This is a genomic window from Bradyrhizobium hereditatis (assembly GCF_020329435.1).
GTDB lineage: Bacteria > Pseudomonadota > Alphaproteobacteria > Rhizobiales > Xanthobacteraceae > Bradyrhizobium > Bradyrhizobium hereditatis.
Genome location: NZ_JAGKJK010000004.1, coordinates 456,139 through 513,809, shown reverse-complemented (window position 1 = coordinate 513,809; position 57,671 = coordinate 456,139). Strand labels below are relative to the sequence as shown.

Below are 57,671 nucleotides of genomic sequence, written 5' to 3'. Positions count from 1 at the left end.
TCTATGCCGGCGGCTTGCCCGGCCTGATGAGCCGGATCAAGGAGCATCTGCATCTCGACGTCATGACCGTCACCGGCCAGTCGCTCGGCGACAACATCGCACGCGCCGAAGTCTATAATGACGACGTCATCCGCACCGTGGACAATCCGATCTACAAGGAGGGCGCGCTCGCCGTGCTCAAGGGCAATCTTGCCCCCGATGGCTGCGTCATCAAGCCGAGCGCCTGCGAGCCGCGTTTCCTCAAGCATACCGGGCCGGCGCTGGTGTTCGATAATTATCCTTCCATGAAGAAGGCGATCGACGACCCCAACCTCGACGTCACGGCCGATCACGTGCTGATCCTGCGCAACGCCGGTCCACAGGGCGGCCCCGGCATGCCGGAATGGGGCATGCTGCCGATCCCGACCAAACTGGTAAAGCAGGGCGTGCGCGACATGGTGCGCCTGTCGGACGCGCGCATGAGCGGCACCAGCTATGGCGCCTGCATCCTGCACGTCGCGCCGGAATCCTATATCGGCGGCCCGCTGGCGCTGGTACGCACCGGCGACAAGATCACGCTCGATGTTGCCGCTCGCACCATCAACCTCGATGTGCCCGCAGCCGAACTGGAAAAGCGCCGCGCCGAATGGAAGCAGCCGGAGCCACGTTACGAGCGCGGCTATGGCTGGATGTTCACCCGCCACATCAAGCAGGCCAATGAAGGCTGCGATTTCGATTTTCTGGAGACCGGATTCGGCGCGCCGGTCAGCGAGCCGCCGATTTATTAGCCCTCCGTCATTGCGAGCGAAGCGAAGCAATCCATCTCACGGCACAAGGAAAGAATGGATTGCTTCGTCGCTTCGCTCCTCGCAATGACGGTCTACGAGCCGACAGCAAACAAAAGCATCACAGGGGGAGCACGACCAATGACCATGACCCGACGCAACCTGCTCGCAGGAGCCGGTGCCGCCGCTGCTTCGACACTTCTTTCCCGCAGCGTCGGCGCGCAATCCTTCCCGTTCACGCCGAACCAGCGCTATCCCGATCCGGCTGTGCAGATTCTCGATCCGAGTTTTACAAAATACCGGATCTACTCCTCGACGGTCGAACAGGTCGCGACCGGCATGCGCTGGGCCGAAGGGCCGGCATATTTTCCGATGGCGGCTATCTCCTGTTCTCCGACATTCCCAACAACCGCATCATGAAGTTCGACGAAAAGACCGGCCAGACATCGGTTTTCCGTGCCAATGCCAACTACGCCAACGGCAACGCGCGCGACCGCCAGGGCCGCCTCGTCACCTGCGAGCATTCCGTCACCCGCCGCGTCACCCGCACCGAAAAGGACGGCAAGATCACGGTGCTGGCCGACAAGTTCGAGGGCAAGCGGCTGAACGCGCCGAACGATATCGTGGTGAAGTCCGACGATACTATCTGGTTCACCGATCCTCTGTTCGGCATCAATGGCGAGTGGGAAGGCAAGAAGGAAAAGCCCGAGCAGGCGACTACCAACGTCTACCGCCTCGCCAAGGACGGCAAGCTCACCGCCGTCATCACCGATATCTTCAATCCGAACGGGCTCGCCTTCTCGCCGGACAAGAAGAAGCTCTATGTCGTGGAATGGAAGGGCACGCCAAACCGCAGCATCTGGAGCTTTGATATCAATGAGGACGGCACCGTCGGCAACAAGACCAAGCTGATCGACGCCGCGGATCAGGGTGCGCTCGATGGCTTCCGCGTCGATCGCGACGGCAATCTGTGGTGCGGCTGGGGCTCCAACGGCGCGCTGCAGTCCGAACCGACCGAGGTTGGCGGCCGCAAGGTCTATCAGCTCAAGGGCAAGCCGGAGGATCTCGACGGCGTGATGGTGTTCAGCCCGACAGGCAAGCCGCTCGCCCACATCCGCCTGCCGGAGCGCTGCGCCAACCTCACCTTCGGCGGTCCGAAGAACAACCGCCTCTATATGACGAGCTGCCACTCGGTCTATGCGCTCTATGTGGAAGCGCATGGAGCGGTGTGAGCTTGTTCAACCGTCATTCCGGGGCGCACGAAGTGCGAGCCCGGAATCTCGAGATTCCGGGTCTGGTCCTTCGGACCATCCCGGAATGACGACCAGAAAGCGAGAACACAATGACCAAACTGAGCGACGCCACCCGCAACAAGCTGAAGACCGTCTCCACCGCCACCGTCGCCACCGCGCTGTTCAAGCGCGGCTTCCGCATCCAGATGATTCAGGACGTGCACCCGGTCGGTCGCAACCAGCCGACGCTGGTCGGCGAGGCCTTCACTTTGCGCTACATGCCGGCACGCGAGGACCTCAACAAGATCGACGTGTTCCGCGACCGCGCCCATCCGCAGCGCAAGGCGGTCGAGGACTGCCCGCCCGGCGCGGTGCTCGTGATGGACAGCCGCAAGGATGCACGTGCCGCCTCCGCCGGCGCCATTCTGGTGACGCGGCTGATGCAGCGCGGCTGTGCCGGCGTGATCACCGATGGCGGCTTTCGCGATTCCGCTGAGATTGCGGCCCTCGGCTTTCCCGGCTATCACCACCGCCCGAGCGCGCCGACCAATCTGACGCTGCATCAGGCGATCGAGATCAACGTGCCGATCGGCTGCGGCGACGCGCCGGTGTTTCCCGGCGACATCATCCTCGGCGATGCCGACGGCGTCATCGTGATCCCCGCGCATCTCGCCGACGAGATCGCCGATGAGGCCGTTGAGATGACCGCGTTCGAGGATTTCGTCACCGAGCAGGTCCGCGGCGGCCGCAGCATTTTGGGACTTTATCCGGCAACGGACCCGCAAACGCTGAGCGATTTCGCCGAGTGGCGGAAGAAGAACGGGCGGTAAGTTTCTCTTACCTCTCGCGCTTGCGGGCAGAGGTCGCCGCGCTCTTCGCGCGGCGGGTGAGGGGGTACAGGTCTCACGGCGCTTACAGCTCGCGGATAGAGCCCCTCACCCCAGCCCTCTCCCCGTGAAGAACGGGGAGAGGGAGGAAGCTCACACCTCGCCCTTCTCCGCCAGTCCGACCGCCCACAGCGCGAATGCATAGGCGATCGCGACCTCATCCAGTCGGTTGAACCGCCCGGACGCGCCGCCGTGGCCGGCGCCCATGTTGGTGCGTAGCAGCACCGGGCCGCCGCCGCTCATCGTGGCGCGCAACCGCGCGATCCATTTCGCCGGCTCCCAATAGGTGACGCGCGGATCGGTCAGCCCGCCCATCGCCAGGATCGCCGGATAGTCCTTCGCCGCGAGATTGTCGTAGGGCGAATAGGACAGGATGGTGCGGAAATCCTTTTCACTCTCGATCGGGTTACCCCACTCCGGCCATTCCGGCGGCGTCAGCGGCAGCGTGTCATCGAGCATGGTGTTGAGCACGTCGACGAACGGCACCTCGGCGACGATGCCGGCGAACAATTCGCCGGCGCGGTTGGCGACCGCGCCCATCAGCATGCCGCCGGCGCTGCCGCCATGGCCGACGATACGCTTCCTGCTCGTATACTTGGCCTCGATCAGCGCGCGGGCAGACGCTGCAAAGTCGTCGAACGTGTTGGTCTTCTTTTCCCGCTTGCCATCGAGATACCAGCCCCAACCCTTGTCCGCGCCGCCGCGGATATGCGCGATAGCATAGACAAAACCACGGTCGACCAGTGACAGGCGGTTGGCGGCAAAGGAAGCCGGCATCGCCATGCCGTAGGAGCCATAGCCGTAGAGCAATAGCGGCGCCTTGCCGTCGCGCACCAGATCCTTGCGGTGCAGGATCGAGACCGGCACCTGCGCGCCGTCATGTGATGTCGCCATGATGCGCGTGGTGACGTAGTCGGCAGGATTATGCCCCGACGGAATCTCCTGCCGCTTGCGCAGGACCCGCGCGCGCGTCGCCATGTCGTAGTCATAGACCTCGGCCGGGGTCGTCATCGACGAGTAAGAGAACCGCAAATTCGTGGTTTCGAACTCGTAGCCGCCCATGGTGTCGAGTGAGTACGCGGCCTCATCGAACGCGATGGCGTGCTCTTCGCCTGTCTTGAGATCGCGGATGATGATGGCCGGCAGCGCGTTGGCGCGCTCCAGCCGCACCATGTGGCCGGCATAGAGTTCGACATCCAGAACATAGACGCCTTCGCGATAGGGAATGAGGTCGCGCCAGTTGGCGCGCTCGGGCGCGGCAAGCGGGGCGGTGACGACCTTGAAGTCGATGGCGCCGTCCGCATTGGTGAGGATGAAGAGTTCATCGCCGCGGTCGGCGATCGAATATTGCACGCCTTCCTGGCGCGCCGCGATCAGCCGCGGCGGCGCGTCGGGATTGGCGAGGTCGATCAGCCGCTGTTCGGATGTCTCGTGGTCACCGCCGGCGATCACGCAGAAGCGGCCGGATGAGCTCTCATGCAGATGGGTGAACCAGCCGGAATCCTTCTCTTCATAGACCAGCGTGTCCTCGGTCTGCTTCGTGCCGAGCTTATGGCGCCAGACCTGCATCGGGCGATGGTTATCGTCGAGCTTCACATAGAAGAAGCTCGCGCAATCCTTGCTCCAGACGATGCCGCCGTCGGTCTCCTCGACGAGATCGTCGCGATCGACGCCGGTCTGCCAATCGCGTACGCGGATCGAGAAGTATTCCGAGCCCTTGGTATCCGCGCTCCACGCATGCAGCTTATGGTCGGGCGAATGCCGCGCGCCGCCGAATTTGAAATATTCGTGGCTTGCGGCCAGCGCGTCGCCGTCGAGCACGATCTGCACGTCGCCACCATCGCGCGGCGTGCGACCGAACTGTTCATGCTGTCCGCCCTCGCGGAATTTCCGCAAATAGGCAAACGGGCCATCTGGCGCGGGCACGCTGGAATCGTCCTCCTTGATCCGGCCGCGCATCTCCGCCACCAGTTTTCTCTGCAAGGGAGCGGTGTGGCCAAGCAGGCCCTCGGTGTAGTCGTTTTCCGCCTCGAGATAGGTTCTGATATCCGGATCCAGGATCGAGGGATCGCGCAGCACTTCTTGCCAGCGGGGGTCCTTCAGCCAGGCGTAATCGTCCGTCATTGTGATGCCGTGCCGCGTGAAAGTGTGCGGGCGCTTCGGCGCTGATGGTGCGGGCAGGGCAGGCTTCCTGGTTGCGGCTTGGGTCACGCAGTCCTCGTATGGCTCAATGATCGAGCCTTATATCGGGGTGAATGTGGCGGATTACCAGATGCAACGATCCGTAGGGTGGGCAAAGCGAAGCGTGCCCATACCAGTCCTTGCGGGTTATTAATGGTGGATACGCGCCGCTTTGCCCACCCTGCGATTCTCTAACTATTCCGCAACCTCGCCCCGGCGCCGCCGAACATCGGGATCCGGTTCACCGCCAGCACCACCGCAAAGGTAATCACCAGCATGGCGATGCCGAGCACCGCAATGGCGGCGAGGTCACCGCTTTCGTTGAGGTCGTAGATCAGGACCGACAATACCTTGGTCTGCGATGTGAACAGCACGATCGCCGCGGAGAGCTCCCGCATCACGCCAATGAAGATGAAGCACCAGGTGGCAATCACGCCAGTGCGGAGTAGCGGCGCGGTGATCCGGCGCAGCGATTGCAACCGCGTTGCGCCAAGGATGCGGCTGGCGTCTTCCAGCTCGGGGTGAATGGTCGCGAAAGCCGCCTGCAATTGCTGATAGGCCGAGGGCAGATTGATGGTGAGGAACGCCAAGAGCAGGATCCACAGCGTACCGTAAAGCACGATGGGCGGTCGCGTGTAGCTTAAGAACAATCCGACGCCGAGCACGATTCCGGGCACTGCGACCGGGGCAGTGGCGAGAAAGCCGAGCATGCGATGGCTCGCGATCACGCGGCGGGTCGTGACATAGGCGACGACGAGCGCGAGAATCGTGCCGATCGTCGCCGTCGATGCGCCAAGGATCACCGTGTTCTTCAGTGCGAGCTGGGTCGACGACAATTCGGTGAACACAAACACGATATTGTGCAGCGTCGCGGTCGATGGCGTCACCAGCGTGGTCCCGTTCGGTGAGAACGCTGCGTTGAGCAGCGCGAAATAGGGCAGGAACACGGGGTTGAGCAGCACGATCAGGCAGAACGCCAGCGCCGCCCAGCGCCATCCGCCCATCTCGATCGAACGCGGCGGGCCATACTTGCCGCCAACCACCGAGAAGCCGCGGCGGCCGAGCAGAAATTTCTGGCCCTGCAGCAACAGGATCGTCAGCAGCAACAGCGGCACGGCGGCGGCCGCAGCCAATTCCAGTTTCGGCGGATACTGGAATAGACTCCAGATTTTCGTCGTCATGGTGTGGAAGCCGGCCGGCAGCGCCAGGATCGCGGGCGATCCGAACAATGTCATGGCCTGCAGGAACGCGATCAGCGCGCCGGCAACAAGCGCCGGCAGTGCGAGCGGAATCGTAACACGCCGCGCCGTGGTCCAGGCCTTGCCGCCGAGAATGGCGGAAGCGTCTTCCAGCTCGCCCGGCATGTTGTCGAGCGCATTGGCGACCAGCACGAAGACGAAGGGAAAGGTGTAGCAGGAGATCACGAAGATCAGCCCGGTCAGCGAATAGATGTCGAACAGTGGATCTTCGGCACCGGTGAGGTAGCGATAGAGCTGGTTCAGCATGCCGCTGTTCGGCGCCGCCAGCAGTTCCCAGGCCACCGCGCCAAGAAAGGGCGGCGTGACAAAGGACGCCGTCACCAGCGCGCGAATGATCTGCCGCCCCGGCATGTCGGTGCGCGATACCAGCCAGCTTATGGGAGCTGCGACGATGCAGCACATGACCGCCGAAGTGGTCGCGATAATCGCCGTCGTCAGCAGCGGATCGAGGAACGCGGGGTCGGTGAACAGGGTAACGAAATTCTGCAGCGTCGGATGGCGCGCCTTGTCGGTGAATGCGAACAGCACCAGCCACGACAACGGCAGCACGATCAGCACGATCATGAACGCCGCGAACAGCCACAGGATCAGGCGGGTGAAGTCGAGGCGGGATTTGGGGGCGTCGGTGGTGGTGATGGCGGTCATGTTATCCACGAGTCAGATACTTCCCTCATCCTGAGGAGCCGCTTTAGCGGCGTCTCGAAGGATGAATGGCACCAGCAGGGCCTCATGGTTCGAGACGGCGCTTGCGCGCCTCCTCACCATGAGGGTCTAAACCCTGAACAGCCGCGCGTAGCGCGTCTTGATCTCTTCGGCCATTTTCTCCACGCTCTCCACGTCTTCCTTCATCAGCTTGATGTCGGAATCTTCCGTCCTCCTGTTCTTGCCGCTGCTTTACCGGCTCAGCGCCCGGCAGCGTTCGGGCGGCAACGTCAACCAGACCTCGCTGCCCTTGGGCACGTTGGTTTCGGTCGGCGTCGTAGCGCGCAGACTGGTGCCATCGGCGATCTCGACCATGTAATCGCGCGACGCGCCGAGATAGACCTGCCGCGTGACGACCGCCTTAATAGCGTTTTCGGATGACGCCGGTGCCTGCATGGATAGCCCGATATCGTGCTGGCGGATTGCAACCACGGCGCCCTGGCCTGCGGTGAGCTGCGCGCCGACAACCTTCAATGTTGCGCCCGCAAAGGAAACATGATCGGCGTCGCGCGCGGTGCCCTTGATCACGTTGCTCGCGCCGATGAAGCGGGCGACGAATTCCGATTCCGGCCGGGCGTAGATGTCCTCGGGTGTGCCGAGCTGATCGATCCTGCCGCCGTTCATGACCGCGATCAGATCCGCCGTGGTCATGGCCTCCGACTGGTCATGCGTGACATAGACGGTGGTGTAGCGATATTCGTCATGGAGGCGGCGGATTTCGAACCGCATCTCCTCGCGCAAATTGGCGTCGAGATTGGAGAGCGGCTCGTCGAGCAACAGCGTCTCCGGCTCGACGATCAGCGCGCGCGCCAGCGCCACGCGCTGCTGCTGCCCGCCGGAGAGTTCGCCCGGATAGCGCTGCGCCAGCGCTTCGAGTTTGGTCGTGCCGAGAATCGCCGCAAGCTTCTTCGCGATGATGTTGCGATCGAGTTTACGCAGGCGCAAGCCATAGACGATATTTTCGGTCACCGTCATGTGCGGCCACAGCGCGTAGCTCTGGAAGATCATCGACATGTTGCGCTGTTCGGGCGGCAGCGTGCGCGCTTTCGACGACACCAGGCGGTCGCCGACATGGATCTCGCCGTCGGAAGGTTCGAGAAAACCCGCGATCAGCCGCAGCGTCGTCGTCTTGCCGCAGCCGGATGGCCCGAGCAGGCAGACCAGTTGCCCGTGGTCGATCTTCAGCGAGACGTTATCGACCACCGCAAGCGCCCCAAATCGTTTGGTCAGGCCGCGCAAATCAACGGACGCCAATCGCCTCACTCCCGCTCTTGTTCTTGCACGGATCCGCGCCCGGCTTGGTATGCCAGTATACGAACAAAAAGGGGTTGGGAAAGAGAGACAGCGCGGCGGCGGGAAACGATTGACGACAGTGTCGTCCTGCGAACGCAGGGCCTATCACCATAATTTCACACTGTGAGAGATGCTGTCTCGCAGCGTGCCACTTCCGCGGGCCGCGGCGTATGGGTCCCTGCTTTCGCAGGGACGACCCACTATGACCGGCGATAGTACGCCTAAGCCCCGACGCTCTCGCCGAGATATTCGATTGCGGCTTCGGTTCCGCCCTTGCCATGTGGGATGCCGAGCGCATTGAGCCCGACCTCGACGACGCCGAGCGTACCCAAAATCATCGGCGCATTGACATGGCCCATATGGGCGATGCGAAACGCCTGGCCGGAAAGGTCGCCGATGCCGGTCCCGAGCACCACGCCGCATTTCTCCTTGCAGTAGCGCTGCAGCGCGACGGGATCGTGGCCGTTCATCGTCACGGTCGTCACGGTGTTGGAGCGCTCATTGGCTTCCGCGATATTGAAACCAATCACCTGGCCCTCGCTCCAGACCGCCACCGCGCGGCGCACCGCTTCGCCAAGCAGGCGGTGGCGCTCAAAGGCGTTTTCGAGTCCTTCCTCATGCAGCATGTCGATCGCCTTGCGCAGAGCGAACAGCAGGTGCACCGGCGCGGTGCCGGCATATTTGCGGTAGTGCTCGGTGCCCTCGCGCTCGGTCCAGTCCCAATAGGGCGTGCGCAGATCGGCCTTCTTGTGGACCGCCAGCGCGCGCTCGTTGGCGGCGACGAAGCCGAGGCCGGGCGGCGTCATGAGCCCCTTCTGCGAACCGGACATCGCGACATCGATACCCCATTTATCCATCTCGAACGGCATGCAGCCGAGTGAGGCAACGGTATCGACCATGAACAAGGCAGGATGGCCGGCCGTCTTGATCGCCTTGCCGATCGCTTCGATGTCGTTATAGGCACCGGACGCGGTATCGACCTGCACCGCGACGATTGCCTTGATCGTGTGATCCTTGTCCCGCCTCAGCCGCGCCTCGACCTCAGCGGGACGGATCGCGCGGCGCCAGTCGCCCTTGAGCACCTCGACCTCGGCGCCCATCGCTGCCGCCGCTTGGCCCCAGCCGATCGCAAAGCGTCCGCTTTCCAGCACCAGCACTTTATCGCCGCGAGACAGCACGTTGGAAAGCGTCGCCTCCCACGCGCCATGGCCGTTGGCGACGTAGATGTAGGATTTGCCCTTGGTCGCGAACAGTTTTGACAGATCAGCGAGCAGGCTTTCGGTCAATTCCACCATTTGGCTGGAATAGATGTCGAGCGCCGGGCGATGCATCGCCTGCAGCACCTCGTCGGGCATGGTGGTGGGCCCCGGGATGGCCAGAAATTCCCGGCCCGCGCGAACGGTCATTTGTTGGTTTTCCTTATGGGCAAGCACGCGGAATCGAAGCGTGAGGTTTGGCCGGGATAATATTCGATCAGAACCGGCATTGCGAGCGCAGCGAAGCTGCAAAAAAGGGTCAAATTGCTCTCATTGCTCTTCACAATGACGGCAACGGCGCATCCTATTTCCCCACCGCATTGGCGATAGCGCGCCAGATCTGATCCTTCAATTCGGTCGCTGGCGGGCTCGGGATTGTCACCGCGGGCTCCTCGCGCTTCTTGCAGGCTTCGACCAGCCGCAGCACCCAGATTTCGCCGTCCGTGTAATAGAGATCGCCGCCGCCGTTTCGTCCCGCGAGCGTTGGCCCGATGCCGGTGACCTGGTATTTCGCTTCCACCATGCCGGCATTTTCCAGGTCGGCCGCGAGCAGTGCGCGCTCGGCATCGAGATCGGGCGAGATGTGGTGCGTGACGGCGGCGGTGTAGCGGCTGACGCCGACGCCGCGATCTTCCGTCGCTGCACCGAGCCAGACCGGACGCTTCTCCGCGCCGCTTTCCAGCACCTTCCAGAACCGCACGTGGTTGCGGCGGTCGGCACTGGTCCCGATCGGCTTTTCATAGGCGAGATCCTCGCGGCGGCCGAGATAATAGAGATTGCTCACCGGCGCCTCTTTGTAGGGCCGGTCGAGCAGCACGCTGCCGATGATCTCCATCGAGGATTTCAGCGTGATCCGGTCGGCCGGATACCAGCCGGCCGCATGCATCGCGCAGACCACATCGCCGGCGTCGCCGATCAGCCCGACATTTAAGGGATCGCCGGGAATACCTTGCGCGGTGCGCGTCACCATCGGCATCTCGGCAAGCCCGCGCTGATGCTCGTAATGCGTCCAGAAACCGGGCAGCAAGAGATAGGCGAGCAAGCCGTATCCGCCGAGGATGACGAGCGAGAGCATTGCGGCGCGACGCCATCCGGCACGCCGCTGTCGCCGCAATGGTCGTTCAATGCGCTGCTCGGACAACACTCCCTCTCCCCGCTCGTCGCGGGGAGAGGGTTGGGGTGAGGGGCTCTCTCCGCGAGTTGTGATGCCATCCGCCGAGCAAGAGCGCGGCGAGCTCTCTCCCCGCAAGCGAGGAGAAGTTGGAAGCCATTACCGCCTCGTCTCTCTGCAGCCGGCGGCTTCGGCTTCCTCGACCGAGCAGAACCAGCGCGTGCCTTTGGATATCTTCATCTCGATCTTCGCATACCAGCGGCTGGTGGGCTGATGATAGATGCATTCGCCGGAGCGATTGACGTTGCCCTTGATGGTGCAATCGGGTGAAGGCGCGACCGGTCCGGATGCCGATGCCAGCAGGACGGCCCTCGCATTCTCCGGCGGCGTGATCGCGCCGAGAATGGTGGTCTTCTTGTTGCGGATGCGCCAGTCCCATGGCGCGATGAACGCGCCCTGCCACATCCCGGCCTTGGCCTCGCGCGCGGCCTTCTCGTCAGCTTCGTAGTCGCGTGAGATGCGCGTGAGCGCCAGCGCCCAGCCGTTCGACACCAGCCATTTCTGGATGTCCTCGCCGTCGGCCTCGCAGCGCGCCACGGTGCGGCCGCGGCGATCGGCAACGAGGCGGGTACGACAGGTCCAGCTCTTGCCTCCGAAGCGCGTTATCAGTTCGTCGCGCGCGGCGGCGCCGCACGTCCAGCGCTCGCCCTTGGTGTTGAGGCAGAGCTGATCGACCGACGGCGCATCGATGCCGCCGAGACGGATGCGGTGGTGGCCGATCTGGATGTAGTCGCCTTCGCGGATTTTCGGAACGCCGGTGATGTCCGCCGCTTGTGCGACGGCGGGAAGTAACAACAGCAAAACAGCGGACAGGAATTTCCTAAAATTCATCGGCGGTCTCAGCGAATGATGCGCACCAATCCGGCGGATTGTGCGGACAAAGCGCCTGCCGTGCCAGTGCAACACCGTCGCATCGCTTTCAACTTCCTGTCATCTAACGGGCGAATGGAGAATGGCGAATGGAAGGCTACTCGCCGTTTGCTATTCGCCACTCGCCAATCTTCTCCTCGCCAGCGCAAGGCCCATCAGCACGAACGCCGACGTCACCTCGGGACCGCCGACCAGGATTCGCGTCGGCGTCTTCATCTTGTTCCACTCATAGGCCTTGTACGGCCCATGCCTGCCGCCCTCGCCGAGCCTTTCCGTGATGCAGGCGAGCGCCGGCGCGAAGGTCGAGACGTCGGCGCCAAGATGCGCCAGCGCCATCAGCGCCAGCGCCGCATCGAACGGGTTCATCTCGCGCGCGATCAGTTCGCCCTCGACATAGCCGAGCACACGACCGCGGATGAATTCGAACGTGCCGTCCGGATCAATTACCTGCCGCGCCGCCGAAGGTAACGCCATGAACGCCGCATGGCAGCGGCCGAAATAGGCGGAGTAGAGTTCCGGCAGGTAATAGATGTGCGAGCGCGGATTGGCGAAGGCGCCGCTTTCGGCGAGCCGCCGCTGGAAGCCGATGATGCGATGCACCGTCTCCAGCCGCGACGGTGTTTCGAGGATTTTCCAGCGCCTCAGGTTGCGGAAGGAGACTTCGAGAATGTCGAGATTGAGCGTCGGATCGAGGTCGTTGCCGTACGGACGGTCGCCGGCGAGATTGTCGATCCAGGTGACGACACCGCCATCGTAATTGATGTTGTCGTTGAGTGGGACGGTGACGCGCGGCTCGTTGGCGCCTTCGCGTACCTGGTAGCCGCGGTAGAAATCGAGCAACGGCTGGTCGAGGATCGGATCGGTCGCGCCGGCCTGTGTCGCCGCCGAGAACGAGCATGCGGTGGTGTCGCAATCCGGCACGTAGATGCCGAAGCCGAGATCCTGCTTGATCTGGGCGAAGAAACGCGAGAAGCGCGGATGCGGCAGCGGCGCGAGCGCGGTGACGACGCGCACCGTCGATCCGTCATGCGACGGCACTTCCTCGCCTGAGGTCTTTAGGCAGAAATCCACCATCTCGGCGATCGCGCGCCGCGAGGCCGCGGCTTCATCGGAGGATGCCAGCCCGGTCTCGATGTAGCTCAGCAGCGCTTCGGTGAAGAAAGCGTCGTAATAGGCCGAGCGGTGGCGGATCTGCACCGGCTCCCACATGGGCTCGGCGATCCCGGTCCAGGGCGGGTTGATCAGCGAACGCGCCGGCGAATGCGCGATGAAGATGCGCGCCAGGTTGAACAGCAGCGTCGAGTTCTTGTAGCCGCGCGAGTTCAGTCCGGTCAGCGCCATCAGCATCTCGCGCCCACCCATGTCGGGGTCGCCAATCAGGTTGAAGGCGGCATAGGTCGGGATGAAGCCGTTCTTGGCAAACGACCGCAGCAGATGCGCGCCGCAGCGGCGGATCACCCGGTCGATCTCGCTCCCGCCAGGGGGCCGGCCGGGTGCGGCCGCCGGGGCGGGAGCGGGATGGCGCACGTTGATATCGGCCATCAGCTCAGCGACCGGGGCGCCGACCGCCGCCCAGTCCGGCTCGGCGTCGTCGCGCGCCCGCACCAGCGCCTCGCGCAAGGTTGCGAGCCGCTTCTCGTCGCGCAGGGCCGGATGCCCGGTGCGGCGGAGCAGGGAGCGCAGCGCCGGGTTGCCGAGCGCGGTCCGATAGAACTTGCCGAGATGGGGGTCGCCGCCGCGGTATTTCAGCAGCACGGGGTCGCAGACGTCGTACAGGGACGGGCCATCTTTCCGGGCGGTCAGCGCCCGGAATGTGGCGCCGGCAATGCTGTGAAAGCCCATGCAGTCTCTTTCCGCCGGAACGGTGAAGGGAGGGTCGCGTTAAGCATGGCAAATAGCTCAAGGCGGCCACCCGCCGGCCGGATGGGCCCGCAAGCCTTTGAAAACTATACATATCCGTCAAAAAATACAAATGTGATGTAGGTCACTTAAGTAGTATTAACCTTCCACCAGTATCGGCGACGGCTGGCGCCATGCGCCAAAGGAGGTTGTTCGGAATGGCGGGGCAGGCTAAAAGCCAGTTGTTGCGGCGCCGCAAATTGAGCGCAATTGGGCGGCACACACCCGGCAACCCCTTCAAACCTGAACGGTCCTCACGCGACTAACCGGCGCGGACTTGCTTGGCGCCCTCGGACAAACTTGGGAATGGTAACGCGATGAACCTCGGTCAGCTCCACATCTCCCGCCGCACCGCCACCATTGCCGTGGCCTTTGCCGGCCTGGTGTCGCTGGCGATCGGCGCCCATGCGGCGCTGAACAAGCGTTCCCTTGACGCCGCCAAGGCGATCGGCACCGAGCAGACCGGCTCGATCGGTACCGGCGCCAATCGCGTCGCGCTCGTCATCGGCAATGGCCATTATCCGGACGCATCGGCACCGCTGGCGCAGCCCATCAACGATGCCCGCGGCCTCACCGCCGCACTGCGGGCTAAGGGGTTTGACGTCGACGTGGTCGAGGACGCCACCAAGGACGACATGGCCCGCGCCGTCGCCCGCCTGAAGACCAAGATCAAGCCTGATACGGTGGCAATGCTGTTCTTCGGCGGCTACGGCGTTCAGGTCGGCCGCGAGAGCTTCATGATCCCGGTCGACGCCGCGATCTGGAAGGAATCCGATGTCCGCCGCGACGGCGTCTCGATCGAGCAGGTGCTGGATGCGATGACCGAGAAGGGCGCCAAGGCCAAGCTCGTTGTCGTCGACGCTTCCCGCCGCAACCCCTATGAGCGCCGCTTCCGTTCCTATTCGCACGGACTTGCCCCGATCTCGACGCCGGAGAACGCGCTGATCCTGACCTCGGCGACGCCGGGCAAGGTCGCCGACGATGGCAAGGGCCAGTACAGCGTGCTGGTGACCGAGCTGCTCAACAATCTGGACTCGCAGGCCGGCGCTGCCAGCGCCTTCAACAAGACCCGCATCTCCGTCTCCCGCGCCTCCGACGGCGAGCAGGTGCCGCAGGTCTCCTCATCGCTGCTCGAAGACATCAGCCTCGGCGGCTGAGGGCCGCGCGCATCTTCCGCATCAAAGCGCCTTCACGTAACCGCAGCGCCGCCGCGTTGGCAGCGCGCCCCCTCTCCCGCTTGCGGGGGAGGGTCGGGGTGGGGGTGTCTCCGCATCGGCGCTCGTAGTTATCTTGCGCAGATCATGTGAATTGCAGCGCGCATCCATCGTCGCTTGTTCGCGCCGCAAACTCGCCCGCCTGAAGGAGAGGTCAGAGCAAAGCGCCGTACTCACATCGTTCCGAATTCGCGGAGGCACCCCCACCCCAGCCCTCCCCCGCAAGCGGGAGAGGGAGCGCACCTCCGTCGCGGGCGCGATAAGAAACTCTAAGCTGGGTCCGCCTCTACTTCGCGTCCGCGCTCGCCATCACCGGCCGCACCGGATCGCCCTCGCGAAGCAGCGCGCCGGCGCGGGCCACCACGATGTCGCCTTCCTGCAGCCCGGAGGTGATTTCGACCTGGCCCGCGGACATCAGCCCGGTCTCCACCCGCCGCGTTTCGACGCGCGCACGCCGCACCACCTGCACCACGGTGCCGGCGGTGCCGTAAAGGATCGCGGTCAGCGGCACCGCGACGCCGCAGCTCTGCCCGGTCCTGATCTGCGCGCGGCCGGACGAATTGACCAGCAGGCGGCGATTGGTGGTGACGCCGACGAACACCTGCGCGAGCTGGCTGTTCGGCTCCACGGTGGTCGACAGACGCCGCACCTTGCCGTCGACTTCGCCGGCGCCGATCACCTTGATCCGTGCGCTCTGGTTCACTTGCAGTTTTGCAATATCCCGCGTCGGCACCATGCCGACCAGATCGAACTCGCCGCGCGCGATAATCGAGAACAGCGCCTCGCCCTTGGCCGAAGCCATCGCGCCGACTGAAGCCGTCGAGGCCGAGATCACCCCGCCGACCGGCGCCTGCACCGAGATCTGCCCGCCCTCGGGCAGGTTCAGCTTCGCCAGCACCTGGCCCGCGGCGACGCTGTCGCCCGCATCCACCATCACCTCGGCGACCTTCAGCCCCATCCGCTCGGGCCGCACCTGCGTCTCCTCGCGCGCAATGATGGTGCCGGTGACTTCGACGATATTGGCGAAGCAGGATTTCGCGGCTTTGAGGACAGTGACCGCGGCGCCCTTGGGGGCAGTGGGATCGGTGTCGTCGGCGCGCGCAAGCGACGTCGAAAGGCAGAAAAGGCCCGCGGCGAAGAGGGCGGTGAGCTTCGGCGTAAGGTCGCGCGCGGCGGGGGTAGGCATCGGTAATTCCTTCTCAAATTCAGGGCCTTCGATACCAGAAAGGGCACGTTGGAGCCAAGCGGGATGAGGCCTCCGCCAGCGGCGATTTTCCGCAGGCTTGTGGCGCTCTCTGATTTTGTTCTGGCGCGCGGGGAAATGTTCAACCCGTCACCTAAGGCGCGAGCGAAGCGAGCCTTGAAGGATGAATCGGCCACAGTCGGGCTGTCACCCCAAGCTACTTTGCATGGGGTTGTTTTCCATATTTCAGCTGGAGAGTTGCGACAGCTCTGCGCTGGAGGGGCGCGATGGGCGGCTACTGCATCTTCTTGCGACGCGCCGCCGCTGCGGCGGCATCCACCACGTTGTCCACTTCTGCCCGCCAGCCGGTGATTTCGGCGGCGAGGATCGGATGATTGAAACCCTTCAGGTTCAGATCGTCGATCGGCCGGCCCTCGACCCATTGTTCGACCATGCCGTAGACGCGCCTGCTCACGACGATCTGGTTGGCCTTGGCTTCGTCGCAGAGGCGCGAGGCCAGATTGGTCACGCTGCCAATCGCGGCGTATTCCAGGCGCTGCTCAAAACCGATCTGGCCTAGCGTGGCATAGCCCAGAGCGATGCCGATGCCGAAGCCGAGATTGTGGCCGCGGTTGCGCCATTTCTCGGTGAGCGCGCCGATGGTGTCGCGCATCTCCACCGCCATCTTGACCGCACGCGCGGTGTGATCCGCAAACTGGATCGGCGCGTTGAAAAGGATCATCACGCCGTCGCCGGCATAGCGATCGAGCGTACCTTCATACTTGAAAATGAGTTCGCCGAGCGCGGCGTGATACTCGCGCAGCACGTTCATCGCCTCTTCCGGCTCGGTGGTCTCAGTGAAGGCGGTGAAACCGCGCAGATCGCAAAACACCACCGTCACTTCGCGGCGATGGCTGTCGAGCAGGCCTTCATGGCCGTCGGAGGAGGCGATCAGTTGCGCGACCTGCGGCGCCAGGAAACGTTCGAGACGTCGGATACGCTCGATCTCGCCAAGCTGCGTCTCCACGCGCTCTTCCAGCGAGCGGTTCCAGTCGCGAAGCTGGTCCGTCTGTTCCTGCAGCTTGCTGGCCTGCTGACGCACGATATCGTTGGCGGCGAGCAACTCGCGGCTCTTGTGGTCCACTTCGGTGAACAGCCGCGCGTTGCGCATCGCCAGCACCGCCTGGTGCGCGAAGGTCTTCATCAGCCCGATCAGGTTATCGGAGAATTCGCCTTCGTTCCGCCGCAGCACCACCAGCGATCCCAAAATGCCGGTCTGGTCGACCAGTGGCACCACCAGCACCGAGTGGAAGCCGGCTTCGATCGCCACATCGCGCAGCGGATGTTCGGGCGCCGTACCAAGCTGGGGAATCGCGATCGGTTCACCGCTTGTGGCAGCTTCGCCGAGCGGGGAGTGGTCGGCGTCAATGGCGCGGTGTCTACCCTCGGCCGCTTTGTCGATGCCGATGGATTCGGTGAGCGAGAACTGGTGATTGCCCGCATCATAGCCGTAGATCAGCACGGCGTCGGCATGAGTGATTTCGAGCGCGCGCGCGGCGACCGTGGGCAGCACCGCGTTGAGATCGAGCGAGGAGGCGACCGCGCGGCCGACTTCCTCGAGCACCTTGAGCTCGTTGATCGATTGCGCCAGATCCCGCGTCCGCTCTTTCACCTTGGCTTCGAGGTTCGAATACGTCTCGGCGAGCTGGCCCGCCATGCCGTTGAACTGGTCGGCAAGTTCCTCCAGCTCGTCTGAGGTATTCACCTTGATGCGGTGGCCGAAATCGCCGGCGCCAAGCCGCCGCGCGCCGGCCTGCAGCGCGGTGATCGGCACCAGCATGCGCCGCGCCATGATGGTGCCGGCGATGATCGCGACCACGAGCCCGAGTGCGATCAAGAGCGCAATGCGCACCAGTTGATCCCTGATCGGCGTCAGCGCCTGCGCCGTCGGCTGTTCGAAGAACACGTGCCAGCCGAGTTTCGGCACCACGCTCGATGTCGTCAGCACCGCATCGCCATGGACATCGGTGCCCGACGCGGGCGCGACGCCGCCGGGTTTGCTGACGGCCGCCACCTGCGGCAACATCAACAGATTCCTGCCGACCTCGGGCCCCTTCGAGGAAGTCGCCAGCACTTCGCCCCTGGAGTCCGTGACATAGGCATATGCCACCCGGCCGATCTGGGCGTCGATCAGGAACTCCGAGAGGAAATCGAGATCGATCTCGGCCAACGTGATGCTGCCGTCGGCATGCGACAGTGCGATCGACATGAACGGCTGCTGGTCGCGCGTGTAGGCCGGCGCAAAGCTGGTGCCGCGCAAGACCGTCTCGGTGAAGCGGGCGTCGCGGGAGAAATCGGCGTTGCTGCCGAGCGTGACAGTCTGCCGCGTCAGGCGAAGCTGCTCGCGGCCGCTGCTGCTCAGCAGTGAAAGCTGGCTGACCTGCGGCACCTGACGCAGCAACTGGGTGTAGTCGGCACGGCGCTCCTCGATCGTCTTGGCAGAAGCCCGCGTCACCCAGGAGATCTGCCGCTCGAGTTCGGACATCGACTGCTGGATCCGCTTGGCGGTTGCCTGCGCCTTTTCCGACATGCCGTCATGAAGCGAGCTCTTGATGCCGCGATAGGTGATCCAGATTTCCATCGCGCCGTTGACGGCCAGCACGAACACGACGAGCCCGACCAGCGCGACGACGTATTTGGCAAACAGGCCTTCGCGCAGGAACCGGGTTCTGTCTTTGACCTCGCTCATCCGGACCCTCGGCGCCGCTTCGGGCGCGCATTGGTTACTCGCGAGGCCGGCCTCGCTCCCGAGCCCCGCGTGAGAGGTCTATTTAGCACGAATTGGCGGGAGAGACGGGGGCGTCCACCAGCATGGTTAGCCCTGATTTTAGGCAGGAATCGCGCCGTATTCGTCATACCGGGTCCAGCCCCGGCCACGACGGCTTCGATCGAATCGAATTGCTCGGCGTCAGCGATTAAACAATTGCCGCAACACCTCGTTCATCGGCTGGCTCTCCTGCTGCGCGGTCGTATCACTCGGCGGTACGGGAGCTGCCGGTTCGGACGGCGCAGCTTGCGCCGGTGCCTCGGCGGGCGCGTTCGGACTGAGGCTGCGTTGGCCACCCGGGCGCGCACCGCCCTGCCCGAGACTTTGGCCGCCGCCCTGTCCGAATCCGCTCAAGCCTTGCTGCAGGAGATTGCCGATGGTCTCGCCAAGCTGTCCGCCGAGCGGGTTGTTGCCCTGCGGCTGTCCGCCTGTCGCGCCCTGTCCGCCGGCGGTGCCCGGCTGTCCGCCGAGCAGGTTGCCGATCGCGGCGCCAAGCCCGGCGCCGTTCTGGCCGAACAATCCCTTGCCCATTTCTTTCAGCTTGGCGTAGGCGGCCTCTGGATTGTCGAGGATGCCCTGCATCTCCGGATAGATCCGCGGCGCGCCCCATGGGCCCTCGATCATCACGGGGATGCCGAGCCCGACCGGATCGGTGACGCGGCCCTGGCCTTCGGTAGTCAAGACAAGCTTCGGCTCGACACGAAATCCGATCTGCTTGGTGTCGAGCGCGATCGTGCCGACGCCGGTCATCTTGACCAGCGGACCGACGAGATTGAGATCGGTGGTCTGCGCCTGGCCCTTGTCGATCCTGAACGATGCCGACAATTGCGAGAGGTCGGTCGCCTTTTCCTCGCTCTCCTGCCAGCCCGACAGCGTGCTTGCCGTCAACGAGCGGATCATCTGCGCGACGTTGAGCCCCCTGATCGCGCCGTCCTGGAACACGACGAAGGCGGTGCCCGCCATGTTCGACATGATCGCGCGCTGGCTGGTGCCGGAGGAGCGTACGTTGATCTTCGCCTGCATCCTGCCGTCGAGCCTGTCGAAGTCGGCAAGGCTGTGCAGCAGCGGCAACGCGCGCACGCCGGTAAGGTCGGCCCGCATCGCATAGGCGGGATTGGCGCTGGAGACGTCGATCGTCAGATCGCCATTGGCGTTGCCTTCATAGGCGCCAAGATTGGCAACCTGCGCCTTCAGGACACCGCTTGCGAGCGTGGTGTCGATCGCGGCGGGCGCGAAACGCGCGCCGCCGAGACTGAACTCGGCCGCGGAAATGCGCGCCTGTACGTCGATATAATTGAGGCCATTGATGTCGATCGTCGCGTTGCTCCAGGGCTGGCCTGCGGAATTGCCTGTGCTGCGCGACATCGCGATTGCAAGTTTCTGGAAATCGAGGTCGAGCTTGACCAGCGGTTTGCTTGACAGATCGACCGAGGCCCAGCCGTTGAATGCGCCGTCGCCGAGCGCGCCGGTCACGCCGTTGATCATCACGACCGGGCCATTGAGGCGGGCTTCGGCCTTGGCCGTGAGCTGGCCATTCAGCAGGGCGGGCGCATCGATCTTGATTTCGGCCGGGATATTCTGCCGCTCGACCGGCGGCGCAGGCAGCGCCGCCTTGAGCTCGAATTTCAGCGGATTGCCGTTGCTGCGCGCATTGCCCGTCAGGGTGACCTTGCGGTCGGCATCGATGACGATGTCGGCATTGACGGTCTCGATCCTGTTCTCGACCCGGTCTCGCAAATTGGAGAAGATGATGGTGCCGCCGCTGACGCTGACATGCTTGATCGTAAAGGACTCGGCCGTCTTGCCGCCGGCGGGTTTCGAGGGGGTGCTGGCTTCCCTTACGCGCTCGCGCCGCAGCGGCAGATTCACCACCGGGCGGATGATGACGATCTCGGTAATCTCTGGTTTGCCTGCCCACAGGCTCGCAAGCGTGACCTCCGCCTCGATGATCGCGGCGGTGAAGCGATGGTTGATGTCGCGGTCCTTCGGATCCTGCAGCGTGACGTCATTCAGCTTGATGCTGAGCGTTGACCCCAAGCCGATGCTGGCGCCGCCATTGATCGCGAGCTTGTAGCCGGTCTCGCGCTCGACCCGCTCCTTGATCTCGGTCGTCAGGAAGCCGGCGGGGATGCCGACCACCAGCAAAAGCGCCACGACGACGATCACGGCAACGATAGCAGCGCCGGCAATTTTCAGTGCTTTCATCTCGACATTCCAGACCGCGCAAACGGCATCTATTTCGGTGGCGCGACCTGCGGGCGCAACCGGTCAGGCAAGTTTATCCCGGAAAGGGGGTGGGACCCAGCGCCCAAAAATATTCCGAGGGTACTGCAAAGTTATGTGACTTATGACACACTCGGTAGCGGGAAAAACCTGCTAACGGCGCATTCGGGGGACGGTAGAGCCGATCTGGAAGGCAATACGATGAGCAAACAGGCCGAATTTGCGGTCATTTTGAAAATGAACCCGATGTTCGCCGATTTGGGCGCTGACGAATTGCAGCGCATCTCCGGCCTTTGCCACACCCAGCAGCTCGGCGTTGGCGAAATGTTGTTCCAGAAGGGCGATCCCGGCGACGCCCTCTACGGAGTGCGGCGCGGCCAGATCCGGATCGAGACCGGCGCCTCAGACGGTAGTCGCCTGACGCTCAATTTCATGGGTCCTGGTGACCTTTTCGGCGAAGTCGCCGTGCTCGACGGCCAGAACCGCACGGCGGATGCCACCGCCGGCGAGCCCTCGGAACTGTTCGTGCTGCGGCGCGAGGATTTTCTGGCCTTCCTCGAGCGCGAGCCGAAAGTCGCAATCAAGATCATCATGCTGCTGTGCCAGCGTATCCGCTGGCAGAGCGAGCGGATGGAGGAATCGGTGCTGCAGCCGCTGCCGGTGCGCCTCGCGCGAAGGCTCTGCGCGCTCGCCTCGGACTTCGGTTCCGAAGTGCACATCTCGCAGGAACAGCTCGGCGTCTTCGTCGGCGCCGCCCGCGAAAGCGTCAACCGTCAACTGCAGCTCTGGCGCAAGGATGGGATCCTTGACCTGCAGCGCGGACGCATCCTGCTGCAGAACATGACCAAGCTGACGGCGGTGGCAAGGAACGAGTAGGGTAACGAGTAGGGTTATGCGATCGGCAGCCTTCGTCGCCTGACACGATCCCTGTCCACGACAATGATGCTCTGCGCAATGTCTTCTGCGGTCAGGCTGGACAAGATACTTGCAAGTCTGTTTCGCACCGCAATTTCGGTCCAGTCGCCGTTGCGGAAAGGATCAAGCTCGGCTCGAGGGAGCGAGCAACTGCAAGCAAGCGCGGATAATCAAGATCAGCTGTGATTATCGTCCGGGCCTCGTGCTTCGCTCGGGCGACTATCTCGCTATCAGGGGCAAGATGCAGACCCAGATCGGTCGCGTGCACCGCGTCGTGTCCCTGATCGACAAGCCACGCCGCTAAGGCCGGCGAAAGAGGCATGTTGACCAAAAATCTCACTTGGCGGGAACGGGGCGGAGCAGCTCGACCGTCTCGTCTTCAGCGAGGAAGGCCGCGTATCGCAAGGCTTCATCGATATCGCCGGTTTCGATGTAGGGGTAATCCTTGAGGATTGCCTCGCGCGTTTCACCGGCGGCCAACAACCCGAGCAGGCGTGCCACCGGAAATCTCAGCCCCCGTATGCAAGGCTTGCCGGTGCAGACCGCAGGGTCGATGGTGATACGTGTAAAGACCATGCCCCTAAAATAGCGTGCCTTGTGGCATCTTGCCAGTGTGTGGCACGCCGGAGCCCGGCGATGATGACACGCCGGGCGGGTTCTGTGGCGGATCCTCGTGACGTCGGATTCGTGGCAGGAGAATTTTGCCTGACGTCTTGAACGTCACGTCACTCGACGGACCGAAAATTTTCGCCTCACTCCGCCGCGGGCGACATTGCCGGCGGTACGCCGGGTGGGCCCTTGGCCGGCGGCTCGCTGCGATGATCCGGCCCGTGGCCTGCGCCGGATTCCGTCTCCGCGCTGGAGACGATCAGCCGTCTACCCAAGCGCCAGCACAGCGCGCCGAAATCGTCCATCACCATGAACATCGCCGGCACGAACACCAGCGACAGGATAGTGGAGAAGATCAGGCCGCCGATCACGGCAAGCGCCATCGGTGAGCGGAATTCGCCGCCGGCGCCAAACGCCAGCGCTGACGGCATCATGCCCGCCGCCATCGCAATCGTCGTCATCACGATCGGGCGCGCGCGCTTCATGCCGGCGTCGATCATGGCCTCTTCGCGCTTCTTGCCCTCGCGGATCGCCGTGGTCGCGAATTCGACCAGCATGATGGCGTTCTTGGTGACGATGCCCATCAGCATTAAGATGCCGATCCAGACCGGCGTGGTGAGCTGCTTGCCGGTCAGCAGCAATGCTGCGATCGCGCCGCCGATCGACAGCGGCAGCGAGAACAGGATGGTGATCGGCTGCAGGAAGGTGCCGAACAGCAGCACCAGCACCGCATAGACCATCATCAGGCCGGCAGTGATGGCGGTGGCAAAGCCCTCCGACAATTCGTTGAGGCTTTCGGCATCGCCCGACGGACTTACCTTGACGCCCTTCGGCAGGCTCTTCATCACCGGAAGGTCGTAGATCAACTTGGTAGCGTCGCCGAGGGCTGCGGTGCCAACGAGGTCGGCGGCGACCGTCGCCTGCCGCTCGCGGTCGTAACGGTTGATGCTGGTCGGCCCTTGATCGAGCTGGATGTCGGCGACCACCGACAGCGGCACGCCGCCGCGCTCACCGCGCTGACCGAGCGGCACCCGCAATTGCTGCAGCATCTGCAGGTCGCTGCGCGCGCTGTCCTCGAGCTGGACGCGGATCGGCACCTGGCGGTCGCCGGCGTCGAATTTCGCCAAAGCCGGACCGACGTCGCCGATGGTGGCCACGCGGATAGTTTGCGACAGGCTTTCGGTTGAGACGCCGAGCCGTGCCGCCAACTCGGCGCGCGGGCGGATGCGAAGTTCGGGCCGGTCGAGGGCGGTTTCCGAAATCACGTTGGCGATGATCGGAATCCGCTTCATCTGCGTCGCAAGCTCGCTCGCGACGTTGTTGACGATGTTGCTGTCGGCGCCGGTCACAACAAGCGAAATCGCACGCAGGCCGTTTTCGTCGAGGAACCAGAAGCGGATATCGGGAACGTTCTCCAGTTCCTGGCCGATCTCGAGTTCGAGCTGCCGCTGGGTGATCTTGCGATCAGCCTTCGGCGTGTAATTGATGATCAGCGCCGCGCGCCGCACTTCCTGCGTTCCCGGCGGCACCCTGCCGCCGTCGACGAAGATGCTCTTCACCTCCGGGCGCTTGCGCAGCCGGGCGACGATTTCTTCCGTCACCTTCTCGGTGTAGGCGAGCTGCGAGCCCGGCGGCAATTCCATCGCAAGCAGCGAGCGCGCGGTGTCTTGCGCCGGCAGGAAGCCTTGCGGCAGTAGCGTGATGCTCCAGATCGAGGCGGCGAACACGCCGAGACCTATCAGAACGGTGATGAAATAGTGCTTCACCGACCAGGTCACCAGTTTGGCGTAGGTCTGCAGGGTGCGCCCGGGCGGCGGCTCGTCGTGCGGATGATCTTTCAGGAAATAGGCGGCCAGCACCGGCGTCACGAAGCGCGCGGCGAGCAGCGAGAAGAACACCTGCACCGACACGGTGATGCCGAACTGCTTGAAGAACTGCCCGGCGATGCCGGACATAAAGCTGGCGGGCGCAAAGATCGCGATGATGGTCAGTGAAATCGCGATCACCGCAAGGCCGATTTCGTCGGCGGCTTCGAGCGCCGCGCGATAGGGCGATTTGCCCATGCGCATGTGGCGCACGATGTTTTCGATCTCGACGATGGCGTCGTCGACCAGAATACCCGTCGACAGCGTGATGGCGAGGAAGGAGACCAGGTTCAGCGAGAAGCCGAGCAGGTCCATCGCCCAGAACGCCGGGAAGATCGACAGCGGCAGCGAGATCGCGGCGATGATGGTGGCTCTGATATCGCGCAGGAACAACAGCACGACGATCACAGCAAGGATCGCGCCCTCGAACAGGGTCGAGATCGCCGCATCGTAATTGCCCTTGGTGAAATCGACAGAGGTGTCGATCAGCTTCAGGTCGACGTCGGGATGGGCGACCTTCAGTGCGTCGATGCGCTTCTGCACGGCGGCCGCTACCACCACGTCGCTGGCGCCCTTGGAGCGCTTGATGCCGAGCGCTACCACCGGCTCGCCGTTGAAGCGGGCAAAGGTCCGGCGATCGGCAATGGTGTCGGTGACGGTGCCGAGATCGTCGAGCCGCACTTCGCCGCCGCCGAACAGCGGGATCATGGTGCCGGCGAGCTCGTTCAGCGTCTTGGCGCCGGCCAGCGTGCGGATCGCCTGGTCATTCTTGCCGATTTCGGCGCGACCGCCGGCGAGGTCGACATTGGTCCCGCGCAGGATCTGGCTGACATTGACGGCCGTCAGCCCCGCCGCCTGCAGCCGGTCGGGATCGAGCGAGACCAGAATCTCGCGCTCGACACCGCCGATGCGCTCGACCTGGGCGACGCCACGCACGCCCTGCAATGCGCGTTTGACGACGTCGTCGACGAAATAGGAAAGCTGCTCCGGCGTCTTGCCGGGTGAGATCGCCGCATAGGTGACGATCGGCAGACCGATCACGTCGACGCGCTGGATCAGCGGCTCGTTTACGTTTTGCGGCAGGTTGGCGCGGACGCGCGTGACTGCGTCCTTGACGTCGTTGAGCGCGCGGTCGGTGTTGGTCTCAAGCGCGAACTGGATCGTCGTCACCGACAGGCCGTCGGTGATCGAGGACGAAATATGCCGCACGCCCTCGACGCCGGAGACGCCGTCCTCGATGGTCTTGGTAACCTGCGCTTCCAATTCGGCGGGAGCTGCGCCGAATTGCGCGACTGCGACCGAAATCACGGGGATGTCGGCGCTCGGCAGCCGCGTCACCGCAAGCTTGGTGAAGCTGACCCAGCCCAGTACCAGGAGAATGATTGAAAAGACGACCGACGGAAGCGGATTCCGGATCGACCAAGCCGAGATATTCAAAGCCATTAGCGTGCCCGCGTGCGTTCGAGTTCGTCGGCGAACATGGTCTTGACCTGGTCGCCGTCGTGCAGCGAGGTACCAGCATCAGCCACGACGATTTCGCCGACGTCGAGGCCTTCAAGAATTTCGGTTGAGGTTTCGGAGGTAAGGCCGACGCGCACCTTGCGTGTCTCGATCGTGTTGCCTTTGACCACCTGCAGCGTCAAGCGGTCGATCGCGGTGCGGGGAACCGCGACGCCACAGGATCGCTTGGCGTCGATGTTGGCGCGGGCAAACATGCCGACCTTGAGCGAGGGATTGTTGTTCAGTGAAATCCTGACCTTGCCGAGCTGGGTGTTGCGATCGATCTGCGGCGAGATCTGCCGGACCTTGCCGACGACATCGGGTGCGTCGTCACGGCTGATGCGCACCGTGGCGCCGGGATTGAGCTTCAGCAGATGAACGCTCGGCACTTCGGCCTCTAACTCGATTTCATTGTTGACGGAAATACGGAACATCGGGCCTGCCTGCGGCGAGGCCGGCGCGCCGACCGCGGTCCTCACTTCGGTGACAAGACCGGCCGCCGGCGCACGGAGCGAGACCGGCCCGCTGGGCCTGCCGCCGGGCGCGCCCGGAATTTGCGGCGGCGGGGTGAGGCGCGCCAGCTCCTGATTTTCGGTGACCGTATCACCTTCCTTGACGAAGAGATCGGTGACCCTGGAGCCTTCCTGGTCGACGCCGATCTGGGCCTCGCGGCGCGGCACGATGAAGCCGGTGACCCGCACCATGTCGGAGAAGCATGCATTGGTGGATTTGGTCACGATCACCAGCGCCTGGCCGGGCGTTTCCTTTTCTTCGGCGCGAGGACGGTGCTCGAACCAGTAATAGCCTACGGCCAGAACGACAACGAAAGCCGTTCCAAGCGCAGGTTTGAGGTATTCGGAGAATTTCATCGCCGGATCAATCCAGACTGGAAGTCAAAATCAAACGGGTGGATCTGGCTGGCCGAAGGCCTGCGATCGTACCCAAAACGAATACGTCCCGCACGGGCGCTGCGGGACGTATTGTAGCCGCAAACTATTGGTCGGCGCCACGCCCCCTTACTTGGACGCGTTCGCCGCCGTGGCCTTGTTTTCCATGTTGACGACCTGCACACGGCGGTTCACTTCCGCCAGCGGCTGGCTCGGATCCTTGAGCTTGCTCTTGCCATATCCGACGGTGACGAGGTCGGTGCCGTTGATGCCGTATTTGTCGACGAGATAGCGCTTGATCGCGTCGGCGCGGCGCTCGGAGAGATCCTGGTTATAGGCTTCGCCGCCGGCCGCATCGGTATGGCCCGCGACCACGAAGGTCGAGCCCTTGAGGTCATTGTTGGTGAGCGCACGGCCGAGCGCCTGAACCGACGGCAGCGATTTTGCGCTGATGTCGGCGGAGTTGTAATCGAAATTGATCTCCAGATCGATCTTCGGCTTGTCCTTGACGATGGTGGCGATCTCCTCGCGCTCGGCCATCGAAAGCGAGCGCGTGGAGCGACCGCGGTATTTCTGAACGAGTTTACCCTCGGCGGCTGCTGGGGTCGGGTCGACGGTCTGTTGCGGGCCGACCGAAAGGCCGCGGGTCAGTGGCTTCTTCTCAGGCACCAGCGCGCGGATGATCTGGTCCTCGGTGACGTTCTGGGCCACTGCGCTCCCCGCGAAGGAAACGGCCGCGCCGAGTGCTGCAACCGAAACGATTGCGGTAAGGGTTTTCGTTGCCGAGAAATTTGCCATTGCCTGTCCCCTCCTTGCGGGCTTCCCACGCAGTTCCAATGTCATCCAAATGAGCTGCCGGACCTTAGCGGTCACACCGGCTGCTGTTCCTTAGTCTGGATACCCGCCACAGGGTTCGAGGCGCCCGCCAGCCTTTGTCGAAAAAAGTTAATGCACCTAAAGTTACTGGACCCCGTAATCGGCGAATTCCTTCACGATATTGGGATCCATCGCCTTCGCATTGTTGATATCGAGGTCGCCTTCCGCAATCGAGCCGTTGCGCTTCTTGGCAAGGCCGCGGCCATACAATGACGACGTCAATCTCGGGTTGATCTTTAGGGCCGCATCGAAATCAGCAATTGCATTCTTATTCTGGCCGTTCTTCAGATTGAGGAGTCCGCGGCTGTCGAGCGCGTCGACGAAATTCGGCCGCAGCCGCAGCGCCTCGTTGCAATCCTTCAGCGCCGCCTGCAGGTCGCCGATCACCGTGCGCGCCCAGCAGCGGTTGTTATAGGCTTCCACGTCCTTCGGGTTCAGCCGCAGCGAATTGTTGAAGTCCTTGATCGCGAGCTCGTAGGCGCCCTTGCTGGCATAGACCTGCCCGCGCCGGTACAGCGCGGCCACATCGTCCGGATTGTCGTTGATCTTGGCGGTCAAGGTCTTGATCGTTGGATCGTCGGCAAGTGCGACCGCCGTCGGACTCGGGGTTTCGACCGGCTTGGCTGGCGGTGCAGGCGGCGGGATAGCGGCTTCAACCGGTTTCGGCGGTGCAGGAGGTGGCGGGGGCGGCGGCGCGGGCGCGGCCACCTGGGGCGCGGCAGGTGCAGGGGCAGGTGCGGGCGGGGGAGCCGGGGCTGGCGCGGGTGCGGGCACCGCGGCTACCGGAGCTGGCGGCGGGCTCGCCGGTCGCGGCCCGGCGCCGCTCGGGATAAAGGAGAAATCCTCGGCCAGGGACGAGGAAATCCACGGCACCTGCTCGCTGCGCGAGGCGCGGGTGACGCCGACGCGGGTCCGGTTCAGCGTTTCCTCTGCCGTCAGGTCGGGGGTGCGGATTTCCTTCAGCAGTTCACGCACGAACAAGCTGCGGTCGCTGCCATTGTCCGAAATGACTGACGAGAGGGCGGCCGAATACATCACCAGCGTGCCGTTCGGCGCAATCACCGGCGCAAGCCCCGCGGAAAAGCTACGGAACCGGCGCTCGAACGGATTGCGCCTGGAAGCATCGATCAGCGCGATCTTGACGCCGGCGCCGCGGCTGTTGATCTCGCCCAGTACGGTCTCGAGGCTGAAACCGTCGCGGCGGACGTCGGCCTCGGTCCAGATCTGCGCATCGACGGGGATCATGTAGCTCTGGCGGCTCGACTGCACGCCAAAGCCCGAGAAGAACAGCAGCGCGACCGATCCGGGCTTGATCTTGCCATAGAGGCGCTCGAAGGCCCGGCGCATCTGCTCGCCGGTCAGGTTCTCGCCGATGTCGACATTGAAGCCGTCGCGCTTGAGCTCGTCGGCGATGTCGCGTGCGTCGTTGATCGGCTCCTTCAGGGGCGCGTCGGCATCAGGATATTTCGCGTTGCCGATCACCAGCGCATAGCGTTCACCAGCGGCGAAAGACGGCGCAACCGAGGCGAGCGCAAAAAGCAATGTGAGGAGCAATGCAGGGCGGATTTTCATAATAATGGTAGTCCAGATCACGGCAACCCAGCCATAATAGCGCCGATGCCAGCTCGCGCGGCGGGCGACCTTACTCTACGGTATCGGCATTATCAAACCGGCTCTGCACCCCCGTCAACTGATTGCGATCTCGTCATTAATTGCGACAATTCATCGCGACGGGCCGCGGCGGAGGAGGGAATAAAAGCGCCCACCGTGGCAGCGCTGCAACGTCGGTCCCGTTCGTACAAACCGGTTCCCAATCGGACCGAAAGCTCCTTTTGGCGCAAACGGCCGTTCTTGTCTCGACATGGCGGGCAGGCGCCGTCGGCTCGATGCTGCCAACCCGCAAATCACTACTAACTACCATGGCGAGTTAGATGTGATTTTTCTCACAGAAGGTGCATTCCTGCTGTTGTGTCACGCGGCTGCCATTCGCTGGCGGGGTTTGACCTTTGCGGATGACAATGGCTTGTTGCCGGTGTCGGCCTGCGTCCAACCAAGAAAAAAGTGACACCGATGGGAAACGTCTACGAAATCTATGCGCTGCGCTACGCGACCATGTCGCCCCGTACCCCTCATCTGAACTTTCTGGTTCCCGATCCGCACGAAACCACCGCCCAGGACCTCGATTATTTCGTTTGGCTGGTCCGGGCTGGCGGCCGCGACATCCTGGTCGACACCGGCTTCAATGCCGACGAGGCGAAAGCGCGCTCGCGCAAGCTCACGCTCAATCCGGTCGACGCGCTGAAAGATTTCGGCGTGGCTGCCGAGACCATCGGCGACGTGATCGTCACCCATCTGCACTATGACCACGCCGGCAATCTGGATCGCTTCCCCAATGCGCGGTTTCATCTGCAGGAGCGCGAGATGAGCTACGCGACCGGGCGCTGCATGTGCAACGGCCTGTTGCGGCACCCATTCTCGGTCGAGCACGTCACCACGATGGTGCGTCATGTCTACGGCGACCGCGTCACCTTCCATTCCGGCGACGGCGAGATCGCGCCCGGCGTCACCGTGCATCGCGTCGGCGGCCATTCCGATGGGCTGCAGGTGGTGCGGGTGGAAACGGCGCGTGGGCCGGTGGTGCTGGCGTCGGACGCGGCGCATTACTACGCCAATTTGCACAAGCGCAGCCCGTTTCCGATCGTCTACAATGTCGGCGACATGGCGCAGGGCTGGGAAACCGTCGAGCGGCTGGCCGGCCATCCCGACCGTTTCATCCCCGGCCACGATCCGATCGTGAGCGAGATCTATCCGCGCGCCAGCGACAAGGTCGATGCGTTCGCGCTGCATTTGGCGCCGTCGCGCTCCTTCGCGAAATAGGCTCAGCTAGATATGCCGGAATACAAGACCATCGGCTTCATCGGCCTTGGCGTGATGGGCGAGCCGATCTGCCGCAATCTCGTGAAGAAGAGCGGCAAGCGGGTCCTCGCCTTTGATCTGTCGCCGGAGCCGTTGGCGCGGCTGCGCGCCGACGGAGCCGACGCCGCGGCCTCCGTTGCCGATGTCATCAAGCAGAGCGAACTCGTCTTCCTGTGCCTGCCCAGCGCCAGGCATGTGCGCGCGGTGTTCGAGGGCGACGGCATTCTGGAAAATATCAGGACCGGCCAGGTGGTCGTCGATCTCGGGACGTCCTCGGTGAGCCAGACCCGCGACTTTGCCCGGCGGTTGCAGGCCAAGGGCGCAGCCTGGGCCGATGCGCCGATCGCGCGCACGCGACAGGCGGCGCAGGACGGCACGCTCAGCGTCATGGTCGGCGCGACATCAGCGCTTTACGCCGACATCGAGCCGTTGATCCGCTGCTTTGCGACCGACGTCACGCATTGCGGCGATGTCGGCGCGGGACAGGTCACAAAAATTCTCAACAACATGGTGCTGTTCGAAACCGTCAACGCGCTCGCCGAAGCGGTTGCAGTCGCCAAGCACAATGGCGTCGATCCCAAGCTGCTGCTCGACACGCTTTCCAAGGGCTCGGCTGACAGTTTTGCTCTGCGCAATCACGGCATGAAGGCGATCGTACCGGGGGTTTTTCCGGAGCGCGCATTCTCGACCGAATATGCGCTGAAGGATCTGTCTTACGCACTGGAGCTCGCGGCCGATGCCGGATTGAAAATCCGCGGCGCGGAGCTGGTCGGCACCATCCTGCAGGAGGCGATCGATGCCGGATCGGGAGACAATTATTTCCCTGTGATCGCAAAGCATATTGGCCGCTAACCGGAGATTCCCATGATCACCCGCTTTCCCGGGCTCACGCCGACCCGCAGCCGTGCGGTCGCGCACGACGATCTTGTTTTCACGGTGGCGGTTGCTCCCGATCCGGTCAGTCCGTCAATGTATGAGCAGAGCGTAAAGGCACTCGCCCGTATCGACGAAAGCCTCGCGCTGTGCGGCACCGACAAGAGCAAAATCCTCTCGGCCATCGTCTATATCACAGACATCAAGCAGAAGGCCGAGATGAATCGGGCCTGGGACGAATGGGTTGATCGCAAAAACCCGCCGATGCGCGCCTGTATCGGCGTCGATCTCGAACCGCCGCACATTGTGGAGATCGTGGTGACGGCGGTGAAGTAAGCCGGCCAGTAAGCTTCCGTCGTCGGCCTCTTCGCTGGTCTGTACCAGGCCGACGCAAATTTTCCCTGTCATCGCGAAGCGTATAGGCCGCGCGCAGCGACGCTATTTCGAAGGTGGCTCGCTTTGGAAAGCTTTGCGCCGGAAGCCGGCCGCTGCTGCTGCGGGCTGACGATGCGGTAGCTTCCCGCGATAGATCCGGCGGGACGCGGCGTCGACGTGTGCACTCAAGATCAGTTTTTCTACGGTTGGGATCGCAAAGGCGGGCATCGGCTCGACCTGGCTTGCGAAAAAATCGCCATGTGTGAAGTGGCCCACACACGAAACAACTAGTACGCGAGAGGATGCTCCAACGGTTGCCGGCGTTCAATTTCATCACGAGACGTTTGAAGCCAGGGAGGCATCGATGGGACCGTTCATTGCCATTGCTGCAAATTTGTTTCCTCAAATCCTGCAGGCGATCGCAGGAAGCCAGAGTGAGGGTGGAAAGAAAGTCATTGAGACCGTCGAAAAGGTCGTCAAACAGGTGACGGGAACGGAAGACGACCAGGAGGCGGCCCGGAAGATCGCCGAGGATCCGGTTGTAGCGGCAAAGCTCCGCACCGACCTCGCCAACATTGCGCTCGAGGAAACCAGGCTGCGCGTCGCGGCCGAGCAAAAGGAGCGCGACGCCCAGCGCGCCGCCGAGCTGAAGGAGCGCGAAGCCCAGAATGCCGCCGAGCAGCAAAAGCGGGAAGCGGCCTTCGCAGAGCTCAAGCTTCGATTAGAGAATGAGCAGAATCGTTATCTCGAGGATCTCAAAGACACCGCCGGCGCTCGCGATTTTCAGAAAGGCCTGGTTTCGTCCGGCTCCATGGTGGCCTGGGTCGCTCCGGCCCTATCGATAATCGTGACGGTCGGTTTCTTTTTTATCTTGTTAATGTTCATCTTCTTCAAGAGCAGCATCGAGCAGACGGTATGGAGCATTCCGCCGGGCATCGACGTAAGCAAGGTATCGCTGCAGGAGCTCCGTTTACTCGCGCCGCCGCCGTCCGATTATGTGATGCAGATCATCAATATCAGCGTCGGCGCTTTGGCTGCGGCCTTCGCCACCGTCATGAGCTTCTGGCTCGGCTCCTCGCAGAGCTCGCAGAACAAAGATCGCCTGGTGGCATCCCTTTCGACCGAGCGCTCGGAAGACCAGAAAGAGCTCATGAAAACGGTGATCACCGAGCGGCGGTCACCGCCGCCAACCGGCGGGTCCGAGCCCACCGGCGGTGGAGGTCCGCGGTCCGACGGGGGAGGTCCAGCGCCCGATGAGGGAGACGTCGCCGATCCGGTGAAGCCGGCGCCGGCTGGATTACTGGCCGAGATCATGCCGCAACTGATCAAGCCGCATCGTCATTTCGACAATGGCGTGCAGTGGTCCCTGACATCGCGGGGCATCTCGATCGATGGCGCGGCTCCGATGGGGACACCAGGTGAGCCTTCGACCGTCCGAAAGATCTTCAATAACTTCCGTGAGCCCTGTCTCACCTCAGCGCGGCGCTATGGTGTACCGATCGAACTGATCGTCGCGACCATCGCAACGGAAAGCGGCGGCAACCCGAACGACCGCCGCCCTGAACCCCAGATTAACGACGAAAGCGTCGGTTTGATGCAAACGCTGGTCAAGACGGCACGGGCGGCGACCGGCCGGAAATCGCTGCGCGCCAACGATTTGTTGGACCCGGCAACGTCGATCGACGCCGGCACTGCGTACATCGCCAGCCAACGGCCCTCGACCCATTTCGACGCGCCGCTCGTCGCCGCGGCCTACAACGCCGGCTCGATCCGCCGTGACGACCGACCGGCCAACCGGTGGAAGCTGCACTGCTTCCCGCCCGGGACCGGCGCCCATGTCGACCGGTTCGTGGCGTGGTTCGCGGACTGTATGCGCGTGTCGGCGGCGGAGGGTTGGGCGAAGACGAACGACGTCCCGAGTTTTGCCAGCGCGTTTGGTGTTTCGGGCACTGGCGACAAGTCGGGGCCTGATTTTCCCCCGCCGCCCAGCTTTCGGCCACTTGTGAGCACGGAGGACAGGCAGCAGCTGTTCGGCACATTTTCATTCCGGAGCGTTCCGCGGGTGGATAATCCGGAAAACATCGAAATTACCGACGGCTGGGAGGACGAAAACATTGTCACGGTTGAAATCCCGATTCAGGGATTTCCGGGCCATCCAGGGCCGCTCAAGATGCGCTTTCACAAGAAGGCAAAGGATCAGCTTGTCGGGCTTTGGTTGAGCTGGGAAAAGGCTGGCTTGCTGGATCGCATCCTCACCTATGACGGCGCATTCGTTCCGCGCTTCATGCGCGGCAGCAGGACCTCGCTGAGCAATCACGCGTTCGGCACCGCCTTCGACATCAACGCGGCATTCAATCCACTGAAGGCCGAACCTGCCCTGGTCGGGGAAAAAGGTTCGGTACGAGAGATGGTGACGCTGGCCAACAAGTGGGGATTCTTCTGGGGCGGTCACTTCAAGTCCCGCCCGGACGGCATGCATTTCGAAGTCGCTGAAATCAGGTCGGCGCCATCGGTGTAAATGGCGACGCCCTAATACGCTTCCTTCGCGTCCGCTTCTTCACTCGTCTGCACAAGATCGAGGCTCGCCTCGATCTTGCCGAGCAGCCGCGCGAAGTCCTTGCGCTCCTGCATGGACAGGCATGACAGAATCTCCTGCTCCCGGCGCAGCAAACGTGGGATCAGTTCCTCATACAGCGCCGCCCCCTTGAGAGTGAACTGCAGGCGGAATTCGCGGCGGTCGTCCTCGTTCTCGACGCGCTCGATGATCTGTCGCTTCATCAGCGAGGTGACCGCGCGGCTGATGGTGGATTTATGGGTGCGCGTGCAATCGGCGACATACTGGGCGCTACACGGCTCGTGGCGGAAGCCGAGCGTGGCCAGCACACGCCATTCCGGAATGTCGAGCCCGTAACGGGTCGCATACTCAGCCGAGAGCGCGGAACTGACCTCCGCCGCCAGTCGGTTGAGCCGGAACGGCACGAACTTGAAGAGGTCGAGCCGCGCAGCTTTCTTAGGTGCGCTCTCTTCCCGCAGATCGGCAGCCATTTCGCCTGACATCGCTTTTGGCAAGAATCGCCTCGAATTGAGTTGACGCCGGACCCGGCCGGGGGTTTAAGATAGTTGCAGGTGAGACTAATTTAGCAGGGTTGCGGGCCACTAGCTAGAGCGTTTTCGAGCGAAGTGGGTACCGGTTCGCGTGAAGAAAACGCGTCAAAACAAGATCTCTAGTCACAGGGTTGAGCCCACATGGCGCTGACTAAAACCCAATTCGGCTATCGTCGCCACCCCGATCAGGATCGGGCGGGTGCTGACATTGCCGAGCATGCGGTCGTCGTGGTCGGCGCCGGTCCGATCGGGCTTTCGCTGGCTATCGACCTGGCGCAGCGCGGGCAGTCGGTGGTGTTGCTTGACGATGCGGACCGGATCGGCGAGGGCTCGCGCGCGATCTGCTTCTCGAAGCGCTCGCTGGAATTCTGGGACCGGCTCGGCATCGGCCAGCGCATGGTCGACAAGGGCGTGGTGTGGAGCGTCGGCAAGATCTTTCACGGCAACTCTCTGCTCTATCAGTTCAACCTGTTGCCCGAGGAGGGCCACAAGCGGCCGGCCTTCATCAACCTGCAGCAATTCTATGCGGAAGCCTATCTGGTCGACCGCGTCGAGGAATTGCCCGCGATCGACCTGCGCTGGCGCAACAAGGTGACGGGGCTCGAGCCGCACAACGACCATGTGGTGCTGACGGTCCAGACGCCCGATGGTCCCTACCGGCTCGCCGCGCAGTATGTCGTCGCCTGCGATGGTGCGCGATCCTCGCTGCGGGGAATGGTGGGCGCGGAGTTCGCGGGCCAGGTGTTTGAGGACCAGTTTTTGATCGCCGACGTCAAGATGACAGCGGCATTCCCGACCGAGCGTTGGTTCTGGTTCGATCCGCCATTCCACGCCGGACGTTCCGCGCTTCTCCACAAGCAGCCGGACGACATCTGGCGGATCGATCTGCAGCTCAACCGCTTTGCCGATCCCGCGATCGAAAAGCTGCCGGAGAATGTGCGGCCGCGCATCGCGCGCATGCTCGGGCATGACAAGTTCGAATTCGAATGGATCTCGCTCTACAAATTCCAGTGCCGGCGGATGAACAAGTTCGTCCATGGCCGGGTGATTTTCGCCGGCGATGCCGCGCACCAGGTCTCGCCGTTCGGCGCACGCGGCGCCAATTCCGGGCTGGAGGATGCCGAGAACCTGGCGTGGAAGCTCGATCGCGTGCTGCGGGGCACCTCGCCCGAGGCGCTGCTCGAGAGCTACCACATCGAGCGTAGCGCCGCGGCCGACGAGAACATCCGCGAATCCACCCGCTCGACCGACTTCATGGCGCCGAACTCGCAGCAGGAGGCGCGGCTCCGCAAGGCGGTGCTGTCGCTGGCCAAGGAAACCGAGTTCGGCAAGCGCATGGTCAATGGCGGGCGTCTCTCGACGCCGTCGACCTACGAGACGCCGCTCTCGACCGTCGATAGCGATTCCTGGCGCGGCGGCCCGCGTCCCGGTGCCTCGATGCCGGACGCACCCGTGGCGGGGCGGAATGGCGAGCCGATGTATCTCACCGACGCCTTCATCGGCGCCGGAACGGGGTTCACGCTGCTGGCGTTTAGCAATGGCGCCGCGCCGGAATGGCCGGAAGGATTGGGCACGATCCGGATCGGCGGCGAGGGCGGCCTCGTCGATTGTGCAGGCCTTGCCGCCAAACGCTACGATGCCGAACCCGGCACTGCCTATCTGCTGCGTCCCGATGGTTATGTCGCAGCGCGCTTCCGCCATCCGACGCGGGCGGCGCTCGACGCCGCGCTGGCGCGTGCTTGCGGTATCAACTGAGGTTGTCATGGCGCTATCGACCGCTTCGAATTTTGCCAAGCCTGATGATGCGTTCCGCGCCATCGTCGAGGCGCATCGCGGATTGAGCGACGAGCAGAGCGCCGATCTCGACGCGGCGCTGGTCCTCGTGCTTGCCAACCATATCGGCGACATCGCCGTGCTGAACGAGGCGATCGCACTCGCCAAGCGCCGCATGCTGGACGCGAGCCAGCAACAACAACAGCAACAGCAGTAAACGAATTGTAGGATTGAATTGATGACCGAAAGCACTGCAAAGGGTTTTGCGTCCACCACGGATCTGACCGAGAAAAAGATCACCTTCTCCGAGATCGGCTCCGACCTCTACGCATTCACCGCCGAGGGCGACCCGAACTCCGCGATCATCGTCGGTGACGACGGCTGCCTGGTGTTCGACGCGCAAGCGACGCCGGCGATGGCCAACAAGGTGATCGAGCGCGTCCGCACCGTCACTGACAAGCCGATCAAATATGTCGTGTTGTCGCATTATCACGCCGTGCGCGTGCTCGGCGCGTCCGCCTACAAGGCGCAGGGTATTGTGGCATCGGCCGAAACCTACCGGCTGATCGAGGAGCGCGGCCAGCAGGATTGGGACTCGGAGTACGGCCGCTTTCCCCGCCTGTTTCAGGATGCCGACAGCATTCCCGGCCTGACCTGGCCGACGCTGACCTTCGAAGGCGAGATGTCGATCTACTTGGGCAAGCGCGAGGTACGGCTGATGCAGCTCGGTGCCGGGCACACCTCCGGCGACATCGTGGCTTGGGTGCCCGATGCCGAAGTAATGTTCTCCGGCGATCTCATCGAATATCACTCGGCCTGCTATTGCGGTGACGCACATTTGCGCGAATGGCCGGCCACGCTGAATGAAATCCGCGCATTCAATCCGAAGGCGATCGCGCCGGGCCGTGGCGACGCGCTAAAGGGGCTTTCGACCGGGCGCGAGGCGATCGCGATGACGCGCGATTTCGTCACCACGCTCTATGGTGCGGCGGAAAGTTCGGTCGCCAAGGGCCGTTCGCTGAAAGAGACCTTTGCCGCGACGCGCGAGGTGATGGACCCCAAATTTTCCAGCTTCGCCATTTACGAACACTGCCTGCCGTTCAACGTCTCGCGCGCCTTCGACGAAGCATCTGGGATCGACGATCCCGTGATCTGGACCGACAAGCGCGACCGCGAAATGTGGGCGGCCCTGCAAGGAGGAGGATGACCATGAATATCAATACCTCGCCCGACCAGATCGTTCGCAGCACCGCGCAGGTGACGCCGGGCTACATGTCCGGCTTCGGCAACAGCTTTGAAACCGAGGCGCTGCCGGGCGCGCTGCCGATGGGGCGTAACTCGCCGCAGCGCTGCGCCTATGGCCTTTATGCCGAGCAATTGTCCGGCTCGCCCTTCACCGCGCCGCGCGGCAGCAACGAGCGCTCCTGGCTTTATCGCATCCGCCCGTCAGTGAAACATTCCGGCCGTTTCGAAAAGGTCGATGCCGGGCTGTGGCGCACCGCGCCGTGCCATGAATATGAACTGCCGATCGCGCAGCTCCGCTGGGACCCCGCGCCGATCCCGAAGGAGGACATGACCTTCCTGCAGGGCGTGCAAACCATGACGACAGCGGGCGATGCCAACACCCAGGCCGGCATGGCTGCACATGTCTATCTCATCACTAAATCGATGGTCGATCAGCATTTCTATAATGCCGACGGCGAGATGATGTTCGTGGCGCAGCAGTGCAATCTGCGCCTCGTCACCGAGTTCGGCCGTATCGACATCGAGCCGGGTGAGATCGCGGTGATTCCGCGTGGCGTGAAATTCCGCGTCGAAATTCCCTCGGGGCCGGCGCGAGGCTATCTCTGCGAAAATTACGGCGGCGCCTTCACGCTGCCGGAGCGCGGGCCGATCGGCGCCAACTGCCTCGCCAATTCGCGCGACTTCCTGACGCCTGTCGCAAGCTATGAGGACAAGGACACGCCGACCGAGCTCTACGTCAAATGGGGCGGCTCGCTGTTCAAGACCACGCTGCCGCATTCGCCGATCGATGTGGTGGCCTGGCACGGCAATTACGCGCCGTACAAATACGATTTGCGTACCTTCTCACCCGTCGGCGCCATCAGCTTCGACCATCCCGATCCCTCGATCTTCACGGTGCTGACCTCGCCGTCGGAGACCGCCGGCACCGCGAATATCGACTTCGTCATCTTCCCGGAGCGCTGGGCGGTGGCGGAGAATACGTTCCGTCCGCCCTGGTATCACATGAACATCATGAGTGAGTTCATGGGACTGATCTACGGCGTCTACGATGCCAAACCGCAGGGCTTCGTTCCCGGCGGCATCAGCCTGCACAACTGCATGCTGCCACACGGTCCTGACCGCGAGGCATTCGATCACGCCAGCAACGGCGAATTGAAGCCGGTGAAGCTGACCGGCACCATGGCCTTCATGTTCGAAACGCGTTTTCCGCAACGGGTTACCAAGCATGCCGCGACGACCTCGGCCTTGCAGCATGACTACGCCGATTGCTGGAAGGGCCTGGAAAAGCGGTTCGATCCGAACAAGCCGTAGCGCGCAACTCGTCATCGCCGGGCTTGACCCGGCGATCCATCACTCTTGTGAATAGATGGATGCCCGGGTCAAGCCCGGGCATGACTGCTTCCCGATTGGAGAATCAAGTGCCCCACCCCAACGACCCCAAGCTCCGCTCCTTCATCGACGTCGCGCCCGATTCCCATTTTCCGATTCAGAACCTCCCTTACGGCGTGTTCTCTGCCAAGGACGGTCTGGCCCCGCGCATTGGCGTCGCGATCGGCGACTACGTGCTCGATCTCTGGCAGCTCGCGCAGGACTGCCGCTTCGACCTCGTCGAGCCCGCGGTGTTTGCCGCGCCGCAGCTCAACCCGTTCATGGCGCTGGGGCCAAAGGTCTGGTCGAGCACGCGGGCGCGGATCAGCGAGCTGTTGTGGCAGGATCACCCTGAGCTGCGCGATAATGAGAGCCTGCGCAAGCGCGCGCTGGTGCCGATGGCCGATGTGAAGCTGCACCTGCCGTTCGCCGTCTCCGGCTACACTGATTTCTATTCCTCGAAGGAGCACGCCACCAATGTCGGCGTCATGTTCCGCGGCAAGGACAATGCGCTGCAGCCGAACTGGCTGCACATGCCGATCGGCTATAACGGCCGCGCCTCGACCGTCGTCGTCAGCGGCACGCCGGTGCGCCGGCCGCGCGGGCAGTTGAAGCCGCCGACGGCTGACGTGCCGAGCTTCGGGCCGTGCAAGCGGCTCGACTTCGAGCTCGAAATGGGCGTCGTGGTCGGCCAGCCGTCCGTGATGGGCGAGATGCTCACCGAGAAGCAGGCCGAAGAGATGATCTTCGGCTTTGTGATCCTGAACGACTGGAGCGCGCGCGACATTCAGCAGTGGGAATATGTGCCGCTCGGCCCGTTCCAGGCCAAGGTGTTCGCGACCTCGATCAGCCCGTGGGTGGTGACGCGCGAGGCGCTGGAGCCCTTCCGCGTGCACGGCCCCGCGCAGGATCCAAAGCCGCTGCCCTATCTGCAGCAGACGCAGCCGAACAATTACGACATGGCGCTCGAGGTTGCCTTGCGCGCCGCGCCGATGAATGCGCCGAAAAACATCAGCCGCACCAATTTCAAGTACATGTACTGGTCGTCGGTGCAGCAGCTCGTGCACCATGCGGCCTGCGGCTGCGCCATGAATGTCGGCGATCTCCTCGGGTCCGGCACCATCTCCGGCCCCGAGAAGGACCAGCGCGGCAGCCTGTTAGAGATCAGCTGGAACGGCACCGAGCCGGTCGAACTCGCCGAGGGCGTCAAGCGCTCGTTCCTGGAGGACGGCGATTCGCTCATCATGCGCGGCTGGTGCCAGGGCGACGGCTACCGCGTCGGCTTTGGCGAGGTCGAGGGGACGATTCTGGCGGCGGATTGACGCCCTCTCAGCGTCATTGCGAGGAGCGAAAGCGACGAAGCAATCCATAGCGCCACAAGCGGAAACATGGATTGCTTCGCTGCGCTCGCAATGACGCGGTAGATCACCGCTCCTGCGGCGGAATATCCCTTAAGCGCGCGCAGTGCGCGGCAATATCCTGCAGGCTGTACTTCAAATGCACCCGCTTGTCCGACGGCAACTGCTTCGCGACGCACACGCCAGGCCGTCGCTCCGTCGCGGGGCGGATCGGCCGCCGCTCAAATCCGCCGCCGCAGTTCGGGCAGACATTGTGCAGCTTGTTTTCAGCGCAATCGGCGCAGAACGTGCATTCATAGGAGCAGATCCGCGCGTCCGTCGCGTTCGGCGGCAGGTCCTTGTCGCAATATTCGCAATTGGGGCGGAGTTGCAGCGCCATAGCTATCTCGTGAGGTGATTCCGAAAGAGATCATCGCAAATCGGCCGGAAAACGCGAATGACGAATTTCCCTCGAATTGCGCCATCTAGGTCTTCAGCGGCAGCTTTGAACTTTCCTTCAGCCGGTCGAGCACGATCGAGGAGCGGACATGCGCCACGCTCTGGTGCGGCATCAGCACGTTGTTGACGAGATCGGAGAGGTCCTTGAGGTCGCGCAGCACCACCTTCAGCACGTAATCGGCATCACCGGTGAGCGAATAGGCCTCCTGGATGTCGTCGACGCGGCCAACCAGCGCGCGGAATTTCTTGGCGTTGTCGGGCGAGTGCGTCGCCAGCGTAATTTGGACAAAGGCGATCAGGTTGAAGCCGAGCGCCTCGCCGGCGAGGTCGGCGTGATAGCCCGCGATCACCTTTTCCTCCTCCAGCCGCATCCGCCGCCGCGAGCATTGCGAGGCGGACAGCCCGACGAGGTCGGCGAGCTGCTGGTTGGTCAGCCGGCCATCGTCCTGCAGCGCGGCCAGCATTTTGAGATCGAAGCCATCAACGGAGATCATGCGCTAACTGCCGATTTCATGCACGAACTGTGCGGCAGGATAACCGAGCGCGGTCCCATTTGCATGCACTTTGCACCCCTTTCGACCGATATTTGACCCAGATCAATTCTCGGGAGTTTGCCATGGGTCCGTTTCCGCACGACGCGCCGGCCGCCACCATCACATCAGACAATCCGATGGGCACCGACGGGTTCGAATTCGTCGAGTATGCGCATCCGAAGCCGGAAGAGCTGCACGCGCTGTTCCGGCTGATGGGCTATGCGCCCGTCGCCCGCCACAAGACCAAGAAGATCACGGTCTATCGCCAGGGCGACATCAACTATCTCGTCAACGAGGAGCCCGGCACCCACGGCCACGGCTTCGTCGCCGCGCACGGGCCCTGCGCGCCGTCGATGGCGTTCCGCGTGGTCGATGCGAAAAAGGCCTATGAGCGCGCGCTGTCGCTCGGCGCGGAGCCGGCCGATATTCCTTCGGAGCAGAAGACGCTCGACGTTCCCGCGATCAAGGGCATCGGCGGCAGCCTGCTTTATTTCGTCGATCGCTACGGCGCAAAAGGCTCGGCCTATGATCTCGAGTTCGAATGGCTGGGTGCGCGCGATCCGCGTCCCGCCGGCGCAGGCCTCTATTACATCGACCATCTCACCCATAACGTCCATCGTGGCCGCATGGACGTCTGGACCGGCTTCTACGCAAAACTCTTCAACTTCTGCCAGATCCGCTTCTTCGACATCGAGGGCCGCGCCTCCGGTCTATTCTCACGCGCGCTGACCAGCCCCGACGGCAAGATCCGGATTCCGATCAACGAGGACGCCGGCGATTCCGGCCAGATCGAGGAATATCTCAACACCTATCGCGGCGAGGGCATCCAGCACATCGCCTGCGGCGCCCGCGACATCTATCGCACCGTTGAGACGTTGCGCGCCGCCGGCCTGCCGTTCATGCCGTCACCGCCCGATACCTATTTCGAGAAGATCGATACGCGTTTGCCGCAGCATGGCGAGGACGTCGCGCGGCTGCAGAAGAACGGTATCCTGATCGACGGCGAGGGCGTGGTCGACGGCGGCCAGACAAAAGTGCTCTTGCAGATTTTCTCGGCGAATGCCATCGGGCCGATCTTCTTCGAATTCATCCAGCGCAAGGGCGACGACGGATTCGGCGAAGGCAATTTCAAGGCGCTCTTCGAATCGATCGAGGAGGACCAGATTCGGCGCGGCGTGTTGAAGGTGGACGACGCGGCGTAAAGCCGTAGGGTGGATTAGGCGAAGCCGTAACTCACCGGCCGAACCAACCGCGTGTCGAGACTTTGGTGGGTTGCGCCTTCGGCTAACCCACCCTACGATTCAGCGCTTAGCCCACGCGTTAGTCAATTCCGTCAGCTCCGCCTTCTCCGCATCCCTGATCGCCGACGGCGTGCGTGAAAACCGCGGTGCCGGGGCGGGCTGGGTGACGCCGTGACGCTCGACGAACACGTTTCGCGCGGCCATGTGCGGATGCTTCGGCGCTTCCGCCATGGTCAGGATCGGCGCAAAGCAGATGTCGGTGCCTTCCATGATCTTGCACCACTCCTCGCGCGACTTGCTCTTGAACACCTTGGTGAGCTTCTCCTTCAGCGCCGGCCAGGCCTTGCGGTCCATCTGCGCGTCGAAATCGGCGTCGGTGAGGCCGGCATGCTGGCGCAGCAATGCGTAGAACTGCGGCTCGATCGAGCCGATCGAAATGAAGTTGCCGCAGGAGCACTCGTAGACACCATAGAAATGCGCGCCGCCGTCGAGGAAATTCTGCTCGCGGCCTTCGACCCAGCGCCCGATCGCGGTCATATCGAAGAACATTGACATCAATGAGGCCGCGCCGTCGCACATCGCAGCGTCCACCACCTGGCCCTTGCCGGATTTCGACGCCTCCAGCAGGGCTGCGAGCACGCCGACCACGAGATAGAGCGCGCCGCCGCCGAAATCGCCGACGAGGTTGAGCGGCGGCACCGGCTTTTCCTTTGTGCCGATTGCTGCGAGCGCGCCGGTAATGGAGATGTAATTGATGTCGTGGCCGGCGGCATTGGCGAGCGGGCCTTCCTGGCCCCAGCCGGTCATGCGGCCGTAAACCAGCTTGGGGTTGCGCGCGAGTACGACGTCAGGGCCGAGTCCGAGCCGCTCCATCACGCCGGGGCGAAAGCCCTCGATCAGCGCGTCGGCGCCTGCGAGGAGGTCGAGCACCTGCGCAACCGCAGCCTTGTCTTTGAGATCAAGCTCGACGACTTTCCGGCCACGCCCCGCCACCGATTTCAGATTCTTCTTCGCGCCGACGCGATCGAGCGTCACGACCTCCGCGCCCATGTCGGCCAACATCATGCAGGCAAACGGGCCCGGGCCAATGCCGGCGAATTCGACGATGCGGAAGCCGGCGAGCGGGCCGGAGGTGCTGATGGCGGATTGGGTGGCTGGTTTGTCGAGCACTTGTTTTCTCTCCCGGGAAAAGCCTCGCAAGGAGCGCCTTAACTCGCAAGGAGCGCCTTAATTAGTTGATTAGCTAAATTGTCCCGCCGAAGCGAGGCCGTTGCAAGCAAATCTTGGCGCAAAAGCAGTACGGCGCGCATCGCTGCGCGCCGCCTGCATGGCTCAACGAGGGATAGGTCAGCCGGCCGCCTGCACCGCGCGCTGCGCCATCACCTTGATCAAATTGGCGCGGTAGTCGGCGGTGCCATGGATGTCGTTCAACAGACCGTCGGCCGAAATCGTGACGCTGTCGATCGCACTAGCGGACCAGTTCGCCTTTAGTGCCGCCTCGATCGGGCCAACGCGCATGACACCGTTCTGCGATGCGCCGGTGGCGGCGACGCGGACGTCGCCGTCAGGCATTCTCGCCACGAACACGCCGGTCAGCGCAAAGCGTGACGCCGGATGCGGAAACTTGGCGTAGCCCGCCTTGTCGACCACCGGGAAGTCGACCGCGGTGATGATCTCGCCGTCCTCCAGCGCCGTCGAGAACAGGCCCTGGAAGAAATCATCAGCCGCAATCGTGCGCTTGTTGGTCTTGATGGTCGCGTTCAGCGCCAGCACCGCAGCGGGGTAGTCCGCGGCAGGATCGTTGTTGGCGAGCGAGCCGCCGATGGTGCCGCGATGGCGCACCGCCGGATCGCCGATCTGCGAGGCGAGGGCGCAGAGCGCCGGGATCGCCTTGCGCACGGTGGCATCCTGGGACACGTCATAATGCGTGGTCGCCGCCTTGATCTGGATGCCGGAGGTTGTCCCCGAGCAGCCGACCATGTCCTTTATCTTCGCAAGGTCGATCACGTCGGATGGCGAAGCCAGCCGTTGCTTCATGACGGGAAGCAGCGTCTGGCCGCCGGCGAGATATTTCGCTTCCTTGCCCTTTGCGAAGAGCGCGGCGGCCTCGTCGACCGAGGAGGCGCGGTGATAGGTGGTCTCGTACATGGTGCGTCCTCCCTAGTTAACCGTGGATCGCGTGCCAGACACGATCGGGCGTCGCTGGCATTTCCAGCTTGTTGTTGCCGATCGCATCGGTGATGGCGTTGATGACAGCGGCCGAGGCGCCGATCGCGCCGGCCTCGCCACAGCCCTTGACGCCGAGCGGGTTGCTCGGACACAGCGTCGTGGTGTGCTGCACCTGGAACGAGGGCAGGTCGTCGGCGCGCGGCATGGTGTAGTCCATGAACGATGCCGTCACCGGCTGGCCGTTCTCATTGTAGACGGCGTGCTCCAGCAGCGCCTGGCCGATGCCTTGCGCAAGGCCGCCATGCACCTGGCCTTCCACGACCATCGGATTGATCAGACGGCCGAAGTCGTCGGCGGCGACGAAGTTCACGAACGAGGTCTTGCCGGTTGCGGCATCGACTTCGACCTCGCAGATATAGGCGCCGGCCGGGAAGGTGAAGTTGGTCGGGTCATAGAAGGCGGTTTCCTTTAGGCCCGGCTCCATACCGTCGGGCAGATTGTGCGCGGTGTAGGCTGCGAGCGCGACCATCGGCAGCGCGATGGATTTGTCGGTGCCGGTCACCTTGAACTCGCCGTTCTCGATGACGATGTCGTTCTCGCTCGCTTCCAGCGCGTGCGCTGCGATCTTCTTGGCCTTGGATTCGATCTTCTCCATGGCCTTGACGATGGCAGTGCCGCCGACGGCGATCGAACGTGAGCCATAGGTGCCCATGCCGAACTGCACCTTGTCGGTATCGCCGTGCACGATCGAGACCTGGCTGATCGGAACGCCCAGGCGCTCGGCGATCAGCTGGCAGAACGTCGTCTCGTGGCTCTGGCCGTGGCTGTGCGTGCCGGTAAGCACCTCGATGGTGCCGACCGGATTGACGCGGATCTCCGCCGATTCCCACAGGCCGACGCCGGCGCCGAGACTGCCGACCGCCTTCGACGGCGCGATTCCGCAGGCCTCGATGTAGCAGGACACGCCAATGCCGCGCAGCTTGCCTTCGGATTTGGCTTTCGCCTTGCGGGCGGGGAAGCCGGCATAGTCGATCGCCTTCATCGCGGCGTCGATCGAGGCGTTAAAGTCGCCGGCGTCGTAGGTCATGATGACCGGCGTCTGGTACGGGAACGTGGTGATGAAGTTCTTCTTGCGCAGCTCGGCCGGATCGACGTTCAGCTGCCGCGCCGCAGTCTCCATCATGCGCTCGAGCAGGTAGCTCGCCTCGGGCCGCCCGGCGCCGCGATAGGCGTCGACGGGCGTGGTGTTGGTGTAGACCGCCATCACCTCGGCATAGATCGCCGGGATGACGTACTGACCCGACAGCAGGGTCGCGTAGAGATAGGTCGGCACCGCCGAGGAGAACAGCGACATATAGGCGCCGAAATTGGCGTGGGTCTTTACCCGCAAGCCCAGGATCTTGTTGTCCTTGTCGAACGCCATCTCGGCATGGGTGATGTGGTCGCGGCCATGCGCGTCGGTGAGGAAGGATTCGGTGCGGTCGCCGGTCCACTTCACGGGGCGGCCGACTTTCTTGGACGCCCACAGCGCCACCATCTCTTCCGGATAGATATAGATCTTCGAACCGAAGCCGCCGCCGACGTCGGGCGCGATCACGCGCAGCTTATGCTCGGGCGCGACGTTGTAGAATGCCGACAGCACGAGACGGGCGACATGCGGGTTCTGCGAGGTCGTGTAGAGCGTAAAGTGCTCTTCCGCGGCGTCGTAATCGGCGATCGCCGCGCGCGGCTCCATCGCATTCGGCACCAGGCGGTTGTTGGTGAGATCGAGGCTCACTACGTTGGCGGCCTTGGCGAAAGCGGCCTTCACCGCGGCCTCGTCGCCAAGCTGCCAGTCATAGATGATGTTACCAGGAGCTTCCGGGTGCAGTTGCGGCGCGCCCGGCGCGATCGCAGCCTTGACGTCGGCCACTGCGGGCAATTCTTCGTAATTGACGACCACGGCCTCGGCCGCATCGCGCGCCTGGTTCTTGGTTTCGGCGATCACCACCGCCACGGCCTGCCCAACGAAGCGCACCGTCTCCGGCGCCATCGCGGGCCAGGCGCCCATTTTCATCGGCGAGCCGTCCTTCGAAGTAATGGCCCAGCCGCAGATCAGGTTGCCGATCTTGTCGTCGACGATCTGCTGGCCCGTCAGCACCGCGATCACGCCCGGCATCTTCATCGCCTCCGAGCTATCGATGCCCTTGATCTTCGCATGTGCATGCGGGCTGCGGATGAAGTGTGCGTGGGTCATGCCCACCAGCTTGATGTCGTCGACGTAACGGCCCTTGCCGGTGATGAAACGGCGGTCTTCCTTGCGCACCACGCTTGCGCCAATGCCTTCAACGCCCATGTCCTGTCCTCCCAACCGGAGTTATTGGTTTCCGCTATTTCCAAGGAGACTTTCCCAAGAAAACGCGGTGTTGAATTCGAAAATGCTGGCCGGTGGTCGCTATTCCGCGGCCTGCGCGACCTTCATGCGTCCTGCCGCATCGAGCACGGCCTTGACGATGTTGTGGTAGCCGGTGCAGCGGCAGATGTTGCCTTCCAGCTCGTGGCGGACGGTCGCCTCGTCGAGTTGGCCGCTGTGGCGGTGCACAATATCGATCGCCGACATGATCATGCCGGGGGTACAGAAGCCGCACTGCAGGCCGTGATTGTCACGGAACGCCGCCTGCATGGGGTGCAGCTCGTCGCCCTTGGCGATGCCCTCGATGGTGGTGACGCTGGATCCGGCAGCCTGGGCCGCCAGCACGGTGCAGGACTTTACCGCCTGGCCATCGATATGGACCACGCAGGCGCCGCATTGGCTGGTATCGCAGCCGACATGGGTGCCGGTCAGGTTAAGATGATCGCGCAGGAGATGGACGAGAAGGGTTCGGTCTTCGACCTCGGCCGAGACGGCTTTGCCGTTTACGGTCAGCTTGACTGTAGACACGCGTAGTTCCTCCCGATGTTTTGTAATTATTCCAATTAGAAACAGCGGCGCGGGAACTTGCAACTAGGATTTTGGTGGCCGCTGTCATTGTGATGACATTCGCTGGCATGAGCGCGGAGACGCGCGATGCGAATCTTTCACCCTCCCCTGGAGGGGCCCTGGAGGGGGAGGGTCGGCTCGCATGAGCGCAGCGAAATGCGAGACGGGGTGATCCCTCCACTCGGGTACTGTCGGATGCGGAGAGACCATCACCCCACCCCGCCGCGCGCTCCACGCGCGTCGACCCTCCCCTCCAGGGGAGGGTAAGAGACAGTCCCTCTGCCCCCTTGCAGCTTTTGCCCGAATTTACGCACCTTTATCCATTCTGCCTTAACTTTGCGCACCGGATTGGGGGCTGGGCCTCCCGATGCCTGGTTTTCAGAATGAAAACGGGGGGTGACGTGCGATTTCTGAAGCGTAGCGGCTCGTCTTTCAGGCTCCCAACCCTGCGGTTCCGCGCCAAGATCATGCTCGGCTTTGCCGTCGTGCTGGCGATCTCGGCCGTCAGCATGGGCTTTGCCTATCTCGGCTTCGAACGTGTTTCCGGCGTCGTCGATTCCTACCGGCGCGGCGTCCAGGAAGCCGACCTGTCGCGCGACATCGACCGCGAACTGATTTCCTATCGTTCGCTCGCCCGCTATTTCGTGGCGACCGGAAAGGAAGAAGACGGCAAGGCGGCGCTGGAGGCGGAAGCTCGCCTCAAGGACGCGATCATTGCTTCGATGAAGGGGACCACCAATCCGACGCGGCTCGAGCAGGTCGCAAAACTGGAGCGCGAATTCCGCGCCTTCACCAAGATTTTCGCAGATATCCTCAAGGTCAAGGACGAGAGCGCGCGCATCACGCAGAACCAGCTGACGCGCACCGGCAATTCGCTGCGCTACAAGCTCGACGATCTCCCCAGCAATGCCGACGACGACGAGATGCCTGTCATCACGCTCGGCGCGAAGAAGGTGGCCGAGCAGTTCCAGGCGGTCACCGCGCTCGCCAATACGTTCGTGGTCAATGCGGACAAGACGGTGGCAGCGAGTGCGCTGGCGCGCCTGAAATTCGTCGAGAATGCGCTGAAAGCGATCTCGTCGAGCAACGAAAAGATCCGCGAGGGGATCAAGGAAGTCTCGACCATGCTGGGGGAATACCAGCAGTCGCTTACCAAGCTGGTCGACAATGCCAAGGAGATCGACGAGCTGATCCAGGAAATGGCGGAATCAGCGGCGGCCATCAACAAGGGATCGGCCGCGATGAAGTCGGACCTCTTGGCCGAGCAAAAGCGCCTTGAAGCGGCATCGGACGCGACCATCGGCGAGACCGAGCGGCTGATCCTGATCCTCGCCGCCGGCGGTTTCCTGCTCGGCTGTGTGTGGGCGTTCCTGCTTGGTACCGGTATTTCCCGGCCGATGACCGCAATGTGCAACGCCATGCGCAAGCTCGCCGCCGGCGATTTCGAGGTTGTGCTGCCTGGTCTCGGCCGCAAGGACGAACTCGGCGAGATGGCGAGCGCAGTCGAGGAGTTCAAGGTGCAGGCTATCGCCCGCGCCGAGCGCGACGCCGCCACCCAGGAAGCGCAGAACAAGGCGGCGAGCGCTGCGCGTCGCGCCGAACTGATCCGCTTTGCTGATGAATTCGAAGCGGCGGTCGGCGCCATCGTCGCCAACGTTTCATCTTCCGCGGTGCAGCTCGAGGCCGCGGCGGACACGCTGACGCGGACGGCGGAAACCACCCAGAACCTTTCGAGCCAGGTCGCCGGCGCCTCGGAGGAAGCCTCCAGCAACATGCAGTCGGTGGCGTCAGCAACCGAGGAATTGTCGACCTCCGTCGACGAGATCGGCCGGCGCGTCAAGGAATCCAGCCAGATTGCGGAAGCCGCCGTGCGTCAGGCCGAACAGACCGACGGGCGGATCGGCAAGCTGTCGCGGGCCGCGCAGGAGATCGGCGATGTGGTCAAGCTGATCACCGCGATTGCCGAGCAGACCAACCTTTTGGCGCTGAACGCCACCATCGAGGCGGCCCGCGCAGGCGATGCCGGCCGCGGCTTTGCCGTGGTGGCATCCGAAGTCAAATCGCTGGCCAGCCAGACCGCGAAAGCGACTGACGAGATTTCCAATCACATCGCGGGCATGCAGGGCGCGACGCAGGAATCGGTCGCCGCGATCAAGGAGATCGGCGGCACCATCGGCCAGATCTCCGACATCGCCGCGACGATTGCGAGCTCCGTCGAGCAGCAGAGCCTGGCAACGCAGGAGATCGCGCGCAGCGTCCAGAACGTCGCGCAAGGCACACAGGAAGCCGCTGCCAACGTCATGCAGGTCAATCGCGGCGCGACCGAAACGGGATCGGCGTCGGCGGAAGTGCTGAATTCCGCTCGCACGCTGTCGAGCGAAAGCGCGCGCCTGCGCGAAGAGCTCGACCGCTTCATGGCGAATATCCGGGCGGCGTAGTGCGCTCACTCCTTGCCGTTATCATCGAAGTGTCATCAAGCCTACCGCTGTCATCATCCGCGTAGGCGGGTGATCAAGTATTCCAGAGACTGTGATCAATCGAGAAGGCGCGGCGTACTGGATCCCCCGCCTTCGCAGGGGATGACGGTTTGAGTGTTTGGCTCGCTGAGCAGCCTTTCACTCCTTCCCGAACTGATGCTTCAACTCCACCTTCGCGCGCTCCAGCCGCGCGCGCTGCGTTTTCGGCAAGGTCTTGCCGGCGCGATTGATATAAAAGGTCAGCATCGACAGCGCCGAGCGATAGGCGCCCGCCTTGCGGCGCGAACTGTGCTCGGCGGAGCGCTTCAGCGATGCCGCGATCTTCTTCGCGCTGGTCTGCTTGAAGACGCCGCGCTCGAGATCGAGCGCGTCGCTTTCTTGTGTCACGCGTTGCGACCATCGCCTCGGCGATGATTTCTTCGCCCTTGTCGTGCGGCTGCTCTTGCGAGCTGCGGTCTTCCGCGGGCGGGCGGCTTTTCTACGTTCGACCATGTTCGGCTCCATTGCTGCTTTTGCCGAGAACGATGGCCGAATCGTTCGGTTCCTTCCGCTCTTCATGGCATGTTACACTTGGCAGACGTGCTCGCGTTTCCCGGATGGCGGCCGGGTGGGCAAAGGAGCGCCAGCGAAGTGCCCACCATTCCATCGCCGAGCGCGCTGCTTGATGGTGGGCACGCTTTCGCTTTTGCCACCCTACGGACTGTCGCTTGTCCAACCTACTGCTGAATGATTTGCTTTCGCGCACATGCACGATCTCGTGCAGAAACCGAGACCATTGGCATGAGAGGCAAATCACTTCTGATTTTCAGAAATCGTGTCAAGCCCGCGAATCAAAAATATTCCGCTTCCGTTTTCACCCAAATCAGTCGCATAACTCCGCTCGTCTCACCGCAAGATGAGGGGCGGCGGCCACGTCACGAACGCGCGGTGAGATGCGATGGACGCAGATGGCGCGAGAGACGTTGCGCGCCGGAAGCGTACGGCGAAGTCGTGTGGTCTGGACGCCGCGGTGCTGGCGTTAAGTTGCGCGGGAGTCCCTGCGTAGCGATGGTGGCAAAAGAGCCGTTCACCAGGGAGATCACGTATAAGCCGTAAAGCCATTGCGCAGGGAAGGCCGGAGTGTTTCCGCTGTACCTGTATGCTCGTGTGCGTTTTCTATATGCGCAAGCAGCACACGAGACCGCGGGTGCAGCCAGCACCCGGTCTTCCCTGCGCCCTCTGATTGGAGAGGGCGGGTAAAGAAGATACAAACCTCGGGCGCTGAGCGCCGTGAGAGCGCGAAGCTACATCCGCGTCATTGCTAGCGCAGCGAAGCAATCCATCTACCCCGAGTCGAGACGTGGATTGCTTCGCTGCGCTCGCATGATGGAGATGAGCTACTGCCGCATGCGCAGAGCCGCACGGCCACAGCAACCCTACAAGCCATGCAATTTCGCCATCCCGATATCCCCGGAACCCCTATCTCCTCAACGCGTTATCTCAGCAGCGGGCATCAAGTTTGCCGCATTTGAGCGTGACAACCCTGGGGCTGGGGCGTTCCGGGGTGTTTTTCGTTGGTCCAATCCGATGGGTGCGACAGCAGGACGGCACGGTGCGCTAGTGAATGAGAGCGCCTCCAATTCCGCGGCCGTGCAAGAGGAGAACGGTCGCGTCGTCGAGACTAGCATACCGGCACGGCTGGATTGCCTGCGCTGGGGCGGGTTTCACACCCGCGTGGTGGCTGCGCTCGGCATCACCTGGATTCTCGATGGACTCGAAGTCACGCTGGCGGGCGCCTTGTCGGGTGCGCTGAAGGAAAGCCCGACGCTGCAATTTTCGAACTTTGACGTTGGCATCGCCAACAGCGCCTATCTTGCCGGCGCCGTGCTCGGTGCGCTCGGCTTCGGCTGGTTGACGGACCGGATCGGGCGCAAGAAACTGTTCTTTATCACGCTTGCGCTCTATCTCAGCGCCACCGCCGCCACGGCGCTGTCATGGGATGTCGCGAGCTACTCGCTGTTCCGCTTCCTGACCGGTGCCGGCATCGGCGGCGAATATACCGCGATCAATTCGACGATTCAGGAGCTGGTGCCGGCGCGCTATCGCGGCTGGACCGATCTGGTGATCAACGGCAGCTTCTGGATTGGCGCTGCGATCGGTGCGGTCGCCGCCATCGTGCTGCTTGATCCAAATGTGCTCGCCCCCGACATGGGCTGGCGGCTGGCCTATTTCATCGGTGCGGCATTGGGTTTGATCGTTTTCGTGATGCGGATGTGGATTCCGGAAAGTCCGCGCTGGCTGATGATCCATAGCCGCCCCGAGGAGGCGCACGCGATCGTCGACGACATCGAGCGGGGATCGGTACGCCATTCCGACCATGCGGCCGACGAGGTATTCCCGAAGATCCGCTTACGGATGCGCAGCCACACGCCGCTTGGCGAAGTCGCGCAAACGCTGTTCACGACCTATCGGCAGCGTTCGCTTGTCGGATTGGTGCTGATGGCCTCGCAGGCGTTTTTCTATAACGCCATCTTCTTCACCTTCGCGCTGGTGCTGACCGACTTCTTCGGCATCCCGTCGAATGACGTCGGCTGGTACATCCTGCCGTTTGCGGCAGGCAATTTCCTCGGGCCGCTAGTGCTCGGCCGTCTCTTCGATACGCTCGGCCGTCGCGCGATGATCACGACGACCTATGGCGTCTCCGGCCTGCTGCTCGCGCTGTCGGGTTATCTGTTCTCGATCGGCTTACTCAGCGCGCAGACCCAGACGATTGCCTGGATGGTGATCTTCTTCTTTGCCTCGCCCGCGGCGAGCGCCGCCTATCTCACCGTCAGCGAGAACTTTCCGCTGGAGGTGCGCGCGCTCGCGATTGCGCTGTTCTACGCGATCGGAACGGGTATTGGCGGCGTGGCGGGACCGGCGCTGTTCGGCGCGCTGATCGATACCGGATCGCGCAACAGCGTTTTCGCCGGCTACCTGTTCGGGTCGGCATTGATGATCGTGGCTGCCGCCGTCGCGTGGCGGTATGCCGTTGCGGCCGAGCGAAAATCGCTCGAATCTGTCGCACGGCCACTCGCATGTGTGGAGTAGGATGAGATGGACGACATGAATCAGGATCTGGCCGAAATGCCATTGGAAGACGATATCTTACGTGAAGACGACGCCGCGCCGGAAACCGTGCCGGTACCACGCTCGCTGGTGCCGCATTTGAGCCAGTCAGCCATTTTGCTCGATATCGACGGCACCCTGCTCGATCTGATGCCCACTCCGCGCGAGGTCTGGGTGCCGCCCGGGCTGGCCAAGACGTTGAAGCGCCTGCTGAAGCGAACCGACGGCGCGCTGGCGCTGGTCAGCGGCCGCTCGCTCAACGATATCGATCTGATTTTTGCGCCCGACGTGTTTCCTGCTGTCGGCGGCCACGGCGCCGAGATGCGGATCGAGGTGGACAGCGAGGCGGTGGCCGCGCATGCACCGCCGATGGACAAGGAATTGAAGCGGCGCCTGGCGGCGATCGCGAAATTGAGTCCGGGAATATTGCTGGAAGACAAAGGCTATTCACTAGCCCTGCACTATCGCCTCGCGCCGCATGCCGAGAAGGCGATCTATGCCGCGGTGTCGCTGATCCGGGCCGATCTTCCCAATGCGCCGATCGAGGTGCTGCCCGGTAAATGCGTCTGCGAAATCAAGCATTCCGGCTTCACCAAGGCGAGCGGCGTGCGCGAACTGATGACGCGCGAGCCGTTCAAGGGCCGCCGTCCGTTCTTCATCGGCGATGATGTCACCGATGAGAGCGTGTTTGCGATCATGCCCGATCTCGATGGCCTTGCCTTCTCGGTCGGCCGTCGCGCCAAGGGCGTGGCCGGACATTTTGATGCGCCAAGCGACGTCAGGGAATTCCTCGCGCATCTGCTTGACGATGAAAGGGACGCATCGCTGCCATAATGTTTTTCGTGTCGACGAGATTCGAACATAGATTCTCGCCGATGCCGCCGAGGTTCGCGGCAAAGTTTATTTTTCGTGAGTTCCGGTGAGTTCCTGCACGGCATAGCCCGAATTTGGTTTCAATTCGTTGAAAGGGTGATCAGGAACCATATTGATGAACGGCAGTTAAACGCGAGCGTACCAACGGGAGGGGACCTTTGAACCTCGTCGTCGTTTCTAACCGCGTTTCGCGCGGAAAACCCAATGAACCCATGACGGGGGGCCTCGCGGCGGCATTGCTGCCCATCGTCGAGAAATCGGGCGCCATCTGGGTGGGTTCCAGCGGTAGGGTCCGCGACGGGAACCAGAAGGAACCATTCGCCGAAATCGAAGCCCTTGGCGCCGGCGCGCTGGCGATGCTGGACTTGCCGGCGGCGCATTATGGCGGCTATTACGAAGGATTTGCGAATTCCGCGCTGTGGCCGGCGCTGCATTCGCGCGCCGATCTGATTCGCGCCACGCAGGAGGACTATCTCAGCTATCGCGAAGTGAACGCCTTCATGGCGCGTGCCCTGTTGCGCTTCCGAAAATCAGATTCCGCATTCTGGGTTCAGGACTACCATTTCCTCGCGCTCGGCGCCGAACTACGTGATCTCGGCGTCACCGAGCCGATCGGCTTCTTCCTGCATACGCCGTGGCCGGCACGTTCGGTGATATCAGGCGTGCCGCATCATCGCGAGCTGATCGAGGCCATGCTGGCCTACGATCTGATCGGCTTCCAGACCGAGGAGGATTGCGAGAACTTCGTGTCGTACGCGCAGGCCGACCTCGGCCTCGTCGTGCATGGCGGCGTCATCATCTCGCGCTACGGCAGGACTCGCGCCGCGGTATTTCCGATCGGCATCGATCCGAAACAGTTCGCCCAGTTGGCGATGAAGGCATCGACCCATCCTGATGTCTCGCGGCTGCGGCGCAGCCTGAACGGTGAGAAGCTCGCGATCGGCGTCGACCGGCTGGATTATTCCAAGGGCCTGATCAACCGCATCAAGGCATTCGACCGGATGTGGACCATGCATCCGCAGCTGGCGCGCACTGCTTCGCTGTTGCAGATCGCAACGCCCTCGCGCGGCGCGATCGAGGCCTACGGCAACCTGCAGAGCGAGGTCGCCAGGCTCGTCAGCGACGTCAATGGTGTCCATGGCGAGGTCGACTGGACGCCGATCCGCTATCTCAACAAGGGCTATGGCCAGGCCGTGCTCGCCGGCCTCTACCGCACCGCGCAGGTCGGCGTGGTGACGCCGCTGCAGGACGGCATGAATCTCGTCGCCAAGGAATATGTCGCAGCTCAAAACCCGGTCGATCCCGGCGTGCTCGTGCTGTCGAAATTCGCCGGCGCCGCCAATGAGCTCGACACGGCGCTACTGGTGAATCCGCATGATATCGACGGCATGGCGCGCACCATCGCGATTGCGCTGTCGATGCCGCTGACCGAGCGGCGGATGCGCTGGGAGGCGATGATGGCGAAGTTGCGCGGCCATACGATCCAGCAATGGTTCGCCGACTTCACCGAAGCGTTGCATGAGTGTCAGCTCGACAAGGACGCGCTGGCGCCCGTTATCGTCGAGCCCGCGCCATGGCCGCTGCGCTCCGCCACCCATGGCGGCGGCGCGCGGTATCACTAGCCGCTAGTAGCAGTACGAGACGCCGTCGAGCACCGGACAGCGCGCCTTGCTCGGCGCGCTCGGATTTTCCATCGGCACGTAACCACCCTTGCCGTTGCCGGCGAACACGCCGGGGCCGATCACGACCGACGACTTGTTGCCGATGATGACGCTCGGATGCGGCGAGGCCAGCCTCGATTGCGAGCCGTCGGCCCAGACGATGGCGTCGTTAGAGAAGATGCCGCGCCGGCCATCGTCGCAGGTGACGTCCACCCCCTTGCGGGTGCAGGACTGCGCCATTGCCGGAGCCGCGGCGCTGATCGCCAGAGCCGCTGCGAGGACGGATAATTGAAGCATTCGCGTGATCATGATGCCGTCCTCTACCAACAGGGTCGCCACTTATCATCGTCGATGATGGCCGGATTCCGGTTCAAGGCCCGGCGAAGCGCCGAATATTGGCTCTGGGCTGACCCAAATTGCCAAGTAAATTCAACGAATTGAGGAAATTTTAGCCGCCGCGCCCAGCCTCCCTTGCAAAATCAGTTCTGCCCCTTCAAGAGAGGGCCTCCGGAGAGATGGCCGAGTGGCTTAAGGCGCACGCTTGGAAAGCGTGTGTGCGGGAAACCGTACCGTGGGTTCGAATCCCACTCTCTCCGCCACCCGCCTTCGCTTGCGCTTCGGCGCGGCGAGCCCGCGACGGAGTGCAAGCGACGGCGGGTGCCTCGCCATAGCTGCAAAGCAGCGACGGCGGGCTGGCTCCTATCTCTGCTGAATAGCCCTGTCATATGCCTCAATCGTTGCCTTGGCGCGATCGGCGACTTGCGCAGCCGTCATGCCCGGCTTGTAGAGGCTGCTGCCCAGGCCGAATGCCACAATGCCGGCCTTCGTGTAATCCGCAAAGTTAGTATCGGAGACGCCACCCACGGCGGCGATCATGAGGTCAGCGGGGAGAACGGCGCGGATCGCGGTGATGCCGGCGGCGCCGAGCACGCTTGCCGGGAAGAATTTCAGGCTTGAGGCGCCCGCCTTGGCGGCTAGCAGCGCTTCCGTCGGAGTAAAGACGCCGGGCATCGTCACCATGCCGCGGGTCCGCGCGCTCGCAATGATCTCGGAATCGACGTTGGGAGAAACCATGAGGCGGCCGCCGACATCATGCAGCCGCGCGACATCGTCGAGCGTCAATACGGTGCCGGCACCAATCAGGGTCCCGGCGGGCGCCAGCTTGACGGCGATCTCGATCGAGCGGAACGGGTCCGGCGAGTTAAGTGGGATTTCGATCGCCGTCATGCCGCTGTCGAGCAGCGCGGTGACGATACCCTCTGTCTCCTCAGGTCTAACGCCGCGCAGGATCGCGACCAGCGGACGATTCATCGCGGGGAACGGGACAACACTCATGTTCATACGCTCCAAATCGCTGCGGCGGCCATCAAAAGACCACGCCTAGCCGCGTCCTCGGCTTCGATGGATCGGATGGGCACGGCAACCGTGTCAAACGCCAATTGGTAAAGCATCTGAAGCCTCCCTGACGCCACCAGCGTGATGCCGGCTTTCGAAGCTTCGCCCGTGAGTCCTGCTGCCAGTTCGAGGCCGATCAGGGTGCCCGATATTTTTTCGCGCGCCGAAGATGGTGTGCCGCCATGAAGGAGCTGTCCCGATCGCACCTGGAA

45 protein-coding genes, 1 tRNA gene and 1 pseudogene (2 of these 47 only partly in view) are annotated in these 57,671 nt (G+C 63.1%); 20 read left to right on the top strand and 27 right to left on the bottom strand.

Going from position 1 to position 57,671, the window contains the following annotated elements; genetic code table 11:
* The 3 genes and pseudogenes from araD to J6524_RS12640 form a co-directional block, all read left to right on the top strand.
* Positions 1-767: the 3' portion of an L-arabinonate dehydratase gene (gene araD, locus J6524_RS12650; RefSeq protein ID WP_225670882.1), read on the top strand. Its footprint begins 970 nt before the window's first position; the window shows 767 of its 1,737 coding nt (coding positions 971-1,737); its start codon lies beyond the left edge, outside the window; it ends in the stop codon at positions 765-767.
* A 138-nt stretch (positions 768-905) separates the two neighbouring features.
* A pseudogene (locus J6524_RS12645) lies at positions 906-1,996 on the top strand (SMP-30/gluconolactonase/LRE family protein).
* A 110-nt stretch (positions 1,997-2,106) separates the two neighbouring features.
* Positions 2,107-2,826, top strand: a complete 720-nt coding sequence (locus J6524_RS12640) for a ribonuclease activity regulator RraA (RefSeq protein WP_225670880.1) — start codon at positions 2,107-2,109, stop codon at positions 2,824-2,826.
* A gap of 150 nt (positions 2,827-2,976) precedes the next feature.
* Here the strand turns inward: J6524_RS12640 and J6524_RS12635 are convergent, their stop codons facing one another.
* The 7 genes from J6524_RS12635 to J6524_RS12605 form a co-directional block, all read right to left on the bottom strand.
* A complete protein-coding gene (locus J6524_RS12635; RefSeq protein WP_225670878.1) occupies positions 2,977-5,094 on the bottom strand; it encodes a S9 family peptidase in 2,118 nt (705 codons plus the stop codon).
* A 161-nt stretch (positions 5,095-5,255) separates the two neighbouring features.
* The gene (locus J6524_RS12630; RefSeq protein ID WP_225670933.1) at positions 5,256-6,968 is read right to left on the bottom strand and encodes an ABC transporter permease; all 1,713 of its coding nucleotides are present in this window, start codon (positions 6,966-6,968) and stop codon (positions 5,256-5,258) included.
* 249 nt (positions 6,969-7,217) lie between these two features.
* Positions 7,218-8,288: an ABC transporter ATP-binding protein gene (locus J6524_RS12625; protein ID WP_225670876.1), complete on the bottom strand. Its 1,071-nt coding sequence runs from the start codon at positions 8,286-8,288 to the stop codon at positions 7,218-7,220.
* Positions 8,289-8,539: 251 nt separating this feature from the next.
* Positions 8,540-9,724: a pyridoxal-phosphate-dependent aminotransferase family protein gene (locus J6524_RS12620; protein WP_225670874.1), complete on the bottom strand. Its 1,185-nt coding sequence runs from the start codon at positions 9,722-9,724 to the stop codon at positions 8,540-8,542.
* Positions 9,725-9,878: 154 nt separating this feature from the next.
* A complete protein-coding gene (locus J6524_RS12615; protein ID WP_225670872.1) occupies positions 9,879-10,649 on the bottom strand; it encodes an LssY C-terminal domain-containing protein in 771 nt (256 codons plus the stop codon).
* Positions 10,650-10,844: 195 nt separating this feature from the next.
* Entirely contained in the window at positions 10,845-11,576 is a 732-nt protein-coding gene (locus J6524_RS12610) for a thermonuclease family protein (protein ID WP_225670870.1), read from the bottom strand.
* 150 nt (positions 11,577-11,726) lie between these two features.
* Positions 11,727-13,457, bottom strand: a complete 1,731-nt coding sequence (locus J6524_RS12605) for a hypothetical protein (RefSeq protein ID WP_225670868.1) — start codon at positions 13,455-13,457, stop codon at positions 11,727-11,729.
* Between the two features lie 374 nt (positions 13,458-13,831).
* Between J6524_RS12605 and J6524_RS12600 the strand changes: the two genes are divergently transcribed.
* A complete protein-coding gene (locus tag J6524_RS12600; protein ID WP_225670867.1) occupies positions 13,832-14,671 on the top strand; it encodes a caspase family protein in 840 nt (279 codons plus the stop codon).
* Positions 14,672-15,014: 343 nt separating this feature from the next.
* On the opposite strand, the gene J6524_RS12595 is transcribed toward J6524_RS12600, so the two are convergent.
* The 3 genes from J6524_RS12595 to J6524_RS12585 form a co-directional block, all read right to left on the bottom strand.
* Positions 15,015-15,914: an efflux RND transporter periplasmic adaptor subunit gene (locus J6524_RS12595; protein WP_225670866.1), complete on the bottom strand. Its 900-nt coding sequence runs from the start codon at positions 15,912-15,914 to the stop codon at positions 15,015-15,017.
* A gap of 292 nt (positions 15,915-16,206) precedes the next feature.
* Positions 16,207-18,660, bottom strand: coding sequence for an adenylate/guanylate cyclase domain-containing protein (locus tag J6524_RS12590; RefSeq protein ID WP_225670865.1), 2,454 nt, complete (start codon positions 18,658-18,660; stop codon positions 16,207-16,209).
* Between the two features lie 219 nt (positions 18,661-18,879).
* Complete coding sequence (locus J6524_RS12585) at positions 18,880-20,943, bottom strand: AsmA family protein (RefSeq protein ID WP_225670864.1); 2,064 nt, start codon at positions 20,941-20,943, stop codon at positions 18,880-18,882.
* Between the two features lie 219 nt (positions 20,944-21,162).
* Between J6524_RS12585 and J6524_RS12580 the strand changes: the two genes are divergently transcribed.
* Positions 21,163-21,837 (top strand): Crp/Fnr family transcriptional regulator, encoded by a 675-nt coding sequence (locus tag J6524_RS12580; RefSeq protein WP_225670863.1) that lies wholly within the window; start codon positions 21,163-21,165, stop codon positions 21,835-21,837.
* Positions 21,838-21,928: 91 nt separating this feature from the next.
* Here J6524_RS12580 and J6524_RS37935 read toward each other — a convergent pair whose 3' ends face one another.
* The 6 genes from J6524_RS37935 to J6524_RS12550 form a co-directional block, all read right to left on the bottom strand.
* Positions 21,929-22,216, bottom strand: coding sequence for a DUF5615 family PIN-like protein (locus J6524_RS37935; protein ID WP_376712012.1), 288 nt, complete (start codon positions 22,214-22,216; stop codon positions 21,929-21,931).
* The gene (locus J6524_RS12570; RefSeq protein WP_225670862.1) at positions 22,213-22,452 is read right to left on the bottom strand and encodes a DUF433 domain-containing protein; all 240 of its coding nucleotides are present in this window, start codon (positions 22,450-22,452) and stop codon (positions 22,213-22,215) included. Before J6524_RS12570 ends, J6524_RS37935 begins: the two co-directional genes overlap by 4 nt.
* A 176-nt stretch (positions 22,453-22,628) precedes the next feature.
* Positions 22,629-25,793, bottom strand: a complete 3,165-nt coding sequence (locus J6524_RS12565; RefSeq protein WP_225670861.1) for an efflux RND transporter permease subunit — start codon at positions 25,791-25,793, stop codon at positions 22,629-22,631.
* The gene (locus J6524_RS12560; protein ID WP_225670859.1) at positions 25,793-26,719 is read right to left on the bottom strand and encodes an efflux RND transporter periplasmic adaptor subunit; all 927 of its coding nucleotides are present in this window, start codon (positions 26,717-26,719) and stop codon (positions 25,793-25,795) included. Before J6524_RS12560 ends, J6524_RS12565 begins: the two co-directional genes overlap by 1 nt.
* A gap of 147 nt (positions 26,720-26,866) precedes the next feature.
* Entirely contained in the window at positions 26,867-27,535 is a 669-nt protein-coding gene (locus tag J6524_RS12555; protein ID WP_225670857.1) for an OmpA family protein, read from the bottom strand.
* A gap of 162 nt (positions 27,536-27,697) precedes the next feature.
* A complete protein-coding gene (locus J6524_RS12550) occupies positions 27,698-29,185 on the bottom strand; it encodes a caspase family protein (RefSeq protein WP_225670855.1) in 1,488 nt (495 codons plus the stop codon).
* Positions 29,186-29,683: 498 nt separating this feature from the next.
* Here J6524_RS12550 and J6524_RS12545 point away from each other — a divergent pair, with 498 nt between their 5' ends.
* The 4 genes from J6524_RS12545 (at position 29,684) to J6524_RS12530 (ending at position 34,295) form a co-directional block, all read left to right on the top strand.
* Positions 29,684-30,490 carry an N-acyl homoserine lactonase family protein gene (locus J6524_RS12545; protein WP_225670853.1) on the top strand — a complete coding sequence of 269 codons (807 nt, stop codon included), beginning with the start codon at positions 29,684-29,686 and terminating at the stop codon, positions 30,488-30,490.
* A 12-nt stretch (positions 30,491-30,502) separates the two neighbouring features.
* Positions 30,503-31,381 carry an NAD(P)-dependent oxidoreductase gene (locus J6524_RS12540; RefSeq protein WP_225670851.1) on the top strand — a complete coding sequence of 293 codons (879 nt, stop codon included), beginning with the start codon at positions 30,503-30,505 and terminating at the stop codon, positions 31,379-31,381.
* Between the two features lie 12 nt (positions 31,382-31,393).
* Positions 31,394-31,738, top strand: coding sequence for a RidA family protein (locus J6524_RS12535; protein ID WP_225670849.1), 345 nt, complete (start codon positions 31,394-31,396; stop codon positions 31,736-31,738).
* 403 nt (positions 31,739-32,141) lie between these two features.
* Positions 32,142-34,295 (top strand): M15 family metallopeptidase, encoded by a 2,154-nt coding sequence (locus J6524_RS12530; RefSeq protein WP_225670847.1) that lies wholly within the window; start codon positions 32,142-32,144, stop codon positions 34,293-34,295.
* Between the two features lie 11 nt (positions 34,296-34,306).
* Here the strand turns inward: J6524_RS12530 and J6524_RS12525 are convergent, their stop codons facing one another.
* Positions 34,307-34,822 (bottom strand): MarR family winged helix-turn-helix transcriptional regulator, encoded by a 516-nt coding sequence (locus J6524_RS12525; RefSeq protein WP_225670929.1) that lies wholly within the window; start codon positions 34,820-34,822, stop codon positions 34,307-34,309.
* Between the two features lie 201 nt (positions 34,823-35,023).
* Here J6524_RS12525 and J6524_RS12520 point away from each other — a divergent pair, with 201 nt between their 5' ends.
* From J6524_RS12520 to fahA, 5 genes are all read left to right on the top strand, one after another.
* Positions 35,024-36,637: an FAD-dependent oxidoreductase gene (locus tag J6524_RS12520; RefSeq protein ID WP_225670845.1), complete on the top strand. Its 1,614-nt coding sequence runs from the start codon at positions 35,024-35,026 to the stop codon at positions 36,635-36,637.
* Positions 36,638-36,644: 7 nt separating this feature from the next.
* Positions 36,645-36,872: a DUF2783 domain-containing protein gene (locus J6524_RS12515; RefSeq protein ID WP_225670843.1), complete on the top strand. Its 228-nt coding sequence runs from the start codon at positions 36,645-36,647 to the stop codon at positions 36,870-36,872.
* A gap of 21 nt (positions 36,873-36,893) precedes the next feature.
* On the top strand, positions 36,894-37,862 hold the full coding sequence (locus J6524_RS12510) for an MBL fold metallo-hydrolase (RefSeq protein ID WP_225670842.1): 969 nt from the start codon (positions 36,894-36,896) through the stop codon (positions 37,860-37,862).
* Positions 37,863-37,864: 2 nt separating this feature from the next.
* Positions 37,865-39,211, top strand: coding sequence for a homogentisate 1,2-dioxygenase (hmgA, locus tag J6524_RS12505; protein ID WP_225670841.1), 1,347 nt, complete (start codon positions 37,865-37,867; stop codon positions 39,209-39,211).
* Positions 39,212-39,318: 107 nt separating this feature from the next.
* A complete protein-coding gene (gene fahA, locus J6524_RS12500; protein ID WP_225670840.1) occupies positions 39,319-40,590 on the top strand; it encodes a fumarylacetoacetase in 1,272 nt (423 codons plus the stop codon).
* Between the two features lie 103 nt (positions 40,591-40,693).
* On the opposite strand, the gene J6524_RS12495 is transcribed toward fahA, so the two are convergent.
* Both J6524_RS12495 and J6524_RS12490 read right to left on the bottom strand, forming a co-directional pair.
* The gene (locus J6524_RS12495) at positions 40,694-41,005 is read right to left on the bottom strand and encodes a DUF1272 domain-containing protein (protein WP_225670839.1); all 312 of its coding nucleotides are present in this window, start codon (positions 41,003-41,005) and stop codon (positions 40,694-40,696) included.
* Between the two features lie 85 nt (positions 41,006-41,090).
* The gene (locus tag J6524_RS12490) at positions 41,091-41,558 is read right to left on the bottom strand and encodes an Lrp/AsnC family transcriptional regulator (RefSeq protein ID WP_225670838.1); all 468 of its coding nucleotides are present in this window, start codon (positions 41,556-41,558) and stop codon (positions 41,091-41,093) included.
* A gap of 122 nt (positions 41,559-41,680) precedes the next feature.
* Here J6524_RS12490 and hppD point away from each other — a divergent pair, with 122 nt between their 5' ends.
* Positions 41,681-42,799 carry a 4-hydroxyphenylpyruvate dioxygenase gene (gene hppD, locus J6524_RS12485; RefSeq protein ID WP_225670837.1) on the top strand — a complete coding sequence of 373 codons (1,119 nt, stop codon included), beginning with the start codon at positions 41,681-41,683 and terminating at the stop codon, positions 42,797-42,799.
* A gap of 99 nt (positions 42,800-42,898) precedes the next feature.
* Here the strand turns inward: hppD and J6524_RS12480 are convergent, their stop codons facing one another.
* The 4 genes from J6524_RS12480 to J6524_RS12465 all read right to left on the bottom strand — a co-directional run bounded on the left by J6524_RS12480 (position 42,899) and on the right by J6524_RS12465 (position 47,927).
* A complete protein-coding gene (locus J6524_RS12480; protein WP_225670835.1) occupies positions 42,899-44,008 on the bottom strand; it encodes a CaiB/BaiF CoA transferase family protein in 1,110 nt (369 codons plus the stop codon).
* Between the two features lie 177 nt (positions 44,009-44,185).
* A complete protein-coding gene (locus tag J6524_RS12475) occupies positions 44,186-44,986 on the bottom strand; it encodes an FAD binding domain-containing protein (protein ID WP_225670833.1) in 801 nt (266 codons plus the stop codon).
* A gap of 16 nt (positions 44,987-45,002) precedes the next feature.
* Positions 45,003-47,342, bottom strand: a complete 2,340-nt coding sequence (locus J6524_RS12470; protein WP_225670832.1) for a xanthine dehydrogenase family protein molybdopterin-binding subunit — start codon at positions 47,340-47,342, stop codon at positions 45,003-45,005.
* Positions 47,343-47,441: 99 nt separating this feature from the next.
* A complete protein-coding gene (locus tag J6524_RS12465; protein WP_225670831.1) occupies positions 47,442-47,927 on the bottom strand; it encodes a (2Fe-2S)-binding protein in 486 nt (161 codons plus the stop codon).
* A gap of 422 nt (positions 47,928-48,349) precedes the next feature.
* Here J6524_RS12465 and J6524_RS12460 point away from each other — a divergent pair, with 422 nt between their 5' ends.
* Positions 48,350-50,404: a methyl-accepting chemotaxis protein gene (locus tag J6524_RS12460; RefSeq protein WP_225670830.1), complete on the top strand. Its 2,055-nt coding sequence runs from the start codon at positions 48,350-48,352 to the stop codon at positions 50,402-50,404.
* Between the two features lie 177 nt (positions 50,405-50,581).
* Here the strand turns inward: J6524_RS12460 and J6524_RS12455 are convergent, their stop codons facing one another.
* On the bottom strand, positions 50,582-50,935 hold the full coding sequence (locus J6524_RS12455) for a DUF3175 domain-containing protein (protein WP_225670829.1): 354 nt from the start codon (positions 50,933-50,935) through the stop codon (positions 50,582-50,584).
* 1,107 nt (positions 50,936-52,042) lie between these two features.
* On the opposite strand from J6524_RS12455, the gene J6524_RS12450 reads away from it, so the two are divergent.
* From J6524_RS12450 to J6524_RS12440, 3 genes are all read left to right on the top strand, one after another.
* Positions 52,043-53,512, top strand: coding sequence for an MFS transporter (locus J6524_RS12450; protein ID WP_376712011.1), 1,470 nt, complete (start codon positions 52,043-52,045; stop codon positions 53,510-53,512).
* Between the two features lie 15 nt (positions 53,513-53,527).
* A complete protein-coding gene (otsB, locus tag J6524_RS12445) occupies positions 53,528-54,364 on the top strand; it encodes a trehalose-phosphatase (RefSeq protein ID WP_225670927.1) in 837 nt (278 codons plus the stop codon).
* 197 nt (positions 54,365-54,561) lie between these two features.
* Positions 54,562-56,025: a trehalose-6-phosphate synthase gene (locus tag J6524_RS12440; RefSeq protein WP_225670827.1), complete on the top strand. Its 1,464-nt coding sequence runs from the start codon at positions 54,562-54,564 to the stop codon at positions 56,023-56,025.
* Positions 56,026-56,028: 3 nt separating this feature from the next.
* Here J6524_RS12440 and J6524_RS12435 read toward each other — a convergent pair whose 3' ends face one another.
* Positions 56,029-56,376, bottom strand: a complete 348-nt coding sequence (locus J6524_RS12435; RefSeq protein WP_376712015.1) for a hypothetical protein — start codon at positions 56,374-56,376, stop codon at positions 56,029-56,031.
* Positions 56,377-56,573: 197 nt separating this feature from the next.
* On the opposite strand from J6524_RS12435, the gene J6524_RS12430 reads away from it, so the two are divergent.
* Positions 56,574-56,663: transfer RNA gene (locus J6524_RS12430), tRNA-Ser, on the top strand.
* Positions 56,664-56,763: 100 nt separating this feature from the next.
* Here the strand turns inward: J6524_RS12430 and J6524_RS12425 are convergent.
* On the bottom strand, positions 56,764-57,399 hold the full coding sequence (locus J6524_RS12425; RefSeq protein ID WP_225670822.1) for a 2-dehydro-3-deoxy-6-phosphogalactonate aldolase: 636 nt from the start codon (positions 57,397-57,399) through the stop codon (positions 56,764-56,766).
* A gap of 2 nt (positions 57,400-57,401) precedes the next feature.
* On the bottom strand, positions 57,402-57,671 hold the final stretch of the coding sequence (locus J6524_RS12420; protein ID WP_225670820.1) for a 2-dehydro-3-deoxygalactonokinase. 645 nt of this gene lie beyond the right edge of the window; the window shows 270 of its 915 coding nt (coding positions 646-915); the start codon falls outside the window, past its right edge; the stop codon is at positions 57,402-57,404.

What these genes read in the sequence shown, in the direction of transcription:
- J6524_RS12640 (WP_225670880.1), top strand. Translation starts at nt 2,107, where the DNA reads ATGACCAAACTGAGCGACGCCACCCGCAACAAGCTGAAGACCGTCTCC.
- J6524_RS12630 (WP_225670933.1), bottom strand. Translation starts at nt 6,968, where the DNA reads ATGACCGCCATCACCACCACCGACGCCCCCAAATCCCGCCTCGACTTC.
- J6524_RS12620 (WP_225670874.1), bottom strand. Translation starts at nt 9,724, where the DNA reads ATGACCGTTCGCGCGGGCCGGGAATTTCTGGCCATCCCGGGGCCCACC.
- J6524_RS12615 (WP_225670872.1), bottom strand. Translation starts at nt 10,649, where the DNA reads ATGCTCTCGCTCGTCATCCTCGGCGGATACGGCTTGCTCGCCTATCTC.
- J6524_RS12610 (WP_225670870.1), bottom strand. Translation starts at nt 11,576, where the DNA reads ATGAATTTTAGGAAATTCCTGTCCGCTGTTTTGCTGTTGTTACTTCCC.
- J6524_RS12605 (WP_225670868.1), bottom strand. Translation starts at nt 13,457, where the DNA reads ATGGGCTTTCACAGCATTGCCGGCGCCACATTCCGGGCGCTGACCGCC.
- J6524_RS12600 (WP_225670867.1), top strand. Translation starts at nt 13,832, where the DNA reads ATGAACCTCGGTCAGCTCCACATCTCCCGCCGCACCGCCACCATTGCC.
- J6524_RS12595 (WP_225670866.1), bottom strand. Translation starts at nt 15,914, where the DNA reads ATGCCTACCCCCGCCGCGCGCGACCTTACGCCGAAGCTCACCGCCCTC.
- J6524_RS12590 (WP_225670865.1), bottom strand. Translation starts at nt 18,660, where the DNA reads ATGAGCGAGGTCAAAGACAGAACCCGGTTCCTGCGCGAAGGCCTGTTT.
- J6524_RS12585 (WP_225670864.1), bottom strand. Translation starts at nt 20,943, where the DNA reads ATGAAAGCACTGAAAATTGCCGGCGCTGCTATCGTTGCCGTGATCGTC.
- J6524_RS12580 (WP_225670863.1), top strand. Translation starts at nt 21,163, where the DNA reads ATGAGCAAACAGGCCGAATTTGCGGTCATTTTGAAAATGAACCCGATG.
- J6524_RS12570 (WP_225670862.1), bottom strand. Translation starts at nt 22,452, where the DNA reads ATGGTCTTTACACGTATCACCATCGACCCTGCGGTCTGCACCGGCAAG.
- J6524_RS12565 (WP_225670861.1), bottom strand. Translation starts at nt 25,793, where the DNA reads ATGGCTTTGAATATCTCGGCTTGGTCGATCCGGAATCCGCTTCCGTCG.
- J6524_RS12560 (WP_225670859.1), bottom strand. Translation starts at nt 26,719, where the DNA reads ATGAAATTCTCCGAATACCTCAAACCTGCGCTTGGAACGGCTTTCGTT.
- J6524_RS12555 (WP_225670857.1), bottom strand. Translation starts at nt 27,535, where the DNA reads ATGGCAAATTTCTCGGCAACGAAAACCCTTACCGCAATCGTTTCGGTT.
- J6524_RS12550 (WP_225670855.1), bottom strand. Translation starts at nt 29,185, where the DNA reads ATGAAAATCCGCCCTGCATTGCTCCTCACATTGCTTTTTGCGCTCGCC.
- J6524_RS12545 (WP_225670853.1), top strand. Translation starts at nt 29,684, where the DNA reads ATGGGAAACGTCTACGAAATCTATGCGCTGCGCTACGCGACCATGTCG.
- J6524_RS12540 (WP_225670851.1), top strand. Translation starts at nt 30,503, where the DNA reads ATGCCGGAATACAAGACCATCGGCTTCATCGGCCTTGGCGTGATGGGC.
- J6524_RS12535 (WP_225670849.1), top strand. Translation starts at nt 31,394, where the DNA reads ATGATCACCCGCTTTCCCGGGCTCACGCCGACCCGCAGCCGTGCGGTC.
- J6524_RS12530 (WP_225670847.1), top strand. Translation starts at nt 32,142, where the DNA reads ATGGGACCGTTCATTGCCATTGCTGCAAATTTGTTTCCTCAAATCCTG.
- J6524_RS12525 (WP_225670929.1), bottom strand. Translation starts at nt 34,822, where the DNA reads ATGGCTGCCGATCTGCGGGAAGAGAGCGCACCTAAGAAAGCTGCGCGG.
- J6524_RS12520 (WP_225670845.1), top strand. Translation starts at nt 35,024, where the DNA reads ATGGCGCTGACTAAAACCCAATTCGGCTATCGTCGCCACCCCGATCAG.
- J6524_RS12515 (WP_225670843.1), top strand. Translation starts at nt 36,645, where the DNA reads ATGGCGCTATCGACCGCTTCGAATTTTGCCAAGCCTGATGATGCGTTC.
- J6524_RS12510 (WP_225670842.1), top strand. Translation starts at nt 36,894, where the DNA reads ATGACCGAAAGCACTGCAAAGGGTTTTGCGTCCACCACGGATCTGACC.
- hmgA (WP_225670841.1), top strand. Translation starts at nt 37,865, where the DNA reads ATGAATATCAATACCTCGCCCGACCAGATCGTTCGCAGCACCGCGCAG.
- J6524_RS12495 (WP_225670839.1), bottom strand. Translation starts at nt 41,005, where the DNA reads ATGGCGCTGCAACTCCGCCCCAATTGCGAATATTGCGACAAGGACCTG.
- J6524_RS12490 (WP_225670838.1), bottom strand. Translation starts at nt 41,558, where the DNA reads ATGATCTCCGTTGATGGCTTCGATCTCAAAATGCTGGCCGCGCTGCAG.
- hppD (WP_225670837.1), top strand. Translation starts at nt 41,681, where the DNA reads ATGGGTCCGTTTCCGCACGACGCGCCGGCCGCCACCATCACATCAGAC.
- J6524_RS12475 (WP_225670833.1), bottom strand. Translation starts at nt 44,986, where the DNA reads ATGTACGAGACCACCTATCACCGCGCCTCCTCGGTCGACGAGGCCGCC.
- J6524_RS12470 (WP_225670832.1), bottom strand. Translation starts at nt 47,342, where the DNA reads ATGGGCGTTGAAGGCATTGGCGCAAGCGTGGTGCGCAAGGAAGACCGC.
- J6524_RS12460 (WP_225670830.1), top strand. Translation starts at nt 48,350, where the DNA reads ATGAAAACGGGGGGTGACGTGCGATTTCTGAAGCGTAGCGGCTCGTCT.
- J6524_RS12455 (WP_225670829.1), bottom strand. Translation starts at nt 50,935, where the DNA reads ATGGTCGAACGTAGAAAAGCCGCCCGCCCGCGGAAGACCGCAGCTCGC.
- otsB (WP_225670927.1), top strand. Translation starts at nt 53,528, where the DNA reads ATGAATCAGGATCTGGCCGAAATGCCATTGGAAGACGATATCTTACGT.
- J6524_RS12425 (WP_225670822.1), bottom strand. Translation starts at nt 57,399, where the DNA reads ATGAGTGTTGTCCCGTTCCCCGCGATGAATCGTCCGCTGGTCGCGATC.